Annotated in this window: 51 protein-coding genes; 39 read left to right on the plus strand and 12 right to left on the minus strand. The window is 71.3% G+C overall.

Annotation, left to right across the window (positions count from 1 at the left end; genetic code table 11):
- The 14 genes from ACFCZF_RS32985 to divIVA form a co-directional block, all read left to right on the plus strand.
- On the plus strand, positions 1–1,920 hold a 1,920-nt coding region (locus tag ACFCZF_RS32985; RefSeq protein ID WP_376674760.1), incomplete at its 5' end, for a peptidoglycan D,D-transpeptidase FtsI family protein.
- A gap of 216 nt (positions 1,921–2,136) precedes the next feature.
- Entirely contained in the window at positions 2,137–3,657 is a 1,521-nt protein-coding gene (locus ACFCZF_RS32990; protein WP_376674786.1) for a UDP-N-acetylmuramoyl-L-alanyl-D-glutamate--2,6-diaminopimelate ligase, read from the plus strand.
- Positions 3,658–3,706: 49 nt separating this feature from the next.
- The gene (murF, locus tag ACFCZF_RS32995) at positions 3,707–5,137 is read left to right on the plus strand and encodes a UDP-N-acetylmuramoyl-tripeptide--D-alanyl-D-alanine ligase (RefSeq protein ID WP_376674761.1); all 1,431 of its coding nucleotides are present in this window, start codon (positions 3,707–3,709) and stop codon (positions 5,135–5,137) included.
- The gene (mraY, locus tag ACFCZF_RS33000; RefSeq protein WP_055417690.1) at positions 5,137–6,228 is read left to right on the plus strand and encodes a phospho-N-acetylmuramoyl-pentapeptide-transferase; all 1,092 of its coding nucleotides are present in this window, start codon (positions 5,137–5,139) and stop codon (positions 6,226–6,228) included. Before murF ends, mraY begins: the two co-directional genes overlap by 1 nt.
- Before the next feature lie 11 nt (positions 6,229–6,239).
- Positions 6,240–7,646, plus strand: coding sequence for a UDP-N-acetylmuramoyl-L-alanine--D-glutamate ligase (murD, locus tag ACFCZF_RS33005; protein ID WP_376674762.1), 1,407 nt, complete (start codon positions 6,240–6,242; stop codon positions 7,644–7,646).
- Between the two features lie 76 nt (positions 7,647–7,722).
- A complete protein-coding gene (gene ftsW, locus ACFCZF_RS33010) occupies positions 7,723–9,093 on the plus strand; it encodes a putative lipid II flippase FtsW (protein ID WP_375916502.1) in 1,371 nt (456 codons plus the stop codon).
- A 6-nt stretch (positions 9,094–9,099) separates the two neighbouring features.
- A complete protein-coding gene (murG, locus tag ACFCZF_RS33015; RefSeq protein ID WP_210958995.1) occupies positions 9,100–10,194 on the plus strand; it encodes an undecaprenyldiphospho-muramoylpentapeptide beta-N-acetylglucosaminyltransferase in 1,095 nt (364 codons plus the stop codon).
- Between the two features lie 25 nt (positions 10,195–10,219).
- A complete protein-coding gene (gene ftsQ, locus ACFCZF_RS33020) occupies positions 10,220–11,014 on the plus strand; it encodes a cell division protein FtsQ (protein ID WP_376674763.1) in 795 nt (264 codons plus the stop codon).
- A gap of 287 nt (positions 11,015–11,301) precedes the next feature.
- A complete protein-coding gene (ftsZ, locus tag ACFCZF_RS33025; RefSeq protein ID WP_376674764.1) occupies positions 11,302–12,510 on the plus strand; it encodes a cell division protein FtsZ in 1,209 nt (402 codons plus the stop codon).
- Positions 12,507–13,235, plus strand: coding sequence for a peptidoglycan editing factor PgeF (pgeF, locus tag ACFCZF_RS33030; RefSeq protein ID WP_375916493.1), 729 nt, complete (start codon positions 12,507–12,509; stop codon positions 13,233–13,235). The genes ftsZ and pgeF overlap by 4 nt, the downstream gene beginning before the upstream one ends.
- Before the next feature lie 6 nt (positions 13,236–13,241).
- Positions 13,242–13,961 (plus strand): YggS family pyridoxal phosphate-dependent enzyme, encoded by a 720-nt coding sequence (locus ACFCZF_RS33035; protein WP_376674765.1) that lies wholly within the window; start codon positions 13,242–13,244, stop codon positions 13,959–13,961.
- 129 nt (positions 13,962–14,090) lie between these two features.
- Positions 14,091–14,732, plus strand: coding sequence for a cell division protein SepF (gene sepF, locus ACFCZF_RS33040; protein ID WP_375916487.1), 642 nt, complete (start codon positions 14,091–14,093; stop codon positions 14,730–14,732).
- A gap of 81 nt (positions 14,733–14,813) precedes the next feature.
- Positions 14,814–15,098, plus strand: a complete 285-nt coding sequence (locus ACFCZF_RS33045) for a YggT family protein (protein ID WP_007448661.1) — start codon at positions 14,814–14,816, stop codon at positions 15,096–15,098.
- Between the two features lie 55 nt (positions 15,099–15,153).
- Entirely contained in the window at positions 15,154–16,350 is a 1,197-nt protein-coding gene (gene divIVA, locus ACFCZF_RS33050) for an apical growth/hyphal branching protein DivIVA (RefSeq protein ID WP_375916481.1), read from the plus strand.
- Positions 16,351–16,642: 292 nt separating this feature from the next.
- On the opposite strand, the gene ileS is transcribed toward divIVA, so the two are convergent.
- Positions 16,643–19,789 carry an isoleucine--tRNA ligase gene (gene ileS, locus ACFCZF_RS33055; RefSeq protein ID WP_376674766.1) on the minus strand — a complete coding sequence of 1,049 codons (3,147 nt, stop codon included), beginning with the start codon at positions 19,787–19,789 and terminating at the stop codon, positions 16,643–16,645.
- Between the two features lie 593 nt (positions 19,790–20,382).
- On the opposite strand from ileS, the gene ACFCZF_RS33060 reads away from it, so the two are divergent.
- The 5 genes from ACFCZF_RS33060 to ACFCZF_RS33080 all read left to right on the plus strand — a co-directional run bounded on the left by ACFCZF_RS33060 (position 20,383) and on the right by ACFCZF_RS33080 (position 24,961).
- A complete protein-coding gene (locus ACFCZF_RS33060) occupies positions 20,383–21,153 on the plus strand; it encodes a TraR/DksA family transcriptional regulator (RefSeq protein ID WP_376674767.1) in 771 nt (256 codons plus the stop codon).
- A gap of 68 nt (positions 21,154–21,221) precedes the next feature.
- Positions 21,222–21,815 carry a signal peptidase II gene (lspA, locus tag ACFCZF_RS33065; protein ID WP_376674768.1) on the plus strand — a complete coding sequence of 198 codons (594 nt, stop codon included), beginning with the start codon at positions 21,222–21,224 and terminating at the stop codon, positions 21,813–21,815.
- A gap of 43 nt (positions 21,816–21,858) precedes the next feature.
- A complete protein-coding gene (locus ACFCZF_RS33070; protein ID WP_375905903.1) occupies positions 21,859–22,803 on the plus strand; it encodes an RluA family pseudouridine synthase in 945 nt (314 codons plus the stop codon).
- A complete protein-coding gene (locus tag ACFCZF_RS33075) occupies positions 22,800–23,285 on the plus strand; it encodes a GNAT family N-acetyltransferase (RefSeq protein WP_376674769.1) in 486 nt (161 codons plus the stop codon). The genes ACFCZF_RS33070 and ACFCZF_RS33075 overlap by 4 nt, the downstream gene beginning before the upstream one ends.
- Before the next feature lie 89 nt (positions 23,286–23,374).
- Entirely contained in the window at positions 23,375–24,961 is a 1,587-nt protein-coding gene (locus ACFCZF_RS33080; RefSeq protein WP_375905909.1) for a Na+/H+ antiporter, read from the plus strand.
- 123 nt (positions 24,962–25,084) lie between these two features.
- Here the strand turns inward: ACFCZF_RS33080 and ACFCZF_RS33085 are convergent, their stop codons facing one another.
- Positions 25,085–26,209, minus strand: coding sequence for a mechanosensitive ion channel family protein (locus ACFCZF_RS33085; RefSeq protein WP_376674770.1), 1,125 nt, complete (start codon positions 26,207–26,209; stop codon positions 25,085–25,087).
- 60 nt (positions 26,210–26,269) lie between these two features.
- On the opposite strand from ACFCZF_RS33085, the gene ACFCZF_RS33090 reads away from it, so the two are divergent.
- Positions 26,270–26,926: a dienelactone hydrolase family protein gene (locus tag ACFCZF_RS33090; protein WP_376674787.1), complete on the plus strand. Its 657-nt coding sequence runs from the start codon at positions 26,270–26,272 to the stop codon at positions 26,924–26,926.
- Here ACFCZF_RS33090 and ACFCZF_RS33095 read toward each other — a convergent pair.
- From ACFCZF_RS33095 to ACFCZF_RS33110, 4 genes are all read right to left on the minus strand, one after another.
- A complete protein-coding gene (locus ACFCZF_RS33095; RefSeq protein WP_376674771.1) occupies positions 26,911–28,596 on the minus strand; it encodes an alkaline phosphatase D family protein in 1,686 nt (561 codons plus the stop codon). The genes ACFCZF_RS33090 and ACFCZF_RS33095 overlap by 16 nt on opposite strands.
- Positions 28,597–28,674: 78 nt before the next feature.
- On the minus strand, positions 28,675–29,475 hold the full coding sequence (locus ACFCZF_RS33100; protein WP_376674772.1) for a DsbA family protein: 801 nt from the start codon (positions 29,473–29,475) through the stop codon (positions 28,675–28,677).
- A gap of 77 nt (positions 29,476–29,552) precedes the next feature.
- Positions 29,553–30,260 (minus strand): hypothetical protein, encoded by a 708-nt coding sequence (locus ACFCZF_RS33105; protein WP_376674773.1) that lies wholly within the window; start codon positions 30,258–30,260, stop codon positions 29,553–29,555.
- Positions 30,261–30,329: 69 nt separating this feature from the next.
- Positions 30,330–31,667 carry a DUF2252 domain-containing protein gene (locus ACFCZF_RS33110; RefSeq protein ID WP_376674774.1) on the minus strand — a complete coding sequence of 446 codons (1,338 nt, stop codon included), beginning with the start codon at positions 31,665–31,667 and terminating at the stop codon, positions 30,330–30,332.
- A 268-nt stretch (positions 31,668–31,935) separates the two neighbouring features.
- Here ACFCZF_RS33110 and dnaE point away from each other — a divergent pair, with 268 nt between their 5' ends.
- Complete coding sequence (gene dnaE, locus ACFCZF_RS33115; RefSeq protein ID WP_376674775.1) at positions 31,936–35,475, plus strand: DNA polymerase III subunit alpha; 3,540 nt, start codon at positions 31,936–31,938, stop codon at positions 35,473–35,475.
- An 83-nt stretch (positions 35,476–35,558) separates the two neighbouring features.
- On the opposite strand, the gene ACFCZF_RS33120 is transcribed toward dnaE, so the two are convergent.
- Positions 35,559–35,723, minus strand: a complete 165-nt coding sequence (locus ACFCZF_RS33120; RefSeq protein ID WP_375905930.1) for a hypothetical protein — start codon at positions 35,721–35,723, stop codon at positions 35,559–35,561.
- Between the two features lie 236 nt (positions 35,724–35,959).
- Here ACFCZF_RS33120 and ACFCZF_RS33125 point away from each other — a divergent pair, with 236 nt between their 5' ends.
- From ACFCZF_RS33125 to ACFCZF_RS33140, 4 genes are all read left to right on the plus strand, one after another.
- Positions 35,960–37,180 (plus strand): NYN domain-containing protein, encoded by a 1,221-nt coding sequence (locus ACFCZF_RS33125; protein WP_375905933.1) that lies wholly within the window; start codon positions 35,960–35,962, stop codon positions 37,178–37,180.
- A gap of 143 nt (positions 37,181–37,323) precedes the next feature.
- The gene (locus tag ACFCZF_RS33130; RefSeq protein ID WP_376674788.1) at positions 37,324–38,298 is read left to right on the plus strand and encodes an ABC transporter ATP-binding protein; all 975 of its coding nucleotides are present in this window, start codon (positions 37,324–37,326) and stop codon (positions 38,296–38,298) included.
- A gap of 125 nt (positions 38,299–38,423) precedes the next feature.
- Positions 38,424–39,248 carry an ABC transporter permease gene (locus ACFCZF_RS33135; RefSeq protein ID WP_375905935.1) on the plus strand — a complete coding sequence of 275 codons (825 nt, stop codon included), beginning with the start codon at positions 38,424–38,426 and terminating at the stop codon, positions 39,246–39,248.
- Positions 39,249–39,282: 34 nt separating this feature from the next.
- Entirely contained in the window at positions 39,283–39,990 is a 708-nt protein-coding gene (locus ACFCZF_RS33140; RefSeq protein WP_376674776.1) for an AAA family ATPase, read from the plus strand.
- A 121-nt stretch (positions 39,991–40,111) separates the two neighbouring features.
- On the opposite strand, the gene ybaK is transcribed toward ACFCZF_RS33140, so the two are convergent.
- The 4 genes from ybaK to ACFCZF_RS33160 form a co-directional block, all read right to left on the minus strand.
- The gene (ybaK, locus tag ACFCZF_RS33145) at positions 40,112–40,615 is read right to left on the minus strand and encodes a Cys-tRNA(Pro) deacylase (RefSeq protein WP_376674777.1); all 504 of its coding nucleotides are present in this window, start codon (positions 40,613–40,615) and stop codon (positions 40,112–40,114) included.
- Between the two features lie 13 nt (positions 40,616–40,628).
- Positions 40,629–41,369, minus strand: a complete 741-nt coding sequence (locus ACFCZF_RS33150) for an LON peptidase substrate-binding domain-containing protein (RefSeq protein ID WP_376674778.1) — start codon at positions 41,367–41,369, stop codon at positions 40,629–40,631.
- Between the two features lie 11 nt (positions 41,370–41,380).
- A complete protein-coding gene (locus ACFCZF_RS33155; RefSeq protein ID WP_376674789.1) occupies positions 41,381–42,406 on the minus strand; it encodes a hypothetical protein in 1,026 nt (341 codons plus the stop codon).
- A gap of 570 nt (positions 42,407–42,976) precedes the next feature.
- The gene (locus ACFCZF_RS33160; RefSeq protein WP_375905948.1) at positions 42,977–44,554 is read right to left on the minus strand and encodes an oxidoreductase; all 1,578 of its coding nucleotides are present in this window, start codon (positions 44,552–44,554) and stop codon (positions 42,977–42,979) included.
- Positions 44,555–44,766: 212 nt separating this feature from the next.
- On the opposite strand from ACFCZF_RS33160, the gene hisD reads away from it, so the two are divergent.
- The 11 genes from hisD to ACFCZF_RS33215 all read left to right on the plus strand — a co-directional run bounded on the left by hisD (position 44,767) and on the right by ACFCZF_RS33215 (position 52,472).
- Entirely contained in the window at positions 44,767–46,092 is a 1,326-nt protein-coding gene (gene hisD / locus ACFCZF_RS33165; RefSeq protein WP_376674779.1) for a histidinol dehydrogenase, read from the plus strand.
- Positions 46,089–47,204: a histidinol-phosphate transaminase gene (locus ACFCZF_RS33170; RefSeq protein ID WP_376674780.1), complete on the plus strand. Its 1,116-nt coding sequence runs from the start codon at positions 46,089–46,091 to the stop codon at positions 47,202–47,204. The genes hisD and ACFCZF_RS33170 overlap by 4 nt, the downstream gene beginning before the upstream one ends.
- Entirely contained in the window at positions 47,201–47,794 is a 594-nt protein-coding gene (gene hisB / locus ACFCZF_RS33175) for an imidazoleglycerol-phosphate dehydratase HisB (protein ID WP_210959041.1), read from the plus strand. The genes ACFCZF_RS33170 and hisB overlap by 4 nt, the downstream gene beginning before the upstream one ends.
- 3 nt (positions 47,795–47,797) lie before the next feature.
- Positions 47,798–47,962 carry a hypothetical protein gene (locus tag ACFCZF_RS33180; protein ID WP_375905958.1) on the plus strand — a complete coding sequence of 55 codons (165 nt, stop codon included), beginning with the start codon at positions 47,798–47,800 and terminating at the stop codon, positions 47,960–47,962.
- Complete coding sequence (hisH, locus tag ACFCZF_RS33185) at positions 47,959–48,612, plus strand: imidazole glycerol phosphate synthase subunit HisH (protein ID WP_375905961.1); 654 nt, start codon at positions 47,959–47,961, stop codon at positions 48,610–48,612. The genes ACFCZF_RS33180 and hisH overlap by 4 nt, the downstream gene beginning before the upstream one ends.
- Positions 48,613–48,614: 2 nt before the next feature.
- Positions 48,615–49,337 (plus strand): bifunctional 1-(5-phosphoribosyl)-5-((5-phosphoribosylamino)methylideneamino)imidazole-4-carboxamide isomerase/phosphoribosylanthranilate isomerase PriA, encoded by a 723-nt coding sequence (priA, locus tag ACFCZF_RS33190; RefSeq protein WP_376674781.1) that lies wholly within the window; start codon positions 48,615–48,617, stop codon positions 49,335–49,337.
- Positions 49,338–49,353: 16 nt separating this feature from the next.
- On the plus strand, positions 49,354–49,758 hold the full coding sequence (locus tag ACFCZF_RS33195) for a RidA family protein (RefSeq protein ID WP_376674782.1): 405 nt from the start codon (positions 49,354–49,356) through the stop codon (positions 49,756–49,758).
- Between the two features lie 25 nt (positions 49,759–49,783).
- On the plus strand, positions 49,784–50,539 hold the full coding sequence (gene hisF, locus ACFCZF_RS33200; RefSeq protein ID WP_376674783.1) for an imidazole glycerol phosphate synthase subunit HisF: 756 nt from the start codon (positions 49,784–49,786) through the stop codon (positions 50,537–50,539).
- Positions 50,540–50,606: 67 nt separating this feature from the next.
- Positions 50,607–50,825: a hypothetical protein gene (locus ACFCZF_RS33205; protein WP_018545641.1), complete on the plus strand. Its 219-nt coding sequence runs from the start codon at positions 50,607–50,609 to the stop codon at positions 50,823–50,825.
- Positions 50,822–51,196, plus strand: coding sequence for a hypothetical protein (locus ACFCZF_RS33210; protein ID WP_376674784.1), 375 nt, complete (start codon positions 50,822–50,824; stop codon positions 51,194–51,196). Before ACFCZF_RS33205 ends, ACFCZF_RS33210 begins: the two co-directional genes overlap by 4 nt.
- A 4-nt stretch (positions 51,197–51,200) precedes the next feature.
- Entirely contained in the window at positions 51,201–52,472 is a 1,272-nt protein-coding gene (locus ACFCZF_RS33215; RefSeq protein WP_376674785.1) for an MFS transporter, read from the plus strand.
- Positions 52,473–52,521: 49 nt separating this feature from the next.
- Here ACFCZF_RS33215 and ACFCZF_RS33220 read toward each other — a convergent pair whose 3' ends face one another.
- Positions 52,522–53,157: a TIGR03085 family metal-binding protein gene (locus ACFCZF_RS33220; protein ID WP_375905979.1), complete on the minus strand. Its 636-nt coding sequence runs from the start codon at positions 53,155–53,157 to the stop codon at positions 52,522–52,524.
- Between the two features lie 81 nt (positions 53,158–53,238).
- On the opposite strand from ACFCZF_RS33220, the gene hisI reads away from it, so the two are divergent.
- From hisI to ACFCZF_RS33235, 3 genes are all read left to right on the plus strand, one after another.
- Positions 53,239–53,649: a phosphoribosyl-AMP cyclohydrolase gene (hisI, locus tag ACFCZF_RS33225; RefSeq protein ID WP_375905982.1), complete on the plus strand. Its 411-nt coding sequence runs from the start codon at positions 53,239–53,241 to the stop codon at positions 53,647–53,649.
- A gap of 29 nt (positions 53,650–53,678) precedes the next feature.
- A complete protein-coding gene (locus tag ACFCZF_RS33230) occupies positions 53,679–55,169 on the plus strand; it encodes an anthranilate synthase component I (protein WP_375906255.1) in 1,491 nt (496 codons plus the stop codon).
- A 96-nt stretch (positions 55,170–55,265) separates the two neighbouring features.
- A complete protein-coding gene (locus ACFCZF_RS33235; protein ID WP_375905985.1) occupies positions 55,266–55,907 on the plus strand; it encodes a TIGR02234 family membrane protein in 642 nt (213 codons plus the stop codon).
- Positions 55,908–56,002 lie beyond the last annotated feature (95 nt).

Consider the following 56,002-nt stretch of genomic DNA (forward strand, 5'->3'; position numbering starts at 1 on the left):
CCCGCGAGGCCCGTCCGCCCCGGCGGTCGGCGGCAGCCCGGCCCCGGCGCCCGGCCCGCCCGCCGACCGGGCCCGCCCCGGCCGGCCGCACCCCGCGCCATCCGGCTGGGCAGCCCCCGCCCCCGCCTGCGCCTGATCGGCCTCGCCCTGACCCTGGTGATGTCCGCGTTCGTCGTACGGCTCCTCCAGGTGCAGGCCGTCGACGCCGGCACGTACGCAGCCAAGGCCGAGCAGAACCGCTACGTCGTCCACACGCTGCCCGCCGAGCGCGGCGGGATCACCGACCGCAACGGCGTGGCCCTCGCGAGCACCGTGGACGCCTACGACATCACCGCCGACCCCACGATGTTCACCCGGGAGCAGCTGAAGGTCGGCGACGGCCCCGAGCAGGCGGCGGCGCTCCTGGCGCCGATCCTCGGCGAGGACCAGGAGGATCTCGTCGACGTGCTCCGCCCGAAGAACAAGGAGCTGCGCTACGTCCGCCTCGCCCGCCGCCAGACCCCGCAGGTCTGGAACCAGATCAAGGACCTGAAGACCGCGCTGACCAAGAAGGCGGAGACGGACAAGTCCGTGGTCAACGCCCTCGCGGGCGTCTTCGCCGACCCCAGCAGCAAGCGCGTGTACCCGGGCGGCGACCTCGCCGCCGGCATCCTCGGCTGGGTCGGCGCGGACGGCAAGGGCGGCGGCGGCCTGGAACGGAAGCTGAACGAGACCCTGGCCGGCAAGGACGGCAAGATCCGCTACGCGCAGTCCGGCGGCCGCCAGGTACCCACCGCCGGTTCCACCGAGACGCCCGCCGTCCCCGGCAGCGACGTCGAACTCACCATCGACCGCGACATCCAGTGGGCCGCCCAGCACGCCATCAGCGAGCAGGTGGAGAAGTCCAAGGCGGACGGCGGCTACGTCATCGTCCAGGACACGGCCACCGGCGAGATCCTCGCCATGGCCAACTCGCCCGGCTTCGACCCGGGCGACCTCGCCCACGCCGACCCGGACGCGCTGGGCAACGCGGCCCTCCAGGACGCCTTCGAACCCGGCTCCACCGCCAAGGTGATGTCGATGGCGGCGGTGCTGGAGGAGAAGGCCGCCACTCCGATGACCCACCTGACCATCCCGAACCGGCTCAAGCGCGGTGACCGGCTCTTCAAGGACGACATCGACCACCCCACCTGGTACCTCACGCTCAACGGCGTGCTCGCCAAGTCCAGCAACATCGGCACCATCATGGCCACCGGCGAACTCGGCAAGACGCAGGAGGAGGCCAACAAGGTGCTCCACTCCTACCTGCGCAAGTTCGGCCTCGGCGGCTACAGCGGGCTCGGCTTCCCCGGCGAGACCAAGGGCATCCTCGCGCCGCCGGACCAGTGGTCGACCTCGCAGCAGTACACGATTCCTTTCGGCCAGGGTGTCTCCGTGAACGCGCTCCAGGCGGCCTCCGTGTACTCGACCATCGCCAACGGCGGCGTCCGCGTCGAACCCACGCTCGTGCGCGGCACCAAGGGGGACGACGGGCGCTTCACCCCGGCTCCCGAGCCCAAGAAGACCCGCGTGATCAGCGAGAAGACGGCGAAGACCCTCGCGCAGATGCTGGAGTCCGTCGTCGACGACGAGGAGGGCACCGGCACCAAGGCCCGCATCCCCGGCTACCGCGTCGCGGGCAAGACGGGCACGGCCAACCGGGTGGATCCGGCCACCGGCATGTACAAGGGGTACACCTCGTCGTTCGCCGGATTCGCCCCCGCCGACAAGCCCCGCGTCACCGTCTACTGCGCCATCCAGAACGCCACCGAGGGCAGTTACTTCGGCGGCCAGATCTGCGGCCCCATCTACAAGCAGGTCATGGAGTTCGCCCTGAAGACCCTTCAGGTCCCGCCGACCGGAGCCGACCCCGCCAACCTCCCGGTCACCTTCAAACCCTGACCACTCCGGTTCAAACCCTGACCACTCCGGAGTCAGTACCGAGCCAGCGCCGATTCAGTACCGAGCCACCAGGAACCACCCGTGACAACGATCACCCCCGATCCCGGGAACCAGAGCACCCCCCACACCTCACTTCGCCCGGAAGCGGGTACGCCCGGTACGCTCACCGCCGTGCCACACGCTGATCAGTCCCAAACCACCCAGAAGGGCCACCCCGTGACCTACCCGGGACCGCCCCGGCCGGCCCAGATCTCCGCCACACCCCTCGCGGAACTCGCCGACCAGCTGGGTGTCACCGCGCCGGACAGCACCGCCGGAGTCACGGGCATCACCCATGACTCGCGCGCCGTCCGCCCCGGCGACCTGTACGCCGCCCTCCCCGGAGCCCGTCTCCACGGCGCCGACTTCGCCACCCAGGCGGCCGGTCTCGGAGCCGTCGCCGTGCTGACCGACCCGTCCGGCGCCGAGCGCGTCGCCGCCGCCGGTCTGCCGGCGCTCGTCGTCGACAGCCCGCGCGCGCGGATGGGCGAACTGGCGGCCACGATCTACGGCCACCCCGGCCGCGATCTCCTCCAGATCGGCATCACCGGCACCTCCGGCAAGACCACCACCGCCTACCTCGTCGAGGGTGGCCTGCGCACGGCGAAGTCCACCGGGCTCATCGGCACGGTCGAGATGCGGATCGGCGACGAGCGCATCAAGTCCGAGCGCACCACGCCCGAGGCCACCGACCTCCAGGCGCTGTTCGCGGTGATGCGCGAGCGCGGCACCGACGCGGTCGCCATGGAGGTCTCCAGCCACGCCCTGGTGCTCGGCCGGGTCGACGCCTGCGTCTTCGACATCGCGGTCTTCACCAACCTCAGCCCGGAGCACATGGAGTTCCACTCCGGCATGGAGGACTACTTCCAGGCGAAGGCGCAGTTGTTCACGCCGGAGCGCAGCAGGCTCGGCGTCGTCAACGTCGACGACGAGTACGGGCGCCGCCTGGCGAACGAGGCCACCGTCCCGGTCGTCACCTACTCCGCGGAGGGCCACCCCGACGCCGACTGGCGCGCCGACGAGGTCGAGGTCGGCCCGCTGGACTCGACGTTCACCGTGCTCGGGCCGAAGGGCGAGCGGATCGCCGCCAAGTCGCCGCTGGCCGGCCCGTTCAACGTGGCGAACACCCTCGCCGCGATCGTCTCCCTCGCCGCCGCCGGCCTCGACCCGCAGACCGCCGCCGACGGCGTAGCCGCCGTGCCGGGCGTACCGGGTCGCCTGGAGCGCGTGGACGAGGGCCAGCCCTACTTCGCGGTGGTCGACTACGCCCACAAGACCGACGCGGTCGAGTCCGTCCTCAGGGCGCTCCGCAAGGTCACCGAGGGCAAGCTGCACGCCGTGCTCGGCTGCGGTGGCGACCGGGACACCACCAAGCGGGAGCCGATGGGCGCCGCCGTGGCCCGGTTCGCCGACACCGCCGTACTGACCTCCGACAACCCCCGCTCCGAGGACCCCCTCGCGATCCTCGCCACCATGCTCCAGGGCGCGGCGTCCGTGCCCGCGCACGAGCGCGGCGAGGTCCAGGTCTTCGAGGACCGGGCCGCCGCGATCGCCGCCGCCGTCGCCCGGGCCGAGCCCGGCGACACCGTGCTGGTGGCGGGCAAGGGGCACGAGCAGGGCCAGGACATCGCCGGGGTGGTCCGTCCCTTCGACGACCGCCAGGTGCTTCGCGAAGCCATCCAGAAGACCCAGGGATGAGATCCCGAATGATCCAGCCGATCCTGATCCTGATCCAGGGGACGAACTTGTGATCACCCTCTCTCTCGCCGAGATCGCAGAAGTCGTCGGCGGGCGGATGCACGACATACCGGACGCGTCCGTGCAGGTCACCGGACCGGTCGTCCGTGACTCGCGGGAAGCGGGGCCGGGCAGCCTCTTCGTCGCCTTCGTGGGCGAGCGGGTGGACGGCCACGACTTCGCGCCGGCGGTCGTCGAGGCGGGTGCGGTGGCCGTACTCGGCTCCCGCCCCGTCGGTGTGCCCGCGATCGTCGTGGACGACGTCCAGGCCGCCCTCGGCGCCCTCGCCCGCCACGTCGTACGGCGCCTCGGCACCACCCTCGTGGCCCTCACCGGGTCCGCCGGCAAGACCAGCACCAAGGACCTCATCGCCCAGGTGCTGCGCCGCAAGGCGCCCACGGTCTTCACGCCCGGTTCCATGAACAACGAGGTCGGGCTGCCGCTCACCGCGCTCACCGCCACCGAGGAGACCAAGTTCCTCGTCCTGGAGATGGGCGCCCGCGGCATCGGCCACATCCGCTACCTCTGCGAGCTGACCCCGCCGCGGATCGGCCTCGTCCTCAACGTCGGCTCCGCGCACATCGGCGAGTTCGGCGGCCGGGAGCAGATCGCCCAGGCCAAGGGCGAACTCGTCGAGGCGCTGCCGCCGGCCGAGGAGGGCGGCACCGCGATCCTCAACGCGGACGACCCGCTCGTACGGGCCATGGCGTCCCGAACGAAGGCGAAGGTGATCCTTTTCGGAGAGTCCGACGAAGCGGACGTGTCCGCCGAGAACGTGCGACTCACGGACACCGGACAGCCTTCCTTCAGGCTTCACACACCCTCCGGTGCAAGCGATGTGACCATGCGCCTGTACGGTGAGCACCACGTGTCGAACGCGCTCGCCGCGGCCGCCGTCGCCCACGAGTTGGGCATGTCCGCAGACGAGATCGCCACCGCGCTCTCCGAGGCGGGCTCCCTCTCCCGCTGGCGGATGGAGGTCACCGAGCGCCCGGACGGCGTGACGGTCGTCAACGACGCCTACAACGCGAACCCCGAGTCCATGAAGGCCGCGCTGCGTGCGCTCGTCGCCATCGGCGAGGCCTCACGGGCGAAGGGGGGCCGTACGTGGGCGGTGCTCGGCAAGATGGCCGAGCTCGGGGACGAGGCGCTCGCCGAGCACGACGCGGTCGGGCGGCTCGCCGTCCGGCTCAACGTCAGCAAGCTCGTCGCGGTCGGGGGCAGGGAAGCCCGATGGCTGCAACTGGGCGCATATAACGAGGGTTCGTGGGGTGAGGAGTCGGTGCACGTGTCCGACGCACAGGCGGCGGTCGACCTGTTGCGCAGCGAGTTGCGCCCGGGGGACGTCGTGCTCGTGAAGGCGTCCCGTTCGGTGGGTCTTGAGAGCGTCGCGACGGCGCTTCTCGAGACCGGCGCCGAGGGTGAGGTTGCCGCCCGATGATGAAGCAGATCCTGTTCGCGGGAGTCATTGGCCTCTTCCTGACGCTGGTCGGCACCCCGCTGCTGATCAAGCTCCTGGCCCGCAAGGGCTACGGCCAGTACATCCGCGACGACGGCCCGCGCGAGCACGCCAGCAAGCGCGGTACGCCGACGATGGGCGGTATCGCCTTCATCTTCGCCACGGTCGCCGCCTACTTCCTGGCCAAGGTGATCACCAGCTACCTGGACCCGAAGACGGACGCGGGGCCGACCTTCTCGGGCCTGCTGGTGCTCGGCCTGATGGTGGGCATGGGCCTGGTCGGCTTCCTCGACGACTACATCAAGATCGTCAAGCGGCGTTCGCTGGGCCTCAGAGCCAAGGCGAAGATGGCCGGCCAGCTGATCGTCGGCATCGGCTTCGCGGTGCTCTCACTCCAGTTCGCGGACAACCGGGGCAACACCCCGGCGTCCACGAAACTGTCGTTCATCACCGACTTCGGCTGGTCGATCGGCCCGGTGCTGTTCGTCATCTGGGCGCTGTTCATGATCCTCGCGATGTCGAACGGCGTGAACCTGACCGACGGTCTGGACGGTCTGGCCACCGGCGCCTCCGTCCTGGTCTTCGGCGCCTACACCTTCATCGGCGTCTGGCAGTTCCAGGAGTCCTGCGCCAACGCGCTGACCCTGACCAACCCGGGCGCCTGCTACGAGGTGCGAGACCCCCTCGACCTCGCGGTGGTCGCGTCCGCGCTGATGGGCGCCTGCCTCGGCTTCCTGTGGTGGAACACCTCGCCGGCCAAGATCTTCATGGGCGACACCGGTTCGCTCGCGCTCGGCGGCGTGCTCGCGGGTCTGGCGATCTGCTCGCGCACCGAACTGCTGATGGCCATCCTCGGCGGCCTGTTCGTCCTGATCACCATGTCGGTGGTCATCCAGGTCGGCTCCTTCCGCCTCACCGGAAAGCGGGTCTTCCGGATGGCGCCACTCCAGCACCACTTCGAACTCAAAGGCTGGTCCGAGGTCCTTGTCGTGGTCCGTTTCTGGATCATCCAGGGCATCTGTGTGATCGTCGGACTGGGCCTCTTCTACGCGGGATGGGCAGCGGACAAGTGACCACCTCCTCGGTGCCTTTCGAATTCCAGGGCAAGCACGTCACCGTCGCCGGACTCGGCGTCTCCGGCGTCCCGGCGGCCAAGGTCCTGCACGGCCTCGGCGCGCGCGTCACCGTCGTCAACGACGGCGACGACGAGCGCGCGCGGGCGCAGGCGGCCGAGCTGGAGGCGCTCGGTATCACCGTGCGCCTCGGCGACGGGGCGACCCTGCCCGAGGGCACCGAGCTGATCGTCACCGCGCCGGGCTGGAAGCCGGACAAGCCGCTGTTCACCGCGGCCCGCGAGGCCGGCGTCCCGATCTGGGGCGACGTCGAACTGGCCTGGCGCCTGCGCCGCCCCGACTCCGCACCCTGGCTCGCGGTCACCGGCACCAACGGCAAGACCACCACCGTCCAGATGCTGGCGTCGATCCTGAAGGCCGCCGACCTGCGCACCGCCGCCGTCGGCAACATCGGCGTCTCCCTGCTGGACGCGGTCACCGGCGAGACGGAGTACGACGTACTGGCCGTGGAGCTGTCCAGCTACCAGCTCCACTGGGCGCCCTCCCTGCGCGCCCACTCGGCCGCCGTGCTCAACCTCGCCCCCGACCACCTCGACTGGCACGGCTCCATGGAGGCCTACGCCGCCGACAAGGGCCGTATCTACGAGGGCAATCGCGTCGCCTGCGTCTACAACGTCGCCGACAAGGCCACCGAGGACCTGGTCCGCGAGGCCGACGTCGAGGAGGGCTGCCGGGCGATCGGCTTCACCCTCGGCACTCCGGCACCGGGCCAACTCGGCGTCGTGGAGGGCATCCTGGTCGACCGCGCCTTCGTCGAGGACCGGCAGAAGAACGCCCAGGAGCTCGCCGAGGTCTCCGACGTCAACCCGTCGGCCCCGCACAACATCGCCAACGCCCTTGCCGCCGCCGCCCTCGCCCGTGCCTTCGGCGTCCCCGCCGCGGCCGTACGGGACGGGCTGCGGGCCTTCACGCCCGACGCCCACCGCATCGCGCACGTCGCCGACGTCGACGGGGTGGCGTACGTGGACGACTCCAAGGCCACCAACACCCACGCCACCGAGGCCTCCTTGGCGGCGTACGAGTCCATCGTCTGGATCGCCGGCGGGCTGGCCAAGGGCGCGACCTTCGACGAGCTGGTCGCCGGAGCGGCGAAGCGCCTGCGCGGTGCCGTCCTCATCGGCGCCGACCGCGCCCTGATCCGCGAAGCCCTGGCGCGACACGCCCCCGAAGTACCCGTGGTCGACCTCGACCGGACCGACACTGGTGCGATGCTCCAGGCCGTCCAGGAGGCCCAGCGACTCGCCCGGCCCGGCGACACGGTACTGCTGGCCCCGGCCTGTGCCTCCATGGACATGTTCACCAACTACAACAAGCGCGGTGACGCGTTCGCGGAGGCCGTTCGCGAACTCGGCGCCTGACCCGGCCGCCTCCTGCGCCGGGCGACCTCGGGAGGACGCGTGGGACGGTCCATGCCGACGTACAGCGGAGGCAGCGATGCCCGGTAGTCCCCAGAGCCGTACCGGACGCCCGCCCGTGCGGCGGGCCGCCGAACGCCCCCCCGCGCCGAGGCCGCCGCACGAGAACCCCGTGCTCCGCCTGTACCTGCGTCTGCGCCGCGCCTGGGACCGGCCGCTGACCGCGTACTACCTGATCTTCGGCGGCAGTGCGCTGATCACCGTGCTCGGTCTGGTGATGGTCTACTCGGCCTCCCAGATCACCGCGCTCCAGCTGTCGCTGCCCGGCTCGTACTTCTTCCGCAAGCAGGCCCTGGCCGCCCTGATCGGCACCGGGCTGCTGGTGGCCGCCATGAAGATGCCGGTGAAGCTGCACCGGGCGCTGGCCTACCCGATCCTCGCCGGTGCCGTCTTCCTGATGATCCTGGTGCAGGTGCCGGGGATAGGGATGGCGGTCAACGGCAACCAGAACTGGATCGCGCTGGGCGGCTCGTTCCAGATCCAGCCCAGCGAGTTCGGCAAGCTGGCCCTGGTGCTGTGGGGCGCGGACCTGCTGGCCCGCAAGCAGGACAAGAAGCTGCTGACGCAGTGGAAGCACATGCTGGTGCCGCTGGTCCCGGCCGCCTTCATGCTGCTCGGGCTCATCATGCTCGGCGGCGACATGGGTACGGCGATCATCCTGACGGCGATCCTGTTCGGCCTGCTGTGGCTGGCGGGCGCGCCCACGCGGCTGTTCGCCGGCGTGCTGTCGATCGCCGTGCTGCTGGGCTTCATCCTCATCAAGACCAGCCCCAACCGCATGGCCCGGCTGAACTGCATCGGCGCCACCGACCCCGGACCGGGCGACTCCTGCTGGCAGGCGGTGCACGGCATCTACGCCCTGGCCTCGGGCGGACTGTTCGGTTCCGGGCTCGGCGCCAGCGTGGAGAAATGGGGCCAACTACCCGAAGCACACACCGACTTCATCTTCGCCGTCACCGGTGAGGAACTGGGCCTGGCGGGGACGCTGTCGGTACTCGCCCTCTTCGCGGCTCTAGGCTATGCGGGTATCCGCGTGGCCGGACGCACGGAGGACCCCTTCGTGAGGTATGCCGCGGGAGGCGTGACCACCTGGATCACGGCCCAGGCCGTGATCAACATGGGTGCGGTCCTCGGGCTGCTGCCGATCGCCGGTGTCCCCCTCCCGCTGTTCTCCTACGGGGGTTCCGCCCTGTTGCCGACCATGTTCGCCATCGGACTGCTCATCGCCTTCGCACGCGACGAGCCCGGTGCGCGGGCGGCGCTCGCGCTGCGGCAACCTCGCTTTGGTAGAAAGCGGGGAACCGGGGGCACCGGGTCCAAGCGGAGCCCACGGAGTTGGAACACGATGCGACGGCGCGCCTCGGCGGCGCGCTCGTCCGGAGAGCGGTGAATTTCGGTGCATGTCGTACTCGCCGGCGGAGGAACCGCGGGCCACATCGAGCCCGCGCTCGCCCTCGCGGACGCCCTGCGCAGGCAGGATCCGACCGTGGGGATCACGGCCCTGGGCACGGAACGCGGCCTCGAGACCCGCCTCGTACCCGAGCGCGGGTACGAACTGGCGCTGATCCCGGCCGTACCGCTGCCGCGCAAGCCCACCCCCGAGCTGATCACCGTGCCGGGTCGGCTGCGCGGCACCATCAAGGCGGCCGAGCAGATCCTGGAGCGCACCAAGGCGGACGCCGTGGCCGGCTTCGGCGGCTACGTCGCCCTGCCCGCCTACCTCGCGGCCAAGCGGCTCGGTGTGCCGATCGTCGTCCACGAGGCCAACGCCCGCCCCGGCCTGGCCAACAAGATCGGCTCGCGGTACGCCGCGCAGGTCGCCGTCTCCACCCCCGACAGCAAGCTGCGCAACTCCCGCTACATCGGCATCCCGCTGCGCCGCTCCATCGCCACCCTGGACCGGGCCGCCGCCCGCCCCGAGGCCCGCGCGATGTTCGGGCTCGACCCCAACCTGCCCACGCTGCTGGTCACCGGTGGCTCGCAGGGCGCCCGCCGCCTCAACGAGGTGGTCCAGCAGGTCGCGCCCTGGCTCCAGCAGGCCGGCATCCAGATCCTGCACGCGGTCGGACCCAAGAACGAACTGCCGCAGGTGCACCAGATGCCGGGGATGCCCCCGTACATCCCGGTAAGTTACCTGGACCGGATGGACCTCGCGTACGCCGCGGCCGACATGATGCTCTGCCGCGCGGGCGCGATGACCGTCGCCGAACTCTCCGCCGTCGGGCTCCCGGCCGCCTACGTCCCGCTGCCCATCGGCAACGGTGAACAGCGGCTCAACGCGCAGCCGGTGGTCAAGGCCGGCGGCGGACTGCTGGTCGACGACGCGGAACTGACGCCCGAGTGGCTGCAGCACAACGTCCTGCCCGTGCTCGCCGACCCGCACCGGCTGTACGAGATGTCCCGCGCCGCCGCCGAGTTCGGCCGCCGGGACGCCGACGACCTCCTCGTCGGCATGGTGTACGAGGCGATCGCCGCCCGTGCGCACCGCTAGTCAGGGATGACGGAAGGCAGGGAGCGTGGCCGGACCGAGCACCGCCGAGCGCGGTGAACGCCAGCAGGAGTCGTCCGGCCCGCCCCGCGCGCGCTGGTTCGGCCCGCCCCGTCTTCGTACGATCATCATCCTGATCGTCGCTCTCGTGCTTCTCGCGGGCGGGACCGTCTGGCTCCTCTACGGTTCGAACTGGACGCGGGTGGAACGCGTGTCGGTCTCCGGTACCCGTGTGCTGACGCCCGCTCAGGTGCGCGAGGCCGCCGACGTGCCCGTCGGGGACCCGCTGGTCTCCGTGGACACCGAGGCGGTCGAGGCACGGCTGCGCCGCGAATTGCCCCGTATCGACGAGGTCGGCGTGGAGCGTTCCTGGCCGCACGGAATCGGACTGAAAGTGACCGAGCGCACTCCGGTTCTGATTGTGCAAAAGGGCCGAAAGTTCGTGGAAGTGGACGATGAAGGCGTCCGTTTCGCTACGGTTTCCCGGGCCCCGAAAGACGTTCCCGAGCTGGAATTGGAGCCCGCCCGATCCGGCTCCGCCGCGGCCAGTCTGCGCCGCTTCGACGAGGACCGCCTGGTGCGGGAGGCGGTGCGGGTGGCCGGTCGTCTTCCGGACGCGGTCGCCAGGGACACGCGGAGCGTCAAGGTCCGTTCCTACGACGACATCTCGCTGGAGCTGAGCGGCGACCGCACCGTGGCGTGGGGGAGCGGTGAGCAGGGTGTGCGGAAAGCGCGTGCGCTCGCCGCGCTGATGAAAGCGGCGCCTGATGCACGGCACTTCGACGTGAGTGTCCCCACCGCCCCGGCGTCATCGCGGAGTTGACGGGTATACGTGCAGGCCAGCACCCTGGTTGGGCAGCGCTACGGCTGATCACATAGGGTGAAAAGAAAAACGGGAGGTTCGGCGTGTTCGTTGAACGTGCGCCACTTGTCGACTTAGTGTCCTGTTCAGAAGACTTCAAGGAACAGACACACTGGTAACCCTAAACTTCAGCGTTAGGGTTCGGGTCGGCGCTACGGACCGTCCCATTCGGCATCAGTCGCCGGGTCGCGGGGCAGCAGTGCTTCGGCGATTCGACGACACGTAACTCGAGGCGAGAGGCCTTCGACGTGGCAGCACCGCAGAACTACCTCGCAGTCATCAAAGTCATCGGTGTCGGCGGCGGTGGTGTCAATGCCATCAACCGGATGATCGAGGTCGGTCTCAAGGGCGTCGAGTTCATCGCCATCAACACCGACGCGCAAGCTCTGTTGATGAGCGACGCCGACGTCAAGCTCGACGTCGGCCGCGAACTCACCCGCGGACTCGGCGCCGGAGCCAACCCGGCCGTCGGCCGCAAGGCCGCCGAGGACCACCGCGAGGAGATCGAGGAGGTCCTCAAGGGGGCCGACATGGTCTTCGTGACAGCCGGAGAAGGCGGCGGCACCGGCACCGGCGGCGCGCCCGTCGTGGCCAACATCGCCCGCTCGCTCGGCGCCCTCACCATCGGCGTGGTCACCCGCCCGTTCACCTTCGAGGGACGGCGCCGGGCCAACCAGGCCGAGGACGGCATCGCCGAGCTCCGCGAAGAGGTCGACACCCTCATCGTCATCCCCAACGACCGACTGCTGTCCATCTCGGACCGCCAGGTCAGCGTGCTCGACGCGTTCAAGTCCGCGGACCAGGTGCTGCTGTCCGGTGTGCAGGGCATCACCGACCTCATCACCACGCCCGGCCTGATCAACCTCGACTTCGCCGACGTGAAGTCGGTCATGTCCGAGGCCGGTTCGGCCCTCATGGGCATCGGTTCGGCCCGCGGCGACGACCGCGCGGTGGCCGCCGCCGAGATGGCGATCTCCTCGCCGCTGCTCGAGGCGTCCATCGACGGCGCCCGGGGCGTGCTGCTCTCCATCTCCGGAGGCTCCGACCTCGGCCTGTTCGAGATCAACGAGGCCGCCCAGCTGGTCAGCGAGGCCGCCCACCCCGAGGCCAACATCATCTTCGGCGCGGTCATCGACGACGCCCTGGGCGACGAGGTCCGGGTCACCGTGATCGCGGCCGGCTTCGACGGGGGCCAGCCGCCGTCCAAGCAGCGGGACAACGTCCTCGGCTCCGCCTCCTCGGGCAAGCGCGAGGAGCCCACCCCGGCACGGCAGACCGAGAGCCGTCCGTCCTTCGGCTCGCTCGGCAGCGTCAAGCCGAAGGAGGAGCCGGAGCCGGCGCCCGCGCAGGAGCCGGTCAGCGACCTGCCGCCGGTCTCCCCGCCGCCGGTCCCGCCGTCCCGCACCTACTCGGACAGCGCGGCCGAGGAACTGGACGTGCCGGACTTCCTGAAGTGATAGGACAGCGCGACACCGTGAACGGCGCGCACTTCGGCTTCACCGACCGGTGGGGCGGAGTGAGCGCCGTTCCGTACGAGGAGCTCAACCTCGGCGGCGCGGTCGGCGACGACCCCGGCGCCGTGACGGCCAACCGGGAGCTGGCGGCCAAGTCGCTGGGCGTCGACCCGGCCCGGGTGGTCTGGATGAACCAGGTGCACGGGTCCGACGTCGCCGTGGTCGACGGGCCCTGGGGGGACCGGCCGGTCCCGCGGGTCGACGCGGTCGTCACCGCCGAACGCGGCCTCGCCCTCGCCGTCCTTACCGCCGACTGCGTGCCCGTCCTGCTCGCCGACCCCGTCGCGGGCGTCGCCGCCGCGGCCCACGCGGGCCGGCCCGGCCTGGTCGCCGGGGTCGTCCCCGCCGCCGTACGGGCCATGACCGAACTCGGCGCGGACCCCGCCAGGATCGTCGCCCGCACCGGACCCGCCGTGTGCGGCCGGTGCTACGAGATGCCCGAGGAGATGCGCGCCGAGGTGGCCGCCGTCGAACCGGCGGCGTACGCCGTGACGAGCTGGGGCACACCGGCGGTCGACGTGGGCGCCGGCGTGCACGCGCAGCTCGAACGCCTCGGGGTGCGCGACCGGGCGCAGTCGCCGGTGTGCACCCGGGAGTCGAAGGACCACTTCTCGTACCGACGCGACCGCACCACCGGGCGGCTCGCGGGCTACGTCTGGCTGGACTGATGGGGCATGACGGACCGTAAGCAGGAACTCGCCGCGAACCTGGCGAAAGTGGAAGAGCGCATCGCCGCGGCGTGCGAGGCCGCGGGCCGCGGCCGCGAGGAGGTGACCCTCATCGTGGTCACCAAGACCTATCCGGCCGACGATGTGCGAATTCTCTCCGAACTCGGTGTGCGCGATGTCGCCGAGAACCGCGACCAGGACGCGGCACCGAAGGCCGCCGCCTGCTCGGATCTGCCGCTTTCGTGGCATTTCGTCGGTCAGTTGCAGACCAACAAGGTGCGGTCCGTGGTCGGTTACGCGGATGTCGTGCAGTCGGTCGACCGGGCCAGGCTCGTCACGGCTCTGTCGAAGGAGGCCGTGCGGGCCGGGCGCGAGGTGGGCTGCCTGCTCCAGGTCGCGCTCGACGCGGGGGAGAACGCGCGCGGTGACCGCGGTGGCGTCTCGCCCGCGGGAATCGAAGAGTTGGCCGACCTGGTCGCCCGGTCCGAGGGGCTGCGGCTCGACGGACTGATGACCGTGGCCCCGCTCACCGGCGAGTACGCGGGACGCCAACAGGCGGCGTTCGAGCACCTCATGGATTTGTCGACCTACGTGCGCCGAACCCATCCGGCTGCGAACATGGTCTCCGCAGGGATGAGTGCGGACCTCGAACAGGCCGTGGCCGCCGGAGCGACACATGTGCGCGTCGGTACTGCGGTACTCGGAGTCCGACCCAGGCTCGGGTAACGTCGCCAAGAAGTCGGACCACAGCAGAAAATATGGTCATTACCGCCGAAAGGCGGACGCAACGACCTCGTGGATCGCAGGCACTTGGCAGTCGTCAGCCGATCCACCACAGAGCGGAGGACTCAGAGCATGGCCGGCGCGATGCGCAAGATGGCGGTCTACCTCGGCCTCGTGGAGGACGATGGGTACGACGGCCGGGGGTTCGACCCCGATGACGACTTCGAACCGGAACTGGACCCGGAGCCCGAGCGGGACCACCGGCGGCACGAACCGGCGCACCAGCCGCACGGTTCACATCAGCCCCTAAGGGACGAAGAGGTACGAGTCGTACAACCGCCCGCGCCGCGCGAGCCGGTGCCCCGGGCCGCTTCGCTCGCGGCGGAATCGGGTCGCCCGGCGCGTATCGCGCCCGTGGCATCCATCACACAAGAACGCGCAAGCCTGGAAAAGAGCGCACCGGTCATCATGCCCAAGGTCGTGTCCGAACGAGAGCCCTACCGGATCACCACGCTTCACCCCCGGACCTACAACGAGGCCCGTACCATCGGGGAACACTTCCGTGAGGGCACGCCGGTGATCATGAATCTCACTGAGATGGATGACACAGATGCGAAGCGACTTGTCGACTTTGCGGCCGGTTTGGTGTTTGGTCTTCACGGCAGTATCGAGCGGGTGACGCAGAAGGTGTTCCTGCTGTCTCCTGCTAACGTCGATGTCACGGCGGAGGACAAGGCCCGTATCGCAGAGGGCGGGTTCTTCAACCAGAGCTGAGACGCACCACCGGTACAGAGCAAGAACACGGATCCGAAACCGGGTCCGAGAGATGGTTCAGGGGAGAGGGAAGCACAGGTCATGAGCGTGGTCCTGGATGTCGTCTACATCGCGCTGATGTGCTTCCTCATCGTGCTCATCTTCCGGTTGGTCATGGACTACGTCTTCCAGTTCGCCCGCTCGTGGCAACCCGGCAAGGCGATGGTGGTCGTTCTGGAGGCCACTTACACTGTCACCGATCCACCGTTGAAGCTTCTGCGGCGGTTCATTCCGCCGCTGCGTCTCGGGGGCGTGGCGCTCGACCTGTCCTTCTTCGTACTGATGATCATCGTCTACATCCTGATCTCGATCGTGAGCCGGCTGTGATCGATGAGAGAAATACGGGCTTGCCGAATGCCGACGACAACGTTGAGGTGAAGAGATGCCGTTGACCCCCGAGGACGTGCGGAACAAGCAGTTCACGACCGTCCGCCTCCGAGAAGGCTATGACGAGGACGAGGTCGATGCCTTCCTCGACGAGGTCGAAGCCGAACTGACCCGACTGCTCCGCGAGAACGAGGACCTGCGCGCCAAGCTGGCCGCGGCGACGCGCGCGGCCGCGCAGAATCAACAGAACATGCGCAAGCCTCCGGAACCGCCGCAGGATCAGCAGCCGCCGCAGCATCAGCAGCCGCCCCAGCATCAGCAGCACCCGCCACAGCAGCAGGGCATGCCGCAGCAGGGCATGCGAGGTCCCGGCGCTCCGGTGCCCGCCGGCATATCGGGCCCGCCGCAGCAGCAGATGGGTGGCCCCATGGGTGGCCCGCCCCAGCTGCCTAGCGGTGCCCCGCAGCTGCCCGCCGGTCCCGGCGGTCAGGGCGGCCCGCAGGGTCCCGGCCCGATGGGTCAGGGTCCTGGGCCGATGGGCCAGGGTGGCCACGGCCCGATGCAGGGCCAGATGGGCCCCGGTCCGATGGGTGGCCCCATGGGCGGCCCGCAGGGTCCCGGTGGCCCCGGCATGCCCGGTCAGGGCGGCCCCGGCGGCGACAGCGCCGCCCGTGTCCTCTCGCTGGCCCAGCAGACCGCCGACCAGGCGATCGCCGAGGCTCGCTCCGAGGCCAACAAGATCGTCGGCGAGGCGCGTTCGCGTGCCGAGGGTCTGGAGCGGGACGCCCGCGCCAAGGCCGACGCCCTGGAGCGGGACGCGCAGGAGAAGCACCGCGTCGCGATGGGCTCCCTGGAGTCCGCCCGCGCCACGCTGGAGCGCAAGGTCGAGGACCTGCGCGGCTTCGAGCGCGAGTACCGGACGCGGCTGAAGTCGTACCTGGAGTCGCAGCTGCGTCAGCTGGAGACCCAGTCGGACGACTCGCTCGCCCCGCCGCGTACGCCCGCCACGGCCTCCCTGCCGCCGTCCCCGGCGCCTTCGATGGCTCCGGCCGGCGCGAGTGCGCCGTCGTACGGAGGCAACCAGTCGATGGGCAGCGGGCCGAGCCAGTCCGGTCCGTCCTACGGCGGTCAGCAGCAGATGTCGCCGGCCATGACTCAGCCGATGGCTCCGGTGCGGCCGCAGGGTCCGTCGCCGATGGGACAGGCGCCCTCGCCGATGCGCGGGTTCCTGATCGACGAGGACGACAACTGAGTCGGAGGACTGACGTCCGGTAGTACGGCGTAGCAGTCGGCAGCGTTCAGGGCGGGCCCCGGGTTTCTGACCCGGGGCCCGCCCTTTCGTCGTGCGGGGTTCACATGCTGGGCGTTGGGGTGGGCGCGGGGCGGGTCGCGTGGCCCGGCGCTGCCGGGGTGCCTCCCCCACTCTCGGCTGCGCTCGAGCGGGAGCCGTTCAGGCACTGGGGGAGGCACGACTGCCCGCAGCTGCGGCGGTACGACGAAGGGCCCGGCCTCCAGGGAGACCGGGCCCAGGTGCTGCTACGTGGCTACTGCTTGCGCAGCCGGAACGTCAGGGACAGGCCCTCGTCCGTGAACGGCTCCCCGTACGCGTCGTCCGCCTCGCCCTGGGCGAAGTCCGTGGCGAGGACCTCGTCGGCGATCAGACCCGAGTGCTCGGTCAGGGCGGCGATCGTCTCCGGGTCCGTGGCCGTCCAGCGCAGCGCGATCCGGTCGGCGACGTCAAGGCCGCTGTTCTTGCGGGCCTCCTGGATCAGGCGGATCGCGTCCCGGGCGAGACCCGCGCGGCGCAGCTCCTCCGTGATCTCCAGGTCCAGCGCCACCGTCGCGCCCGAGTCGGAGGCGACCGACCAGCCCTCGCGCGGCGTCTCCGTGATGATCACCTCGTCGGGAGCGAGGGTGATCGTCTCTCCGTCGACCTCCACCGACGCCGTGCCCTCGCGCAGGGCGAGGGAGAGCGCCGCGGCGTCCGCGTTCGCGACGGCCTTGGCGACGTCCTGGACGCGCTTGCCGAACCGCTTGCCGAGCGCACGGAAGTTGGCCTTCGCGGTCGTGTCGACCAGGCTGCCGCCGACCTCGCTCAGCGACGCGAGCGACTCGACGTTCAGCTCGTCCGTGATCTGCGAGTGCAGTTCGGGGGAGACCGCGTCGAAGCCCGCCACCGCGACCAGCGCGCGCTTCAGCGGCTGGCGGGTCTTGACGCCCGACTCCGCGCGCGTGGCACGGCCCAGTTCGACCAGGCGGCGGACCAGCACCATCTGCTTCGACAGCTCGGGGTCGATCGCCGCGAGGTCCGCCTCCGGCCACGAGGACAGGTGCACCGACTCGGGGGCGCCCGGGGCGACCGGCACGATCAGGTCCTGCCAGACCCGCTCGGTGATGAACGGGGTCAGCGGGGCCATGAGCTTGGTGACCGTCTCGACGACCTCGTGCAGGGTGCGCAGCGCCGCCTTGTCGCCCTGCCAGAAGCGGCGGCGGGAGCGGCGTACGTACCAGTTGGACAGGTCGTCGACGAACGCGGAGAGCAGCTTGCCGGCGCGCTGGGTGTCGTAGGCGTCCAGCGCCTGTGTGACCTGGTCGGTGAGCGCGTGCAGCTCGGAGAGCAGCCAGCGGTCCAGGACCGGGCGGTCGGCGGGCGCCGGGTCGGCCTCGCTCGGGGCCCAGCCCGTGGTGCGGGCGTACAGGGCCTGGAAGGCGACGGTGTTCCAGTACGTGAGGAGCGTCTTGCGGACGACCTCCTGGATGGTGCCGTGACCGACCCGCCGGGCCGCCCACGGGGAGCCGCCGGCCGCCATGAACCACCGGACGGCGTCGGCGCCGTGCCGGTCCATCAGCGGGACCGGGTCCAGGGTGTTGCCCAGGTGCTTGGACATCTTGCGGCCGTCCTCGGCGAGGATGTGGCCGAGGCAGACGACGTTCTCGTACGACGACTTGTCGAAGACCAGGGTGCCGACCGCCATCAGCGTGTAGAACCAGCCGCGGGTCTGGTCGATGGCCTCGGAGATGAACTGCGCCGGGTACCGGCTCTCGAACAGTTCCTTGTTCTTGTGCGGGTAGCCCCACTGCGCGAACGGCATCGAGCCCGAGTCGTACCAGGCGTCGATGACCTCCGGCACACGCGTGGCCGTCCTGCCGCAGCCGTCCTGCGGGCAGGCGAAGGTGACCTCGTCGATGTACGGGCGGTGCGGGTCCAGGGCGGACTGGTCGGTGCCGGTCAGCTCGGTCAGTTCGGCGCGGGAGCCGGCGACCGTGAGGTGGTCGTCCTCGCAGCGCCAGATCGGCAGCGGGGTGCCCCAGTAGCGGTTGCGGGAGAGCGCCCAGTCGATGTTGTTGTTCAGCCAGTCGCCGTACCGGCCGTGCTTGACCGAGTCGGGGAACCAGTTGGTCTTCTCGTTCTCCTGGAGGAGACGGTCCTTGACGGCCGTGGTGCGGATGTACCAGGACGGCTGCGCGTAGTACAGCAGCGCGGTGTGGCAGCGCCAGCAGTGCGGGTAGCTGTGCTCGTACGGAGTGTGTCGGAAGAGCAGGCCCCGGGCGTCCAGGTCCTCCGTCAGCTTCTCGTCGGCCTTCTTGAAGAAGACGCCGCCGACCATCGGGACGTCCTCCTCGAAGGTGCCGTCGGGACGGACCGGGTTGACCACCGGCAGGCCGTAGGCGCGGCAGGTCTTGAGGTCGTCCTCGCCGAAGGCGGGGGACTGGTGGACGAGGCCGGTGCCGTCCTCGGTGGTGACGTAGTCGGCGTTCACCACGTAGTGCGCCGGCTCCGCGAACTCCACCAGCTCGAACGGGCGCTGGTACGTCCAGCGCTCCATGTCGGCGCCGGTGAAGGACTGCCCGGTGGTCTCCCAGCCCTCGCCGAGGGCCTTGGCGACCAGGGGCTCGGCGACGACGACCTTCTCGTCGCCGTTCGTGGCGACGACGTAGGTGACGTCCGGGTGCGCGGCCACGGCGGTGTTCGAGACCAGCGTCCAGGGCGTGGTCGTCCAGATCAGCAGCGCGGCCTCGCCGGCCAGCGGGCCGGAGGTCAGCGGGAAGCGCACGAAGACGGACGGGTCGACGACCGTCTCGTAGCCCTGCGCCAGCTCGTGGTCGGACAGGCCGGTGCCGCAGCGGGGGCACCAGGGGGCGACGCGGTGGTCCTGGACCAGCAGGCCCTTGTCGAAGATCTCCTTCAGCGACCACCAGACGGACTCGATGTACTCGGGGTCCATCGTGCGGTACGGGTCCTGGAGGTCGGCCCAGTAGCCCATCCGGGTCGTGAGCTCTTCGAAGGCGTCCGTGTGGCGGGTCACCGACTCGCGGCACTTGGCGTTGAACTCGGCGATGCCGTACGCCTCGATGTCCTGCTTGCCGGAGAAGCCCAGCTCCTTCTCCACCGCCAGCTCGACCGGCAGGCCGTGGCAGTCCCAGCCGGCCTTGCGGCCCACGTGGTACCCGCGCATGGTGCGGAAGCGGGGGAAGACGTCCTTGAAGACGCGGGCCTCGATGTGGTGGGCGCCCGGCATGCCGTTGGCGGTGGGCGGGCCCTCGTAGAACACCCACTCGGGGCGGCCCTCGGACTGCTCCAGGCTCTTGGCGAAGATCTTCTGCTCACGCCAGAAGTCGAGCACCGCGTGTTCGAGCGCGGGCAGGTCGACCTGGGCGGGCACCTGGCGGTACTGCGGCTGCGTATTCAACGAGCTTCCTCCGGCGGACGTGCTGCCTTCCGTCGGAGGGACGAGAGCCGTGCTCCCGCGGTACCACCCTCCTTGGCTCCCCGGCGCGTCGTGTGCGCCGGTCAGCCCCCTCATTGGGGTCGCGAGCCGGCTCTACTCGCCGTGATCGTCCGGTCACGGCTTTCTTCCGGCGGCTCCGGGGTGATCTTCACGTCGCGCTCGCCCCCGGGCTCACACCGTCCCCGGGTCGCTCTGGGCTGCGTACGTCGCTACTCGTCCCCATCCACGCTTTTCGCTGCGCCCAGTGTACGGCGCCGCGCGGACAGCGGCCGACCGGTTTTCGGCGCCGGGTGGGGCGGGGCGTCGTACGGCCTCCTTACGGTCCGGCGTGACCCGAATGCCGCGGTCGGGCGTCGGGCCCCGGCGCGTCCGGCAGGGCTCAGGGCCGGCGGATTACCGGGCGGGGAGCTGGGCACAACGCATGCATGCTCGCCGCGCGGCTCGCGGTGGGCGGGCGAATCGGGCGGCGTGCCCCGTTGCCGCGGGGCCCAAGTCGATTTATCGTCCCAGCACGATTCGCGCGCAAGATCACAATATGTGAAGGGGCCGCGGCCATGGTGGCGAAGAAGACCGCCGTAGAGCAGTCGGAGGCGACTGAGAAGAAGTCCGCTGCCAAGAAGACGACGGCCGCGAAGAAGACCGCCGCGAAGAAGAGTGCGGCGAAGAAGAGCACCGAAGAGAAGAGCACCGAAGAGAAGAGCACCACCGCGAAGAAGACCGCGGCGAAGAAGACCGCGGCGAAGAAGACCGCGGCGAAGAAGACCGCGGCCAAGAAGAGCACGGCGAAGAAGAGCACGGCCAAGAAAGTGGGCGCGGCCGAGGCCGCGGAGCAGACGGGAGCCACGACGGTGGTTGCGAAGAAGACTCCTGGCACGGCCACGGCGGCCAAGACCGCCGTTCCCAAGGCCCGCGGCGCCGCTGCGGACCCCGGCGACCTCGCGGTACGCCCCGGCGAGGAACCCTGGACCCCGCAAGAGGTCGAGGAGGCGCGCGGGGAGCTGCAGTCCGAGGCCGACCGGCTGCGCACCGAGATCGACTCCTCCGAGCGGTCGCTGCAGGGCATGATGCGGGACTCCGGGGACGGTGCGGGCGACGACGAGGCGGACACCGGCAGCAAGAACATCACGCGCGAGCACGAACTGGCGCTGGCCGCCACCGCGCGGGAGGTGCTCACCCAGACCGAGCGCGCCCTGGAACGCCTGGACGCGGGCACCTACGGCCTGTGCGAGAACTGCGGCAACCCCATCGGCAAGGCGCGCATGCAGGCCTTCCCGAGGGCCACCCTGTGCGTCGAGTGCAAGCAGAAGCAGGAGCGGCGGTACTGATCAGCCGCCGGGACGGAAGGCGTGCCGTACCCTCGTCCTCAGTCAGGTACCTAGGTCGAGGGACTCACGTGGCAGAGGCGGAGCGCATCATCGGTACGCCGGACACCCCGGATGCGGCGGGGGACGGGCAGGAGCGGCCCGACGCCGAGCAGGAGCGGCCCCCGGAGCACCCTCGGGGCAAGCGGCGTATCGCCGTGCTGTTCGCGGTGGCCACGTTCGCGTACCTCCTCGACCTGGTCAGCAAGATGATCGTGGTCGCCAAGCTGGAGCACCAGGAGCCCATCGAGATCGTCGGGGACTGGCTGCGGTTCGTGGCGATCCGCAACGCGGGCGCGGCCTTCGGCTTCGGCGAGGCCTTCACCGTGATCTTCACGGTGATCGCGGCGGCCGTCATCGTGGTGATCGCCCGCCTCGCGCGCAAGCTCTACAGCCTGCCGTGGGCGATCGCGCTCGGCATGCTGCTGGGCGGCGCCCTCGGCAACCTCACCGACCGGATCTTCCGTGCGCCCGGCGTCTTCGAGGGCGCGGTCGTGGACTTCATCGCACCCAAGCACTTCGCCGTCTTCAACCTCGCCGACTCGGCGATCGTCTGCGGCGGCATCCTGATCGTGATCCTCTCCTTCCGGGGCCTGGACCCGGACGGGACCGTCCACAAGGACTGAGCGCGCGGTCGGGAGTGTCCGACCCGTCCGGCATACTCGACGGGTGAGCACGATTCCCGAGATCCGTACCCTGCCCGTGCCCGACGGCCTGGAGGGCGAGCGCGTCGACGCCGCCATCTCCCGCATGTTCGGCTTCTCCCGTACCAAGGCCGCGGAGCTCGCCGCGGCGGGCAAGGTGCAGGTCGACGGATCGGTGGTCGGCAAGTCCGAGCGCGTCCACGGCGGCGCCTGGCTCGAGGTCGAGATGCCGCAGGCGCCCGCGCCCGTGCAGATCGTCGCCGAGCCCGTCGAGGGCATGGAGATCGTGCACGACGACGACGACGTGGTCGTCATCGTCAAGCCGGTCGGCGTCGCCGCCCACCCCTCGCCCGGCTGGAGCGGACCGACGGTCATCGGCGGCCTGGCCGCCGCCGGGTACCGCATCTCCACGTCCGGCGCCGCCGAGCGGCAGGGCATCGTGCACCGCCTCGACGTGGGCACGTCCGGCCTGATGGCGGTGGCGAAGTCGGAGCGGGCGTACACCTCGCTCAAGCGTCAGTTCAAGGAGCGCACGGTCGACAAGCGCTACCACACGCTCGTGCAGGGCCACCCCGACCCGACCAGCGGCACCATCGACGCCCCCATCGGCCGCCACCCCCAGCACGACTACAAGTGGGCCGTCACCGCCGAGGGCAAGCCCTCCGTCACGCACTACGACCTCATCGAGGCCTTCCGCGCCGCCTCCCTGCTCGACGTGAAGCTGGAGACCGGCCGCACCCACCAGATCCGCGTCCACATGGCCGCCCACCGCCACCCCTGCGTCGGCGACCTGACCTACGGCGCCGACCCCACGCTCGGCAAGCGGCTGCGCCTCACCCGCCAGTGGCTGCACGCCGTACGGCTCGGCTTCGAGCACCCCGGCGACGGGCAGTGGGTCGAGTACGCCAGCGAGTACCCCGACGACCTCCAGCAGGCCCTGGACCTGGTTCGCGAGGAGACCTACGGATGAGCGTCCCGGACCGGGCGCTGTCGTACGTGGTGCGGGTGGCCGAGGACCCCGGCGACCGGGAGGCGTGCTTCGCGGTGCGCAAGGACGTCTTCGTCGTCGAGCAGAGGGTCCCGGAGGACATCGAGTACGACGCCTACGACGCCGACGCCGTGCACGTCCTGGCGGTCCGGGCGGACGGCGTACCGCTGGGTACCGGCCGGCTGCTGCACGGGGAGGCCGCCGCGGCGAAGAACGGCGACGGCGACCCGGCCGTCGGCTCCCTGGGCCGGCTCGCGGTGACCGCGCCCGCCCGCGGACTGGGCGTCGGAGCCGCCCTCGTGCGGGCCGTCGAGGAGACGGCACGCGCGCGTGGACTCACCGCGGTGGACCTGCACGCGCAGACCCACGCCCTGGGTTTCTACGAGCGACTGGGGTACGAGGCGTACGGACCCGAGTTCCCCGACGCCGGGATCCCCCACCGCGCGATGCGGCGCGCCCTGTAGGCCAAGGCGCCGAACGGCTGGTGGGGCCGGTGACGTGGCAGGCTTGAGGTCCGCCGTGTGAACGCCGAGACCCCACCGGAGCGGTGACCGTGGATCAGCTGGCCCTGTTGTTCATCCTGCTGCTCGGGGCCCTGCTGAGCGTTCCGATCGGCGCCCGGCTCGGGCTGCCGGCGCCGGTGCTGATGACGGTCCTCGGCATCGTCCTGGCGCTGCTCGAATTCGTGCCCAACGTCGACATCCCGCCCGAGCTGATCCTGCCCGCGCTGCTGCCGCCGCTGCTCTACGCGGCCGTGCGGCGCACGTCCTGGCGGCAGTTCGCGGCCAACAAGCGCCCGATCTTCCTGCTGGCGGTCGCGCTGGTCTTCGTCACCATGACCTGCGTGGCCGCGGTGGCGAGCGCCGTCGTGCCGGGGCTGCCGATCGCCGCCGCCTTCGCCCTGGGCGCGCTGGTGGCGCCGCCCGACCCGGTCGCGGCGACCGCCGTCGCCGGTCAACTCGGGCTGCCACGCCGCCTGGTCTCCATTCTGGAGGGCGAGGGGCTGTTCAACGACGTGACGGCCATCGTCCTGTACCACGTGGCCATCGCCGCGGCCGTCGGCGGCACCTTCTCGCCGTGGCGGGCCGGACTCGACCTGGTGCTGTCCGCCGTCGTCGCCGTCGCGGTCGGTCTCGCGCTGGGCTGGGCCACCAACAAACTGCTGAGCCTGCTGGGGGACGCCACCCTGCAGATCGGCCTGACGCTGCTGGTGCCCTACGGGTCGTACGTCCTGGCCGAGGAACTGCACGGCTCCGGGGTGCTCGCGGTGCTCACCACCGCGATGTTCCTCGCCGAGTACGCCTTCGACGCCGACGACGTGATGACCCGGCTCGCCGGGCACACCGTGTGGGACGTGGTCGACACGCTCGTCACCGGCGTCGCCTTCGGGCTCGTCGGCCTGGAACTGCACAACGCGATCCGCACGGCCTCCGGACGCTGGACCGAACTGCTCGGCTGGGCCGCGGCCATCGCCGGCGTGGTGATCCTGGTGCGGCTGGTGTGGCTGCTGCCGGCCACCTGGCTGACGAAGCGGCTGCACGCCAGACGCGACCACGACGAGGACATCCCCATGTCCTTGCGGGAGACCGTCGTCATGTGGTGGTCGGGCATGCGGGGCGTCGCCTCGGTCGCGCTGGCGCTCGCGATCCCGCTGAAGACGGACGACGGATCCGCCTTCCCGCACCGCGAGGAGATCATCTTCGTCGCCTTCGGCGTGATCATGGTCACGCTGCTGCTGCAGGGCCTGACGCTGCCGTGGCTGGTGAGCCGGCTCGGGGTGCGGGCGGACACCGAGCGGGAGAAGGAGTACGAGAAGGAGCTGGCCGTACGGGCGGCCAAGGCGGCCAAGCAGCGGCTCAGGGAGATCGAGTCGGTCGAGGAACTGCCGGAGGAGCTGTCCGAGCAGTTGCTGCGACGGGCCCTCGACATCGGGATGCGGATCAGTCCCGACGTCGGCGACGAGGAGCGGCGCGAGGCGCAGGAGCAGCGGGCCCGGCGGCTGAAGCGGATCCGCCGCATCCAGGGCGAGATGATGAGCGCCGCGCGCCACGAGGTGCTGGCCGCGCGCAGCGAACCGGGAGCCACCCCGGAGATCGTGGACCGGGTGCTGCGCCAGCTGGACGTGCGCAGCCTGCGCTGAGCGGGCCGCGCACGTCCTCGCGGTCACGATCTCGCCCTCGCCGTCACGAGCTCTTTGACGCGGTCACGATCTCGCCGTCGCCGTCACGAGCTCTTTGACGCGGTCACAAGCTCGTCCTCGCGGTCACAGGCTCTTCGCCGGCTGGTCAGGGAAGCGGCGGGGGGCTCCGTCGGGGGACCGGCGGGGGCGGTGCAAGCCGTCGGGGGACCCGCGCAGGGCCGCGTCCGCCGTGTTGACCCGGGGCAGGGCGTACGGGTGCTCGTCGGCGAGCCAGCGGATCATTCCCTCGCGGACCGTCACCCGGACCGTCCAGATGTCGTCCGCGTCCTTCGCCGTCACCAGGGCCCGGACCTGCAAGGTGTTCGGGGTGGTGTCCGTGACGGTCAGGTTGTAGTCGCGGCCGTCCCAGGCCGGGCACTCGCGCAGGACGTCGCGCAGCCGCTCCCGCATCGCCTCCAGGGGAGCCGAGTGGTCGAGGTACCAGAAGACGGTGCCGGTCATCTGCGGGGTGCCGCGCGACCAGTTCTCGAACGGCTTGGACGTGAAGTACGACACCGGCATGGTGATCCGGCGCTCGTCCCAGGTGCGCACGGTCAGGAAGGTGAGCGTGATCTCCTCGACGGTGCCCCACTCCCCGTCCACCACGACCGTGTCGCCCATGCGCACCATGTCGCCGAAGGCGATCTGGAACCCGGCGAACATGTTGCTGAGCGTGGACTGGGCGGCGACACCGGCGACGATGCCGAGGATGCCGGCCGAGGCCAGCAGCGAGGCGCCCGCCGCCTGCATCGCGGGGAACGTCAGCAGCATCGACGCCACGGCGACCACGCCGACGACCGCCGAGACCACCCGCATGATCAGCGACACCTGGGTACGCACCCGGCGTACCCGGGCCGGGTTCCGCTGGGCGTGCGCGTGGGCGTAGCGGGAGTACGAGGTCTCGACGACCGCCGCGGCGATCCGGATCACCATCCAGGCCGCCGAGCCGATCAGCACCAGCGTCAGCGTCCGGCCGACCCCCTCCCGGTGGTCGGGGAACACCTGTGCCTCGACGTACGACCCTCTCAGCAGCGCCGAGCAGAGGAGGAGCTGGTAGGGAATGCGGGCACGGCGCAGCAGCCCCCACAGGGGCGTCTCGGGGTGCCGTCCGTCGGCCTTGCGCAGCAGCAGGTCGGTGGCCCATCCGATGACCAAGGTCAGCAGGACGGAACCGCCGACCACGATCAGGGGGCGGAGTATGGTCTCCATCCCTCGAACGTAACCGTCCCCGCCACGCTGTGAACCTGTGACTTCCGTCCCGTCCCGGGTATCGCCGCGCACCGCGTTGTCACACCCGGCTGGCACCATGGCCTCATGAACATCGTGCTCTTTCACTCGACCCTTGGCCCGAGGCCCGCGGTGCGGCAGGCCGCCGACCGGCTGCGCGAAGCCGGGCACCAGGTGTGGACCCCGGACCTCTTCGAGGGCCGGACGTTCGACACGGTCGAGGAGGGCATGGCCCATCAGGACGGCATCGGCAGGGAGGAGCTGCTGAAGCGGGCGGTGCTGGCCGCCGCCCCCTATTCCGAACGCGGACTGGTGTACGCCGGGTTCTCGCTCGGCGCCTCCATCGCCCAGACCCTCGCCCTCGGCGACCACCGGGCGCGCGGACTGCTGCTCCTGCACGGCACCTCGGACATCGCGGCCAACGCCTCGGTGGACGACCTGCCGGTCCAGCTGCACGTCGCCGAGCCGGACGCCTTCGAGACGGACGACTGGCTCAGCGCCTGGTATCTCCAGATGGGCCGGATCGGCGCCGACGTCGAGGTGTACAGATACGCGGGGGCCGGCCACCTCTACACCGACCCCGACCTGCCGGACCACGACGAGGAGGCGGCCGAGGCCACCTGGCGGGTGGCGCTCGGCTTCCTCGACTCGCTCCAGGAGGCGGACGCTCCCGGCGACGGGGATCAGACCGGCGCGTAGACGCGCTCGACCCGCTGTGTGCCGCTGCGCGTGCGGTACGAACGGGCCCACTTCGACGTGGCGTCCGGATCGGTGCGGTCGGAGACGACGTAGTAGTCCATCTGCGTCCGGTCCGCGGTGATGTCCAGCACGCCGTAGCCGTGCCGGTCGGTGTCGACCCAGCGGACGTGCCGGTTCGCGGCCCGGATGACCGGCGCCGCGATCGCCGAGACCGTGCCCTCGGGGACCTTCACGATGTCGTCGAGGTTGTCGGAGGTCACCGAGGTGACGACGAACTCCGTGGCGGCGGAGGCGGACAGCGGGTACGTGGCGGCGTTGTGCGGCACGTCGTTGGCCCACGCCATGTGGATGTCGCCGGTCAGGAAGACCGTGTTGCGGATGGCGTGCGCGCGCAGGTGCGCCAGCAGTTCGCGGCGGTCGTCGGTGTACCCGTCCCACTGGTCGGTGTTGAGGGCGAGGCCCTCCTTGGGCAGCCCCAGCAGCTCGGCGAGCGGCTTCAGCAGCTCGGCGGGGATCGAGCCGACGGCGAACGGCGAGATCATCACCGAGTTGCCGACCAGCCGCCAGGTGGTGTCGGAGGCCGTGAGCCCGGACTTGAGCCAGTCGAGCTGGGCGCGGCCGGTGAGGGTGCGCTCCGGGTCGTCGACCTCGCCGTCGCCGAGCGCCACCTGCTGCGAGCGGAAGGAACGCAGGTCCAGCAGCGACAGGTCGGCCAGCTTGCCGAAGCGCAGCCTGCGGTAGGTGGTGCCGGCGATCGCGGGACGGACCGGCATCCACTCGAAGTAGGCCCGCTTGCCGGCGGCCTGCCGCGCCGCCCAGGTGCCCTCGGCGCCCTCGGTGTGGTTCTCGGCGCCGCCCGACCAGGTGTCGTTGGCGATCTCGTGGTCGTCCCAGATCGCCACGACCGGTGCCGCGGCGTGCAGCGCCTGGAGGTCGGGGTCGGTCTTGTACCGGCCGTGCCGGACGCGGTAGTCGGCGAGCGTGAGGATCTCGTGGGCGGGTGCGTGCGGCCGTACGACGGTGTCCCGGGTGCCGTACTCGCCGGTGCCGTACTCGTAGATGTAGTCGCCCAGATGCAGCCAGGTGTCCAGATCGCCGCGGGCCGCGAGATGCCGGTACGACGAGAAGTGGCCGGCCTCCCAGTTGGCGCAGGAGACCACGCCGAAGCGCAGGCCCGGGACGGCGGCGTCGGCCGCGGGGGCGGTGCGGGTGCGGGCGGCGGGGGAGTCGGTGGGACCGGCGGAGAAGCGGAACCAGTAGTCCGTGGCGGGGGCGAGGCCCCGGATGTCCGCCTTGACGGTGTGGTCGGAGGCGGCCGTCGCCGTGGTGGACCCCTTGGCGACGATGTTCGTGAACCCTTTGTCCAGGGCGACGACCCAGCCCACCTCGGTGTCCGGGCCGAGGCCCGAGCCCGGTATCGCCTCGGGCGTCGGGGTCACCCGGGTCCACAGCAGGACACCGTCGGGCAGCGGATCGCCGGAGGCGACACCGTGCAGGAAGGCGGGGGCGGCGTCGGCGGCACCGGCGGGCAGCGCCGCCGCGAGCGGGGCGGCCAGAACGGCGCCGGCCGCCGCGGCCTTGACGACCGTGCGGCGGCTCGGGGTGCGGGTGTTCGCGCCGTCGGCGGACGACGGGAAGGTGCTCTCGGATGATCTGTGTCGACTGGTCACGGGCGATCAGATTACTGATCGGTAAGCGCGCGAGCGGGCGAACTCGCCAAAGTTCGCCCGCTCGTTCGCCGTTCTTCGTTACTTGGTGACGCCCGCGTCCTTGAGCGCCTTCTGCCACTCGGCGTCGGTGCTCGGAGTCTCGATCACCTTGTCGTTGATCTTGACGGTCGGGGTCGACTGGACGCCCTCGGCCTTCTGGAAGGAATCGCCCATCTTCATCGCCCAGGCGTCGTAGGTGCCCTTCTCGACGGCGTCCTGGAACTTCTTGTTGTTCTTCAGGGCGTCGACCGAGTTGGCGACCTTGATCAGGTAGTCGTCCTTGGCGAACTCGTCGGTCGACTCCTCCGGGTGGTACTCGGCGGAGTACAGCGCGGTCTTGTAGTCGATGAACGCCTCGGGGCTGACGTTCAGCGCGGCACCGAGCGCGCTGAGCGCGTTCTTCGAGCCCTCGCCGCCGAGGTTCCCGTCGAGGAAGGTGCCGATCGTGAAGGAGAGCTTGTAGTCGCCGTCCTCCATGCCCTTGTTGACGGCCTCGCCGATGCCCTGCTCGAAGGAGGCGCAGCCCGGGCAGCGCGGGTCCTCGTAGAGGTGGACGACGTTGTCGCTCTTGGACTCGCCGAGAGTGACCGTGGTGCCGTTCTTGCCGGAGGTGTTGGCCGGGGCCGTCACCTTGGCGTCGGCGGCCTTCTCCCACTTCGAGGGCTCGTTCATCTGCATGACGGCGTAGCCGATGCCGCCGGCTATCGCCAGCACGCCGACGATGGAGACGGCCACGATGCCCTGCCGCTTGGCCTTGTCGCGCTTGGCCTGACGCTCGCGCTCCTGGCGCAGGCGCTCACGGGCCGCCGACTTCGCCGCCTGGCTGTTCCGCTTGCTCATGGTGATGATCTCTCCGGGGACGCGCACACGGGGGTGTGCGGAATACGTATGGGGGACTGCTGGTGCTCGGTGACGGGTCACACGAGGGCGGCCGAGCACGGCGGTCCGCGACGCCCCAGGGAGTGCGTGAGGATCCGCTCGCGGGCGCCGGTGCTGCGGCGGGCCGGGGCTGCCGGGCGGCGAACCGCCGGGGCCCGGCGCACGCTCACGGCCGCGACGGCGAGCAGCAGCGGCCGGAAGGTGGTCGCGGCCACGGCGCTCAGCAACTGGGCCAGCGCGCGTTCGCCGCGCCGCAGCCAGGCCGCGGCCAGCAGGCCGACGCCCACGTGCGCGCCGAGCAGCAGCCAGGCGGTCGCGGGGTCGGCGTCGGCGAGCACGGTCGCCAGCCGGTCGGTCTCGGCGCCGGTCACCCGGGTCAGCGGGGCGGCGACGCCGGCGTGGACGCCCGTCCCGTCGCCGCACAGCACGTCGAAGCCGACGGAGCGCAACGGGCCCGCGACCGGGCCGCCCGTCCGCCCGTAGCAGACGTGCTGGCCGGTGGTGAAGACCGTGTCGGCGGCCAGCTCCAGCGGGATCAGCAGGGCGGCGATCCGCCCGAAGCCGCGCTCGCGCCGCCCGGCCAGGGCGTACGCGATCAGGAACACGACGGCGGCGACTGCGGCCACGGTGGGCAGCGGCAGCGGAACCCCGGACAGCAACACGTGCGACGCGGTGCTGAGCGTCACGACGAGTGCCGTGAACAGCGCCGCGCGTACGGCTCTGAGCGGGGTTCCGGATATGTCCATAGCGATAGAAGAGTGTGTCATGGGGCCCGGTAAGGGACCGCTAAAGGGTTCCTGTGAGGAAGCGGACGGTTATAGACCTGGGATCCGGCCGTTGCGGAACAGGTCGACGAAGGTCTGGTGGTCGGCACGCGCGCGTGCGCCGTACTGGTGCGCGAAGTCGATCAGCAGGGGCGCGAAGTTCTCCTCGTCCGCCGCGATCGCCGCGTCGATGGCCCGCTCGGTGGAGAAGGGCACCAGGGACTCCCCGGACTGGTCGTCCGCCGCCCCGTGCATGGTGGCCGTGGCCCGGCCCAGGTCGGCGACGACCTCGGCGATCTCCTCCGGGTCGTCGATGTCGCCCCAGTCCAGGTCGACCGCGTACGGCGAGACCTCCGCGACCAGCTGGCCCGAGCCGTCCAGCTCGGTCCAGCCCAGCCACGGGTCGGCGTGCGCCTGGAGGGCGCGCTGGGAGATCACCGTGCGGTGGCCCTCGTGCTGGAAGTAGTCCCGGATCGCCTCGTCGGTGATGTACCGGGAGACCGCCGGGGTCTGGGCCTGCTTGATGTAGATCACGACGTCGTTCTCCAGGGCGTCGCTGTTGCCCTCCAGGAGGATGTTGTACGAGGGCAGGCCGGCCGATCCGATGCCGATGCCCCGGCGGCCGACGACGTCCTTCACGCGGTAGGAGTCGGGGCGGGCCAGGGACGACTCCGGGAGCGTCTCCAGGTAGCCGTCGAAGGCCGCGAGCACCTTGTAGCGCGTGGCCGCGTCCAGCTCGATGGAGCCGCCGCCCGGGGCGAAGCGGCGTTCGAAGTCACGGATCTCCGTCATCGACTCCAGCAGCCCGAAACGGGTCAGGGAGCGGGCCACGCGCAGCGCGCCCAGCAGCGGCCCGTCCGCGGTGTCCAGCGTGAACGGCGGCACCTCGTCGCTCTTGGCGCCGGTGGCCAGGGCGTGGATCCGCTCGCGGTACGCGCCCGCGTACACCCGCACCAGCTCGGTGATCTGCTCGTCGCTGAACGCCTTCGCGTACCCGATCAGCGCGACGGAGGCGGCGAAGCGCTTGAGGTCCCAGGTGAAGGGGCCGACGTAGGCCTCGTCGAAGTCGTTGACATTGAAGATCAGCCGACCGGTCGAGTCCATGTACGTGCCGAAGTTCTCCGCGTGCAGGTCGCCGTGGATCCAGACCCGGGAGGTCCGGTCGTCCAGGTACGGGCCGCCGCTCTTCGAACCGAACTCCTGGTCCACGGTCAAATCGTGGTAAAAGAGGTTTGCGGTGCCGCGGTAGAACGCGAAGGCCGAGGCCGCCATCTTCCGGAACTTCACGCGGAACGCCGCCGGATCCGCGGCCAGCAGCTGGCCGAAGGCGGTGTCGAAGACGGCGAGGATCTCCTCGCCGCGCTCCTCGTTGAGCTGCGGGACCGACATGCCTGGTGCCTCCTGGTGCGGATGGTGCGTGACGAGCGGAGCGATCCTCCACTCGGACCAACGTTCGAAGGGGTGCGGGAGTGCCCGTGCCCGGGGGCTCGCCCCGGCCCGTGCCCGGGGGCTCGCCCCGACACGCGGGCCCGCCCCCGAAGGTACGCGGGGAAACCCTCGGAGTGTCAGTGGCGAGGCATAGACTTCGACGCTGACCCCCGGACCGACCGCAGCCCGCCGTCGGCCCGTCGCCCACTGTTCTCCCAGGAGGCCGAACGTGTCCAAGCCGCCGTTCACGCACCTGCACGTCCACACCCAGTACTCGCTGCTGGACGGTGCCGCGCGGCTGAAGGACATGTTCGACGCCTGCAATGAGATGGGCATGTCGCACATCGCCATGTCCGACCACGGCAACCTGCACGGGGCGTACGACTTCTTCCACTCCGCGAAGAAGGCCGGAGTCACGCCGATCATCGGCATCGAGGCGTACGTCGCCCCCGAGTCCCGCCGCAACAAGCGCAAGATCCAGTGGGGCCAGCCGCACCAGAAGCGGGACGACGTCTCCGGTTCGGGCGGTTACACCCACAAGACGATGTGGGCGACCAACAAGACCGGCCTGCACAACCTCTTCCGCCTCTCCTCCGACGCGTACGCCGAGGGCTGGCTGCAGAAGTGGCCCCGGATGGACAAGGAGACGATCTCCCAGTGGTCCGAGGGGATCGTCGCCTCCACCGGCTGCCCCTCCGGCGAGGTGCAGACCCGGCTGCGCCTCGGCCACTTCGACGAGGCCCTCCAGGCGGCCGCCGACTACCAGGACATCTTCGGCAAGGACCGCTACTTCCTGGAGCTGATGGACCACGGCATCGAGATCGAGCACCGGGTCCGCGACGGCCTGCTGGAGATCGGGAAGAAGCTCGGCATCCCGCCCCTGGTGACGAACGACTCGCACTACACCTACGCGCACGAGGCGACCGCCCACGACGCCCTGCTGTGCATCCAGACCGGCAAGAACCTCTCCGACCCGGACCGCTTCCGCTTCGACGGCACCGGCTACTACCTGAAGTCGACGGACGAGATGTACGCCATCGACTCCTCCGACGCCTGGCAGGAGGGCTGCGCCAACACGCGCCTGATCGCCGAGATGATCGACGTCGACGGCATGTTCGAGAAGCGCGACCTCATGCCGAAGTTCGACATCCCCGCGGGCTTCACCGAGGTCACCTGGTTCCAGGAGGAGGTCCGCCGCGGCATGGAGCGCCGCTTCTCGGGCCAGGTCCCCGAGGACCGCCAGAAGCAGGCCGAGTACGAGATGGACGTCATCATCCAGATGGGGTTCCCGGGCTACTTCCTCGTGGTCGCCGACTTCATCATGTGGGCCAAGAACCAGGGCATCGCGGTCGGCCCCGGCCGAGGCTCCGCAGCCGGTTCGATCGTGGCGTACGCCATGGGCATCACCGACCTCGACCCGATCCCGCACGGCCTGATCTTCGAGCGGTTCCTCAACCCCGAGCGCGTCTCCATGCCCGACGTCGACATCGACTTCGACGAGCGCAGGCGCGTCGAGGTGATCAGGTACGTGACGGAGAAGTACGGCGCCGACAAGGTCGCCATGATCGGCACGTACGGCAAGATCAAGGCGAAGAACGCCATCAAGGACTCCGCGCGCGTGCTGGGCTACCCGTACGCCATGGGCGACCGGCTCACCAAGGCCATGCCCGCCGACGTCCTCGGCAAGGGCATCGACCTCAACGGCATCACGGACTCCACGCACCCCCGCTACAGCGAGGCCGGCGAGATCCGCTCGATGTACGAGAACGAGCCGGACGTGAAGAAGGTCATCGACACCGCCAAGGGCGTCGAGGGCCTGGTCCGGCAGATGGGCGTGCACGCGGCCGGCGTGATCATGTCCAGCGAGCCCATCGTCGACCACGCCCCGATCTGGGTGCGGCACACCGACGGCGTGACCATCACGCAGTGGGACTACCCGCAGTGCGAGTCGCTCGGCCTGCTGAAGATGGACTTCCTCGGCCTGCGCAACCTCACGATCATGGACGACGCCGTCAAGATGGTGAAGTCCAACAAGGGCGTCGACCTCGACCTGCTGTCCCTGCCGCTGGACGACCCCACGACCTTCGACCTGCTCCAGCGCGGCGACACGCTCGGCGTCTTCCAGTTCGACGGCGGACCGATGCGCTCGCTGCTGCGGCTGATGAAGCCGGACAACTTCGAAGACATCTCCGCCGTCTCCGCGCTCTACCGTCCCGGCCCCATGGGCATGGACTCGCACACCAACTACGCGCTGCGCAAGAACGGCCTCCAGGAGATCACGCCGATCCACAAGGAGCTGGAGGAGCCCCTCCAGGAGGTCCTGGCGGTCACCCACGGCCTGATCGTCTACCAGGAGCAGGTGCAGAAGGCCGCCCAGATCATCGCGGGCTACTCGCTCGGCGAGGCCGACATCCTGCGCCGCGTGATGGGCAAGAAGAAGCCCGACGAGCTGGCGAAGAACTTCGTCCTCTTCCAGGAGGGCGCCAGGAAGAACGGTTACAGCGACGAGGCCATCCAGGCCCTGTGGGACGTGCTGGTCCCCTTCGCCGGCTACGCCTTCAACAAGGCGCACTCGGCCGCGTACGGACTGGTCTCGTACTGGACCGGATACCTGAAGGCGAACTACCCGGCCGAGTACATGGCCGCCCTGCTCACCTCGGTCAAGGACGACAAGGACAAGTCGGCCGTCTACCTGAACGAGTGCCGGCGCATGGGCATCAAGGTCCTGCCGCCCAACGTCAACGAGTCCATGTCGAACTTCGCCGCGCAGGGCGACGACGTGATCCTCTTCGGCCTCTCCGCCGTGCGCAACGTCGGCACCAACGTCGTCGAGTCGATCATCAGGTGCCGCAAGGCCAAGGGGAAGTACGGCTCCTTCCCCGACTACCTGGACAAGGTGGAGGCGGTCGTCTGCAACAAGCGGACGACGGAGTCGCTGATCAAGGCCGGCGCCTTCGACGAGATGGGCCACACCCGCAAGGGCCTCACCGCGCAGTACGAGCCGATGATCGACAACGTGGTCGCGGTCAAGCGCAAGGAGGCCGAGGGTCAGTTCGACCTCTTCGGCGGCATGGGCGAGGAGGCGACCGACGAGCCCGGCTTCGGACTCGACGTCGTCTTCGGCGAGGACGAGTGGGACAAGACCTACCTCCTCGCCCAGGAGCGGGAGATGCTCGGCCTCTACGTCTCCGACCACCCGCTCTTCGGCCTGGAGCACGTGCTGTCCGACAAGGCCGACGCGGGCATCTCCCAGCTCACCGGCGGTGACTTCGGCGACGGCGCGGTCGTCACCATCGGCGGCATCATCTCGGGCCTCCAGCGCAAGATGACCAAGCAGGGCAACGCCTGGGCCATCGCCACCGTCGAGGACCTGGCGGGCTCCATCGAGTGCATGTTCTTCCCGGCGACCTACCAGCTGGTGTCCACCCAACTCGTCGAGGACGCCGTCGTGTTCGTCAAGGGACGGCTCGACAAGCGCGAGGACGTGCCGCGGCTGGTCGCGATGGAGCTGCTGGTCCCCGACCTGTCCAACGCGGGCACCAACGCGCCCGTGGTCCTCACCATCCCGGCGACCAGGGTCACTCCGCCGATGGTCAGCCGCCTCGGCGAGATCCTCACGCACCACCGCGGCGACAGCGAGGTGCGGATCAAGCTCCAGGGGCCGACGAAGACGACGGTGCTGCGCCTGGACCGGCACCGGGTGAAGCCCGACCCGGCCCTGTTCGGCGACCTGAAGGTGCTCCTCGGCCCGTCCTGTCTGGCGGGCTGAGCGGGCGGAACGAGACAGGGGCGCACCCGGTGCCGGGTGCGCCCCTCGTGTCCGCAGGGCCGTAACGGCCCGGTTCGCGGATGTCAGTTGTGGCCGAAGCGCTTCTGCCGCTTGCGGGAGGCGACGTCGCCGGGCGTCAGCTGCGGGCCGTGCTGCTCCTCGCGGTCCATCACGGTCGACTCGGCCGTCTGCTGCGCGCGCTCGGCCTGGGGCTGCTTACGATCACGGTTGTTCTTGTTCTTGGCCATGGTGATCTACCTCCTGAGGGGGATCTAGGGGCCAGGGCCGGAACCAGATTCACATAGGCCAACAAAGAACGCATATCGGGCAATTACCGTCCGTGACGCGGCTCGTCGGGGTGCGGTGGCGGACCACTTGTGCCGAAACGCCACGCCGAAGATCGAGTTCCGGCCGTTAACCTCCGCGTGGTCGGGCAGACTCGAAGGAAGCCCGAAGCAAACCTCCCGGAAAGAGGGTGGATCGCGTGGACCGCTGCATCGTCCTGGTGGACGCCGGGTATCTGCTGGGGGCCGCCGCCAGTCTCCTCGCCGGAGAGCCCTCACGCTCGCGCATCACCGTCGATCACGCCGCCCTCATCCAGGGGCTTCGCGATCGCGCCGAGTCCGACACGCAGCAGCCCCTGCTGCGCATCTACTGGTTCGACGGCGCCCCCGACCGCGTCCCGCAGCCCGAACACCGCCGCCTGCGCGTCATGCCCCGGGTCACCGTCCGGCTGGGTGCCCTCACGCGCAGTGACGGCCGCTGGGCGCAGAAGGGCGTGGACGCCGCCATGCACGCCGAGCTGACCGAGCTGGCCCGCAACCGCGCCTGCTCCGACGTCGTCCTGGTGACCGGCGACGGCGACCTGCTGCCGGGCATGATGGCCGCCAAGGAGCACGGCGTCGCCGTCCACCTGTGGGCCGTGCAGGCCGCCGACGGCGACTACAACCAGTCCGAGGACCTGGTCGCGGAGGCCGACGAGCGCCGCGTGCTGGACCGTACGTGGATCACCAAGGCCGTACGCGCCAAGGAACTCGGCGGGATCTGCGCGCCGCCGCCCGTGCCCCGCCCCGAGATCGCCGCGATCCTCTCCGCACCGCTGCCCGAGTCCGCCCTCTCCGCGGCCACCGAACGGCCCGCCCAGGAGCCGGAGCACCCCACCGCGACCGGCGCCGCCGCCCGCAACGGCACCGAGGAGCGCGTACCGCCCGCCAAGGGCGTCCCCACCCCCAAGGACCTCGCCGCCCTGCGCGCGCCCGGAGCCGCCCATCCCGCCCCGCACCCCCCGACCGCGACCCTGCGCTGGTCCTCCGACAAGGGCTGGGTCGACCGGTCCGGCGCCGAGCCGCCCGAGGCCGTCTCGCTGCCGACGCTGGCCCAGCTGACCACGGCCGAGCAACGCTGGGCCGACCGCGAGGAGGACATCACCACGGTCGGCGGCGACCCCTACGAGGTCGGGCAGGTCTTCGCCCGCCGCTGGCTGGAGCGCCTCGGCGACCACGGCCACCTGCAGAAGCTCTCCGGGATGTACCCGCGCATCCCGCACCGCGTCGACGGTGAGCTGCTGCGCTACGCGGCCCGCTTCGGGTTGCTGGCCCACAAGGACGACCAGATCGACGAGCACGACCGGTACGCCATCCGGGCCGGGTTCTGGCGGGAGATCGATGTGCGGACGGCGACCGAGCGCACCCCCGCGGCGGAGTGAGACCCTCCGGCCGCCCCCTGGCTTTCCCCGGCTGAATCGACACTTATGGGCGGACCCGAGGGCGGAGCGCGGGGGCGGACCCCGTAGTCTCGTCCCTTGTGAGTACGCGCGCGGCACAGGCACTTCGACCCGGTGGCGATGCCGTGTGCGTGATGCGCGGACTGACCAAGACCTATCCGGCGGTACGCGGCAGGCGCGGCGTTCCCGCCACTCCCGAGGTGCGGGCCACCGACGACGTGACCCTGGAGATCCGCCGCGGTGAGATCTTCGGACTGCTCGGGCCGAACGGCGCCGGCAAGTCCACCCTCGTACGCCAGCTCACCGGGCTGATGCGGCCCGACCACGGCAGCGTGGAGATCCTCGGCCACGACATCGTGCGCCACCCGGAGCGGGCCGCGCGGATCCTCGCCTACCTCGGCCAGGAGTCCAGCGCCCTGGACGAGCTGACCGTGTCGCTCGCCGCCGAGACCACCGGACGGCTGCGCGGCCTGGAGGTGCGGCAGGCACGGGCCGAGCGGGACGCCGTCCTCGACGAGCTGGGCCTGACCCCGCTCGCCGCCCGCCCGATCAAGAAGCTCTCCGGCGGGCAGCGCCGTCTGGCCTGCTTCGCCGCCGCGCTGGTGGGGGAGCGCCCGCTGCTCGTCCTGGACGAGCCGACCACCGGCATGGACCCGGTGGCCCGGCGCGCGGTGTGGGCGGCCGTCGACCGGCGGCGCGCCGAGCACGGCACGACCGTGCTGCTGGTCACCCACAACGTCATCGAGGCCGAGACCGTGATGGACCGGGTCGCCGTCCTCGACCGGGGACGGGTGATCGCCTGCGACACCCCCTCCGGGCTCAAGGAGAAGGTCGCCGGAGAGGTCCGGGTCGACCTGGTGTGGCGCGAGACGGCACCGCTGCACGTCCCGGAGGTCGCCGCACTGCGCGACCGGGCCACCGAGTCGGGGCGCCGCTGGACGCTGCGGCTCGCCCCCGAGGAGGCCCGCGCGGTGGTCGCCACCGTCACCGGCGGCGCCGCCTTCGCCGCGCTGGACGACTTCACCCTCGCCACGCCCAGCCTGGAGGACGTCTACCTGGCGCTGGGCGGCGCCGCGCGACAGGGACTGGTGAGGGCTTGAGCACCCGAACGGTGAGCACACCGGCCGCCGCATCCGTACCCGTACCCGATCCGTACCCATCAGGGCGACCACTTCGAACGACCCTGACCTATTCGAACGACCCGGACGAAGGGGAGTAGCGCGACGTGAGTGTCGTACCCGCCGATGTCCTGCCGGGCGGTGCCCTGGCCGTCGAGGAGCAGGGCGCCGTCGGCGCGGCCGAGCTCGGCCCCAAGGCGCGGCTGTGGCCCTCCCTGGTGGCCGTGTACCGGGCGCAGCTGTCCCGGGCGCGGGTCGCGCGCATCCCGCTGCTGTTCGTAGCCACCTTCCAGTCGGTCGGCATCATGATCCTGATGCGCGGGGTGGTGGACGGCGGCGGTGAGGCGCAGGCCGTGGTCGCCGGGTCGGCGGTGCTCGTCGTGGCCTTCGTCGCGCTGAACCTCCTCGCCCAGTACTTCGGCCAGCTGCGCGCGAGCGGCGGCCTCGACCACTACGCGACGCTGCCGGTGCCGCCGGCCGCGGTGGTGCTGGGCGCGGCGGGCGCGTACGCGTCCTTCACCGTGCCGGGGACCGTGGTGACGGCGGTGTTCGGGTGCCTGCTGTTCGGGCTGCCGATGACGCATCTGTGGGTGCTGATCGCCGTGATCCCGCTGGCCGGCGCCGCGCTCGCCGGGCTGGGCGCGGCGCTGGGCCTGCTCGCGCCGCGGCCCGAGTTCGCCACGCTGCTGGGCCAGCTGGGCATGTCGGCGGCGCTGCTGCTGGGCGTGCTGCCCGCCGAGCGGATGCCGGAGGCGGTGCGCCTGGCACGGGACCTGCTGCCCTCCACGTACGGAGTAGAGGCCTTCGCGCGTACGTTCGGCGACCGGCCCGACTGGGCCTTCGTCCTCGGTGACCTCGCGGTGTGCGCCGTGGTCGGCGTGATCTCGCTGGCCGTCGCCACCTGGGCGTACCGCCGGGCCGCCGTCCGGTGACGCGCCGCACAGGCGGGTTTGGCACGATGGCGGGGTGACCGCACCTCTGACTCCGCCACCGCCCCCGAACGAACGCTCGTCGTACCAGGGCGGGCCGGTGCCTCCGCCCGTCGGCGCGCACGCGGTGGGCGCCGCGTCCGGCGCCACGTACGACCACCACGGCGAACAGGACGGTCCCGGGATGTTGACCGAAGTGCGTCAGGCCGCCGTGACCGTGCTGGCGGTGACGATCTCCGGGGTGCTGCTGGGCGTGCTGTGGTGGAAGCTGGCGCCGAGCGTGCCGCTGGTCGGGGATCTGGTGGGCGACGAGTGGGTCGTCTACCTCAAGCAGTCCGAGAGCGAGCACGCGGTCGGCGTCGACGGCACGTTCACCCTGCTCGCGCTGGCGTTCGGGGCACTCAGCGCGGTGGTCGTCTTCCTGCTGCGGCGGCGCGGCGGTGTGCCGCTGGTGGTGGCGCTGGGCGTCGGCGGGCTGCTCGGGTCGCTGCTGGCGTGGCGGGTCGGCGTGTGGCTGGGGCCCGCGCAGGACGTGATCGCCCACGCGAAAGACGTCGGCAAGGGAGTGACGTTCTCCGCGCCGCTGAAACTGGGGGCCAAGGGAGCCTTGCTGGCGTGGTCGGTGGCGGCGCTGGTGGTTCACCTGGGACTGACGGGGCTGTTCGGGCCCCGGGACCCGGAGCCCGACCCCTGGCCCGCGCCCCAGCGGTACCCGGCGGGGCCGTACGGGGACAAGTCGGCGTAGTCCCGCTAGGCGGGGCGGCGGCCGTGGTTGGCTTTGCGCTTCCTGACGCGCCACTTGCGTTTGCGGGTTCTCTTCGACATGTTCTGTCTGATTAGCCGAGAACCGGGCGCCCGTCGAGGGGCTACGCGCGGCCGATCGGGGCGAGGACCGCGTCCGTGAGCTTGGCCAGGTCCTCGGGAGCGAGTTCGACCTCCAGGCCGCGGCGGCCCGCCGAGACGCAGATCGTGGCGTGGCCCGAGGCGGACGCGTCCAGGACCGTCGGGAGCCTCTTGCGCTGGCCCAGGGGCGAGATTCCGCCCCGCACATAGCCCGTGGTGCGCTCGGCCAGCGCCGGGTCGGCCATCGCCGCGCGTTTGCCGCCGACCGCGGCCGCCAGCGCCTTCAGGTCCAGCTGACCCGCCACCGGCACCACGGCGACCGTCAGCCCGCCGTCGACGTCCGCCACCAGCGTCTTGAAGACCCGCTCCGGCGAGACGCCCATCGCCTCGGCCGCCTCCTCGCCGTAGGACGGGTGGGCGGGGTCGTGGTCGTACGCGTGGACCGCGTACGTCACGCCGGCCGCCGCGAGCGCCACCGTCGCCGGGGTGCCACCGGACTGCTGCTGCTTCTTCGACTTCTTCGCCATGCGGGCCGGTACCTCAGTTGAGACTCGTCGGGCCGCGCGTCAGCTCCGACGCGGGCAGGGAAGGCAGCGTACGGATGATGGCCGTCTCGGAGCGAAGGAGTTTCAGCTCGTCCCGGAGACGGGACGCCGTGTCCGGGGCCTGGAGCAGACGCTGCTTGGTCGGTGTGTCCAGCATCATCGCGGCGGCGACCAGGTAGGAGACCACGCCCGGCTCGTCCGGCAGTTCGGCGCCGGTCGCCAGCGACCGCTCGCGTGCCCCCGCCAGCCGCTTCTGGTACTGCCGGAAGGACCGCAGCACCCCCTCGGCCAGCGCCCCCGCCTCGTCACCGGGCTCCTCGGACAGCGGCTCCAGCTCGGCCGTCAGGAAGGGGCCCGAGGCCTCCACCGAGAGCAGCCGCACCCGGTTCGTGCCGGTCGCCAGCACCTCGAAAGTGCCGTCGGCGCGTTCGCGGATCGTCGCCGCGTCCGCGATGCAGCCCACCTTGTGGAACGCCTTGACCGGGTCGGTCCCGAACCCGGCCGCCGGCCCGCGCTCCAGCGTCGCCGTCGGGTCGGGCAGGCCCGGCTCGCTCTGGGCGACCTCGTAGCCGTCGCGGATCGCCACGACGGCGAACCGGCGCGGTTCGTCCTCGGGGGTCTTCAGCAGCTCGCGCATCATGGCGCGATAGCGCTCCTCGAAGATGTTGAGCGGGAGCACCAGCCCCGGGAACAGAACCGAGTTCAGGGGGAAGAGGGGAAGCCGGACGGTGGTCACGACGCAGAAGCCTAATGGTCGCCGGGGCGGACGCGACCGCCGTGCCCACTTCGTGGATGACCTGAACCTGTCGTCCCGGACCCGGAGGCCACCGCCGCACGGACGTGCGCGCGCACCTGGAGGAAGCGGCCGAGCGGGTCGTCCGTGTCCCGGGCCCAGGGGAAGGACGTGACGTACGGGCCGGTCAGACGCAGTTGCTCGGCCGCGTCCTGATGCCGCTCCAGGCGTACCAGTACGTACGTCAGGAGGTTCCGCAGCTCCGCCGGCCACGGGTCGGCCGCCGGGTGGGCGGCCGAGAGGGCGATCGCGCGGTCGGCGGCCGCGTCCAGGCGGGCCCGGGGCACGCCGGCCGCGCCGCCGTCGTCGTTCGTGGTCAGACAGATGAAGGCCGCTCGTACCGGCAGCGCCCGTACGAGCGCGTCCTCGGGCGCGTCCTGCGCCGCCGTCTCGGCGAAGTCCAGGCACTCGCGGTGGGCGGCGGGCGAGGCGGCGGCCAGGTACTCCAGGGCGGCGACGTGGCAGCCGTAGTGGTGCGGGGAGCGGCGCACCGCCTGCGCCCACAGCCGCTCGAACTCGGTGTGTCCGGCGCGTGCGCCCCTTGCCGCGTCCAGTGCGGTCCGCCACGGCACCGGGTCGCGTCCGCCGGCCTCGGCGGCGGCGGTGACCGCGGGGGCGATCTGGCGCAGCAGTTCGGCGCGGGCCGGTGAGTCCCAGTGCCGGTCCACCGTCAGGCGGGCCGCGATCAGCAGGGCGTCGGGGTCGTCCGGGGCGGTGGCGCGCCAGTTCTCGAGCCATTCGGCGCGTGAGCGGGCGAAGGCGGCCAGCCGGGTCGCGTAGCGGTCGCGGTGCTCCCAGTCGGCGCTCTCCCGGGTGCCGGCGAGGAGACCGGCCGAGGGCGCGTACTCGCCCTGGGCCGCCGCGACCAGGGCGGGGGCGAGGCGGTCGTCGGGGGCGTCGAGGAGCACGTCGTCGTCTTGGGCGGGCCGTGACGCCCGGGAGCGGGCCCGGGCCGCCGTCCGGAGGAACGCGCGCAGCATGGCCAGTACGACGACCGACGGTTCGCGATGGTTGTGCGGCTCGGCTCCGCCTTGGGCCGTTCGTGTTCCCGACCGCGCCATCCGTGCTGGGTTCGTTGGGTGTGGGTGCGGGTGCGGGTGCGGGTGCGGGTGTGGGTGTGGGTGTGGCAGGAGGCTGTACTGCCTGCCCGGGCGGGAGGCTGTACTGCCCCGGGGGCAGTCGGGGTGCCCCGGGGCCATGGGAAGCCGGAGCGCTCCGGGAGGCGGACGCGGCGGGCAAGGTCGTCTTCGAAATGCGCCGTCTGTTCCATGTCCCGGCGGGAGGCGGTGCTGCCACCGGGGGGAAGGCGCTATGCCCAGGCCCCTGGGCAAGCCGAATGCCCCGGCGGGTGCCGCGCTGCTCCAGGCGTGGTGCTGTGCTGTCCCGGGCCGGGCCCCGTGCTGCTCCGGGCGTGGTGCTGCGCTGTCCCGGGCCGGGGCGCCGGAGCGCGGCTCCCGGCCGGGGCGGCGTGGCGCCTTGGCCCGGGACAGCGCGGCTCCCGGCCGGGTGGCGCCCGCGACGGGAAGCCGTGCTGCCGGCCCCTCACGCGGTCAGTTCCGGCGGAGCAGCCGCGTCGCTCCTGCCGCGACCGTCGTCGCCAGGATCCAGCCCAGCAGGATCAGGGCCGTCGCCAGCCACTGCCAGCCGTCGTGGAGCTGCCAGGAGCCGGCCTGGCCGAGGTCGATGACCGGCAGGAGCAGGTCGAGGGCGAAGAGGGCGGGGTTCCAGTCGGGATGCTCGCCGCTCTTCAGGGGTGGCGGGTCGGCGCGGGCGAAGGCGAACGAGCCGGCCGCCCACAGCACCGCCATCCACACCGCCGCCCGGCCCGGCCGGTAGCCGTAGGCGACCGTCCAGTCCTGCGCGTACCCCACCAGCTTCGCGGCGATCGGCAGGCTCTCGCGGCGTCGGCGATGCTTGGCGAGCAGCACCTCGCGGGCGTCCTCGTCCTCACCGCCGGCCCGCAGCACGGCGGCGAGGCGCTCGTACGGCTCCGGGTTGTACTCTGCGGTCGCGGCGCCCACCCACCGCAGCCGCTTCGCCAGCGGGAACGGACCCCGGGGCACCAGGTTCTCGTAGGCGAAGCCGCCCATGTGCAGACGGCCCGGGCCCGGCCAGCTGTCCGCCCGGTCCATCAGGTTGACCACCCGCGCCCCCGACAGCACGACCCGGCCGCGCGCCGGTCGCTCGCCCAGGAACCGCAGCTCGGGCGTCTGCACGCGGCGCAGCGACAACTCCTGGTCGTCGGTGAACGTGAACCGGGCGTGCTCCAAGTCGACGGCGTCGCCGAACCGCCCGTCGTCCAGCCGCACCCCGCCCTCGCACTCGAACCGCTGGATCCGTGTCCCCTGCGCCGGGGTGGTGCCCCGCAGCAGCGGGCTGCCCAGGCCCGCCGGGGTCATGTAGAGCGTGCGCTCCACCGTCAGCTGCGGGGCGTTCAGCGCGTGCCGCGTGTACGGGTTGAGGAGCCGGGCGCCGCGCAGGCTCAGCGAGACGCCGACCTGGGCGCTGCGCAGACTCACCTCGCCGTACGACTCCAGCATCTCGGCCTGGAGGTCCTGCCCGACGGTCAGGCCGTCCGCGGCTATGGAACGCCCGCTGCGGTCCCGGTGCACGATCGCCTGGTTGAGCAGCAGGTCGGTGCCTATCTGCGCGTCCGTGAGTCGGATCCCGCCCGGGAAGCGGGAACGCGGCAGATGCAGGTCGCCCTCGGTCTGCAGCCGGGCCGCCTCCAGCCGGGGCACGTAGCAGTCCACCAGCCGTACGGTCGTGAAACGGGTCTCCGGCAGCAGGACCTCCCGCTCGAAACGGCAGCCCCGCAACTCGACGTAGGGCACCACCGTGCCGCCCGCGAGATCCATCGTGTCGCTGATCCGCACGCCCACGAGCTGCAGCGAGGACACCCGGCCGGCGAGCGCGGGCGGACCGTCGAGAAGCAGCCAGCACACGATGCGGGCCCGCACCGTCCGCTCCGGTCCCCACGGCTGCGCGCCGTGCGGGTCGTCGACGAGTGCGTCCCCGCTGCTCAGGTCGTACACGCTGCCGTTGCGGAAGGCCTGCCACATGCCGGCCTCGGTGGCGGTCAGGTCGTCCGGCAGCTCTCCGTCACGGTGGCCGGCCCCCTCGGTCACGGCGCTTCACCCCCTCCCCAACTACTCGCCGGTCGCTCACTCTTCGTACAACCGTTCATGCCCACTGGGTGACCCACCGAACACTCAAAGTGAGCACGATCTGCCCGGGGCCCCGCCTCGGCCCCGCCGTGGCCGCGAGGGCCCGTCGCGTTCTGTATCAGCCATTGATACGCGCGGACGGTGTCCGACGCGGGTCTGAGAGAATTGGTTCCGTGATCTCCCGAATCGATCTGCGCGGCGACGACCTCCCCGAGGGTCCCGCCCTGCGCGCCCTGCTGCCCCGAGCCGACTTCGACGTCTCGGCCGCCCTGGAGAAGGTGCGTCCGATCTGCGAGGACGTGCATCATCGTGGCGACGCGGCGCTGATCGACTTCGCCGAGCGGTTCGACGGTGTCCGGCTCGACCAGGTCCGGGTACCGGCCGCCGCGCTCACGCGCGCGCTGGAGGAGCTCGACCCGGCCGTGCGCGCGGCCCTGGAGGAGTCCATCCGCCGCGCCCGTCTCGTCCACCGCGAGCAGCGCCGTACGACCCACACCACTCAGGTGGTGCCCGGCGGCTCGGTCACCGAGAAGTGGGTGCCGGTCGAGCGGGTCGGCCTCTACGCGCCCGGCGGGCGCTCGGTCTACCCGTCGTCCGTGATCATGAACGTGGTGCCCGCGCAGGAGGCCGGCGTCGAGTCGATCGCGCTCGCCTCCCCGGCGCAGGCGGAGTTCCACGGCCTGCCGCACCCGACGATCCTCGCCGCCTGCGCCCTGCTCGGCGTCGACGAGGTGTACGCGGCCGGCGGCGCCACCGCCGTCGCGATGTTCGCGTACGGGACCGAGTCCTGCCCGCCCGCCGACATGGTCACCGGCCCCGGCAACATCTGGGTCGCCGCCGCCAAGCGCTACTTCACCGGAAAGATCGGCATCGACGCCGAGGCCGGTCCGACCGAGATCGCGGTCCTCGCCGACTCCACGGCCGACCCGGTGCACGTCGCCTCCGACCTGATCAGCCAGGCCGAGCACGACCCGCTGGCGGCCGCCGTCCTGGTCACCGACTCCGTGGAGCTCGCGGACGCGGTGGAGAAGGAACTCCAGCCACAGGTCGAGGCCACCAAGCACATCGAGGACCGCATCCGCCCGGCCCTCGCCGGCCGCCAGTCCGCGATCGTCCTGGTCGACGGTTTGGACGAGGGCCTGCGCGTGGTCGACGCCTACGGCGCCGAGCACCTGGAGATCCAGACCGCCGACGCGGCGGCGCTGGCCGACCGGGTGAAGAACGCCGGCGCGATCTTCGTCGGCCCCTGGGCGCCCGTCTCGCTCGGCGACTACGCGGCCGGGTCCAACCACGTCCTGCCCACCGGTGGCTGCGCCTGCCACTCCTCGGGCCTGTCGGTGCAGTCCTTCCTGCGCGGCATCCACATCGTCGACTACACGCGCGACGCGCTCGCCGAGGTCGCGCACCACGTGGTGACGCTGGCGGAGGCGGAGGACCTGCCCGCGCACGGCGCGGCGATCAAGGCGAGGTTCGAGTGGAAGGTCCCGGAGAGCAAGTGACGTTCGGAATCGACGATCTCCCCGTACGGGACGAGCTGCGCGGCAAGTCCCCCTACGGCGCGCCCCAGCTGGACGTGCCCGTACGGCTGAACACCAACGAGAACCCCTACCCGCTGCCCGAGGCGCTGGTCGAGCGGATCACCGAGCGGGTCCGCGAGGCCGCCCGCGACCTCAACCGCTACCCCGACCGGGACGCGGTCGAGCTGCGTACCAAGCTCGCCGAGTACCTGACGGAGACCTCCGGGTACGCCGTGGACGTGCGCAACGTCTGGGCGGCCAACGGCTCCAACGAGGTCATCCAGCAGCTGTTGCAGGCCTTCGGCGGACCGGGCCGTACCGCGATCGGCTTCGAGCCCTCGTACTCGATGCACGGCCTCATCGCGCGCGGCACCGGCACGGGCTGGATCTCCGGCCCGCGCCACGACGACTTCACCATCGACGTCCCCGCGGCCGAGCGGGCCTTGGCCGAGCACCGTCCGGACGTCGTCTTCATCACGACCCCCAACAACCCCACCGGCAACGCGGTCCCGGCCGAGACCGTCCTCGCGCTGTACGAGGCGGCACAGGCCGCCAAGCCCTCCATGGTCGTGGTCGACGAGGCCTACATCGAGTTCAGCCACGGCGCCTCCCTGCTGTCGCTGCTGGAGGGCCGGCCGTACCTCGTCGTCTCCCGCACGATGTCGAAGGCGTTCGGCGCGGCGGGCCTGCGCCTGGGCTACCTCGCCGCGCACCCGGCCGTCGTCGACGCCGTCCAGCTCGTACGGCTGCCGTACCACCTCTCGGCGGTCACCCAGGCGACCGCGCTGGCCGCCCTGGAGCACACCGGCACGCTGCTGAAGTACGTCGAGCAGCTGAAGACCGAGCGGGACCGACTCGTCGCCGAACTGCGCGCGATCGGCTACGAGGTGACCGAGTCCGACGCGAACTTCGTCCAGTTCGGGCGGTTCGCGGACTCGCATGAGGTCTGGCAGAAGATCCTCGACCGGGGCGTCCTGGTCCGGGACAACGGCGTGCCGGGATGGCTGCGGGTGACCGCCGGCACCCCGGCGGAGAACGACGCGTTCCTCGATGCGGTACGCGAACTGAAGAAGGAACAGGAGCAGAGCGGATGAGCCGCGTCGGGCGCGTGGAGCGCACCACCAAGGAGACCTCGGTCCTCGTCGAGATCGACCTCGACGGAACCGGCAAGACCGACATCGCCACCGGCGTCGGCTTCTACGACCATATGCTCGACCAGCTCGGCCGGCACGGTCTGTTCGACCTGACCGTGAAGACCGACGGCGACCTGCACATCGACTCCCACCACACCATCGAGGACACCGCCCTCGCGCTGGGCGCCGCCTTCAAGCAGGCCCTCGGCGACAAGGTGGGCATCTACCGCTTCGGCAACTGCACGGTCCCGCTGGACGAGTCCCTCGCCCAGGTCACCGTCGACCTGTCCGGCCGCCCCTACCTCGTGCACACCGAGCCCGAGAAGATGGCGCCGATGATCGGCGAGTACGACACGACGATGACCCGGCACATCCTGGAGTCCTTCGTCGCCCAGGCGCAGATCGCGCTGCACGTGCACGTGCCCTACGGGCGCAACGCGCACCACATCGTGGAATGCCAGTTCAAGGCGCTGGCCCGGGCCCTGCGCTACGCCTCGGAGCGCGACCCGCGCGCCGTCGGCATCCTGCCTTCCACGAAGGGTGCGCTGTAACCCATGAACGGTACGTCCACCGCACTGATCGTCGTCGGTCTCTTCTTCCTGGGCGGCATCTACTCCTTCGCCAAGCAGCAGATGCCCAAGGGGTTGATCGTGCTGCTCTCCATCGGCGCCGCGATGTGCCTCTTCGCGGGCGTCCTGAGGCTGGAGGTGTGGAGTTGACCTCTGTGAACTCCGCCGCCAAGCGGGTCGTCGTCTTCGACTACGGCTTCGGCAACGTCCGTTCCGCCGAGCGTGCCCTCGCGCGCGCGGGCGCCGACGTCGAGATCACCGGTGACTACGACAAGGCCATGAACGCCGACGGGCTGCTGGTGCCGGGTGTCGGCGCCTTCGCCGCCTGCATGGACGGCCTGAAGGCCGCGCGCGGCGACTGGGTCGTCGACCGCCGGCTGTCCGGCGGGCGCCCGGTGATGGGCATCTGCGTCGGCATGCAGATCCTGTTCGCGCGCGGCATCGAGCACGACGTGGAGGCCGAGGGCCTGGACGAGTGGCCCGGCACCGTCGGACCGCTCCAGGCCGACATCGTGCCGCACATGGGCTGGAACACGGTCGAGGCACCGGCCGACTCCCAGCTCTTCGCCGGCCTGGACGCGGACGCCCGGTTCTACTTCGTGCACTCCTACGCCGTCCACGACTGGACGCAGGAGTCGCACAACCCGCTGATCGCCGCTCCCAAGGTCACCTGGTCCACGCACGGCAAGCCCTTCGTGGCGGCCGTGGAGAACGGCGCCCTGTGGGCCACGCAGTTCCACCCCGAGAAGTCCGGCGACGCCGGAGCCCAGCTCCTCACCAACTGGATCGAGACCCTGTAGAGATGAGCAAGCTCGAACTCCTCCCCGCCGTCGACGTCCGCGACGGCCAGGCCGTCCGCCTCGTGCACGGCGAGTCCGGCACCGAGACCTCCTACGGCTCGCCGTTGGAGGCCGCCCTCGCCTGGCAGCGCTCCGGCGCCGAGTGGCTGCACCTCGTCGACCTGGACGCCGCGTTCGGCACCGGGGACAACCGCGAGCTGATCGCCGACGTCGCCAAGGCGATGGACATCAAGGTGGAGCTCTCCGGCGGCATCCGCGACGACGCCACCCTCGCCGCCGCGCTCGCCACCGGCTGCACGCGCGTGAACCTCGGCACCGCCGCCCTGGAGACCCCCGAGTGGGTCGCCAAGGTCATCGCCGAGCACGGCGACAAGATCGCGGTCGGCCTGGACGTACGGGGCACCACGCTCCGGGGCCGCGGCTGGACCCGCGACGGCGGCGACCTCTACGAGACGCTGGACCGCCTGAACAAGGAGGGCTGCGCCCGGTACGTCGTCACCGACATCGCCAAGGACGGCACCCTCCAGGGCCCCAACCTGGAGCTTCTGAAGAACGTCTGCGCGGCGACCGACCGCCCGGTCGTGGCGTCGGGCGGCGTGTCGTCCCTGGACGACCTCCGCGCGATCGCCGGACTCGTCCCGGCCGGTGTCGAGGGGGCCATCGTCGGGAAGGCCCTGTACGCGAAGGCGTTCACCCTGGAAGAAGCCTTGGAGGCTACGTCGTGAAAATGGATACAGCGCCATGACATCCGAAGCCGTACGGCGCGTGCAGAGCGGAAGTCCCTGGGAAGATTCTTTCGGTTTCGCACGTGCCGTGGCGGCGGGTGATCATGTCATCGTGGCGGGCACGACCGCCTTCAAGGGCGACCTGCTGTACGGCGACGGCGACCCGTACGAACAGACCAAGGTGGCCTTCGCCACCGCGGTCGAGGCGATCGGCGAGTTCGGGCTGGACATCGAGTCCGTGATCCGGACCCGTGTGTATCTGGCACATTCGCGGGACGTCGACGAGGTGGGCCGCGCCCACAAGGAGCTGTTCGACACCGTACGCCCGGTCACGACCCTGCTGGTCGTGGAGGGGTTCATGGACTCGCGGGTCCTGGTGTCGGTGGAAGTGGAAGCATTCAGAGGCCCCGCCGGGCCCTGAGAGGTCATCAGAGGAGCACGGATTCATGACCCTGGCGGTCCGAGTCATCCCCTGCCTGGACGTGGACAACGGTCGGGTCGTCAAGGGCGTCAACTTCCAGAACCTGCGCGACGCGGGCGACCCCGTCGAGATGGCCAAGGTGTACGACACCGAGGGCGCCGACGAGCTGACGTTCCTGGACATCACCGCCTCGTCGGGCGACCGCGAGACGACGTACGACGTGGTGCGCCGCACCGCCGAGCAGGTGTTCATCCCGCTGACCGTCGGCGGCGGCGTGCGCACCGCCGACGACGTCGACAAGCTGCTGCGGGCCGGCGCGGACAAGGTGGGCGTGAACACGGCCGCCATCGCCCGCCCGGACCTGATCCGCGAGATCGCCGAGCGCTTCGGCCGCCAGGTCCTGGTCCTGTCGGTCGACGCCCGTCGCACCGAGGCGGGCACCTTCGAGGTGACCACCCACGGCGGCCGGCGCGGCACCGGCATCGACGCGGTGGAGTGGGCGCACCGCGCGGCCGAGCTGGGCGCGGGGGAGATCCTGCTGAACTCGATGGACGCGGACGGCACGAAGGACGGCTACGACCTGGAGATGATCGCGGCGGTCCGGGGGCACGTGACCGTCCCGGTCATCGCCTCCGGCGGCGCGGGCCGCCTCACCGACTTCCCCCCGGCCGTCGAGGCGGGCGCGGACGCGGTCCTGGCGGCGTCGGTCTTCCACTTCGGCGACCTGCGGATCGGAGAGGTGAAGGAGACGCTGCGGGGGGCGGGGCATCCCGTTCGCTAGTTCGAGATGTCGCCCTGGGTAGTGAGCGCGGTAGTGATCATGGTTCCACGTTGGCTAACGTGCTCATATGCCTGGGATCACGATTGAGTTCACCGAGGAAGAGCTGGCCGAGCTGCGCGCGGAGGCCAAGGAGCAGGGCGTCGCGATCAAGCGATTGGCGCACGACATACTGACCGAAGACGTGGTGCGTCGGCGGCAGAAGCAGCGGTTCGTGGAGGGCGCTTCGAAGAAGGCTCGCGAAATCATGGCCGACTTCGAGGAGCGCTTCCCGAAGGGCCTTCGATGACCCTGTACGTGGACACCGGCTGGGTCCTCAATATCCAGGTCAACGTGTCTCCACAGAACACGCCGATCCGGGACTGGGGCGCGCTGCACTGCATGGTCGAGCGGCACAGGTACGAGCGCGTCGCCGGTGAGGCCTACTACGAGGAAGTACCCTCGCGGGCTGCGACGTTCCTGCACACCGCCCTGCGGCTCAGGCCGTTCAGCGACTACAACGCCTCCATCGGTGTGGCCTGTGCCTGGGAGTACATGGAACAGTCCGGGATGCCGTTCGAGCTGCCGTACGGAGAGGTGGCCAAGCTCGTCGCCGACATCCGAAGCGACGAGGCCGACCTCCCCGAAACCGCCCGCCTGCTCCGCGACTGGGCTGAATGAACCGGTGACCGACCTCACGGACATACCCACTCGCGGGGCGTCCCTCGCCACCGAACGCCCCGCCCACCGCGACCCCAACGTCCTGCGCTGGGTCGCCGCCTACACCGCCTCCATGGTCGGCGACATGGTCTTCTACCTCGCGCTGTCCTGGGCCGCCGTGCAGAACGGCACCCCCGCGCAGGCCGGCCTCGTCGCCGCCGTCAGCGCGGTGCCCCGGGCGCTGCTCATGCTCGGCGGCGGGGTGGTCGCCGACCGGTTCGGGCCGCGCAAGGTCGTCATCGGCAGCGACGCCGTACGGTGCGCCACGGTGCTGGCGGTCGCCGCGCTGCTCTTCGTGACCGACCCGGGGCTGTGGCTCCTCGCCCTGCTCGCGGTCGTCTTCGGCACGGTCGACGCCCTCTTCCTGCCCGCCGTCGGGGCGCTGCCCGCCCGCATCACCGGCAAGGACCAGCTCGCCCGCGTCCAGGGCATGCGCGGCCTCGCCGTCCGGTTCGCCGCCGTCGTGGGCGCACCGCTCGGCGGGCTCGGCGTGGCGGTCGGCGGCGCGGCGGCGGCCTTCGCGCTCGCGGGGCTGCTGATCGCCGTGTCGGTGCCGCTGCTGATCTCCGTACGGATGCGCGAACTGCCGCCCGACGACGCGACCGGCGCGCCCGCCGCGGAGGACACCACCGCGTGGCGGGACCTGGTGGCCGGGCTCCGCTACATCCGCCGGCACCGCGTCCTCGGCCCGCTGATGGTGGCCATCGCCCTCGGCGACCTCGGCTTCGTCGGCCCCCTCAACGTCGGCCTGACCCTGCTCGCGGACGAACGCGGCTGGGGCGCGTCCGGGATGGGCTGGGTGCTCGCGGGGTTCGGCACGGGGGCCGGAGTCGCCGCCCTGCTGCTGACCGTGCGGGGGCGCCTGCCGCGCGCCGGGTGTGTCGCCGCCGGTGCGATCATCCCCGGCGCGGCCGCGATCGGCGCCCTGGCACAGGCTCCCGGACTGCCCGTGGCCGTCGGCACCGCGGTGGTCGTCGGGCTGCTCACAGGGCTCAGCGGCGCCATGTGCGGGGCCCTGCTGCAGACCCAGGCCGAGCCCGCCTACCTGGGGCGCGTCACCGCGGTCGGCGGAATCGTCAGCCTGGGCATCGCGCCGCTGAGCATGCCGCTGTCCGCCGCCGCCATCGGCGTCTGGGGCACCGGCCCGGTCTTCGCCGTCAGCGGCGCGGTCTGCGCACTCGGCGGGGTCGTCGCCCTGTGCGCGCCGGGCGTACGGCGGGCCGAACTGCCGGGGTAACGATCCCGGGCTGCGGCCCGCGCCGGGCCCTCGGGCAACCGGCCCCGCCTCAGATCCCCAGCTGCTTCGTCTCGTGCAGCCTCGCGATCGCGTCCTTCTCGCCCTCCAGCTCCACCTTCGCGGCGCTCTGCCGGCCGTACGCGAACAGCAGCAGCTCGGACGGCTCGCCGGTCGCGGTGACCACCGGCGTACCCCGGTGGGCGACCGTCGTCTGGCCGTTCGGGCGGCGCAGCACCAGGCCCGTCGGGATGCCGCGGCCCATCAGGCGGGCGGCGCGCTCCAGGCGGGACCACAGGGCGTCCTGGAAGACCGGGTCCAGCTCGCGCGGCGACCAGTCCGGCTGGGCGCGGCGCACGTCCTCGGTGTGGACGTAGAACTCCACCGTGTTCGCCGCCTCGTCGACCTGCTTGAGCTGGAAGGGGGAGAAGCGGGGCGGGCCGGTGCGGATCAGCTGGAGCAGTTCCTCGTACGGCTTCGCGCCGTACTCCTCCATCACCCGGTCGAGCCGGGACGCCAGCTGCTTGATCAGGGTGCCCCCGGCGGCGTCCGGCCGGCGCTCGCGCACCACCACGTGCGCGGCGAGGTCACGGGTCCGCCAGCCGTCGCACAAGGTCGGGGCGTCCGGACCCGCCGTCTCCAACAGGTCCGCGAGCAGAAGTCGTTCACGCTTGGCGAAAGTCGACATGAAGTCAGCCTACGGCGGCCGGCCGGGTCCGCCCAATGGACAGGGCCGGGGCGTGTCCGTCCCGCGCGGCACAATGGGCGCATGACCAGCAGCTCCCCCCGGCGTCCCAGCCCGCTCGCCCCGGAGATCGCCGCGCGTCTCAAACGCGGCGCCGACGGCCTCCTGCCCGCCATCGCCCAGCAGTACGACACCGGTGAGGTGCTGATGCTCGGCTGGATGGACGACGAGGCACTGCACCGCACCCTGACGACGGGACGCTGCACCTACTGGTCGCGCAGCCGTCAGGAGTACTGGGTCAAGGGCGACACCTCCGGGCACTTCCAGTGGGTGAAGTCCGTCGCCCTGGACTGCGACGCCGACACCGTCCTGGTCAAGGTCGACCAGGTCGGCGCCGCCTGCCACACCGGCGACCGCACCTGCTTCGACGCGGACGTGCTGCTCGACGCCCGCACGGACGGCACGGACTCCGGCGCGCCCGGCGCGGATCAGTAGGGTCTGCCCACATGGACGACATGGACGTCATGGACCTCGACACCTTCCGCAAGCTGGCCGCCGACCGCCGCGTGATCCCGGTCAGCCGCAAGCTCCTCGCCGACGGCGACACCCCGGTCGCGCTCTACCGCAAGCTCGCCGCCGAACGCCCCGGCACCTTCCTGCTGGAGTCCGCGGAGAACGGCCGCTCCTGGTCCAGATACTCCTTCGTCGGCGTCCGCAGCGCCGCCACCCTCACCGAGAGGGACGGGCAGGCCCACTGGCAGGGCACCCCGCCCGTCGGCGTCCCCACCGACGGCGACCCGCTCGCCGCCCTGCGCGCCACCGTCGAGGCCCTGCACACCCCGCGCGACCTCGCCCACGACCTGGGCCTGCCGCCCTTCACCGGCGGCATGGTCGGCTACCTCGGCTACGACATCGTGCGCCGCCTGGAGAAGGTCGGCCCCGGGGAGCGCGACGACCTGAAGCTGCCCGAGCTGACCATGCTGCTCACCAGCGATCTCGCCGTCATGGACCACTGGGAGGGCTCGGTCCTGCTGATCGCCAACGCGATCAACCACAACGACCTGGAGACCGGCGTCGACGAGGCCTACGCCGATGCGGTGGCCCGCCTGGACGCCATGGAGGCCGACCTCACGCGCGCGGTGGCCCAGCCCCCGGCCGCGCTGCCGCCGTCCGAGCTGCCCGAGTACACGGCGCTGTGGGGCGGACCCGACTTCCAGGAGGCCGTCGAGGACATCAAGGAGCGCATCCGCGCGGGCGAGGCCTTTCAGGTCGTGCCCTCCCAGCGCTTCGAGACACCGTGCACGGCGAGCGCCCTGGATGTGTACCGGGTGCTGCGGGCCACCAACCCGTCCCCGTACATGTACCTGCTCCGCCTCGACGGCTTCGACGTCGTCGGATCGTCCCCGGAGGCCCTGGTCAAGGTCGAGGACGGGCGGGCCATGGTCCACCCCATCGCCGGCACCCGGCCCCGCGGCGCCACCCCGCAGGAGGACCAGGCCCTCGCCGACGAACTGCTCGCCGATCCCAAGGAGCGCGCCGAGCACCTCATGCTCGTCGACCTCGGCCGCAACGACCTCGGGCGGGTCTGCGAACCCGGCTCCGTCGAGGTCGTCGACTTCATGTCCGTCGAGCGGTACTCACACGTCATGCACATCGTCTCGACGGTCACCGGACGGGTCGCCCCGGGCCGCACCGCCTTCGACGTCCTCACCGCCTGCTTCCCGGCCGGCACGCTCTCCGGCGCCCCCAAGCCGCGCGCCCTGCAGATCATCGACGAGCTCGAACCGTCCCGGCGCGGCCTGTACGGCGGCTGCGTCGGCTACCTCGACTTCGCGGGGGACTCCGACACCGCCATCGCCATCCGTACGGCACTGCTGCGCGACGGCACCGCCTACGTGCAGGCCGGCGCCGGCGTCGTCGCCGACTCTGACCCGGTCGCCGAGGACACCGAGTGCCGCAACAAGGCGGCGGCGGTGCTGCGGGCGGTGCACACGGCCAACCGGCTGGGGCGGTAGGGCGATCCGGCAGCCGCACAGGCCGGGGCGGTGGGGCGGATCTCACGCCCGCCAATCCGAACCCCGGGTGATGGTTCGCCCGGGGTTCGGGTGATAGTGGAGTACGTGACAGCCGTTCCTCACCCCCGTACCCCAGCCGCAGGACCCGCCCGGGCCGGCCGCCGGAGCCTCGCCGCCGCCCTGCTGTGCGGCGCGCTCGGCGCGGCCGTCGCCCTGCTCGCCACCCGGCAGGAGTGGGCGGAGGGCACCGCGACGGTGGCCGGCGGCGCGTTTCCCCTGACCGCCACGGGCAGCGACGTCACGGGCGTACCCGCGGCGCTCGCCATAGTGGGCCTCGCCGCGCTCGTGGCCGTCTTCGCCGTCCGCCGCGCGGGCCGGTTCGCCGTCGCCGCCCTGCTCGCGCTGAGCGGCGCGGGCACCGTCGCCGCGGCCCTGGTCGGTGCCTCCGACAGCTCCGCCCTGGACGACAAGGCCGCGAAGGCCGCCGGCGACACCTCGGCCACCGTGGACGCCCTCTCCCACACCGCCTGGCCGTACGTCGCGGCCGTGGGCGGCGCCCTGCTCCTGCTGGCCGGGCTGCTCGCCCTGCGCTACGGCCGCCTGTGGCCCGCGATGTCCGGCCGCTACGAGCGCGACGGCACCCCGCGCCCGCGCCGCAAGCCGCAGACCGTCGACCCGGACCGCCCCGAGGACCTCTGGAAGGCCCTCGACCGCGGCGAGGACCCGACCGGCGCCTGACCCGCGGTTCACCCGCGCGCACGCGGGCACCCGCCGACGTGCCGCGCGCGCTCCGGGGGCCCGGCGGCCGTCACGCGCGCGTGGCGGGGCCCGGC

Source organism: Streptomyces sp. NPDC056296 (assembly GCF_042268605.1).
Taxonomy (GTDB): Bacteria; Actinomycetota; Actinomycetes; order Streptomycetales; family Streptomycetaceae; genus Streptomyces.

What these genes read in the sequence shown, in the direction of transcription:
- mraY (WP_055417690.1), top strand. Translation starts at nt 5,137, where the DNA reads ATGAAGCAGATCCTGTTCGCGGGAGTCATTGGCCTCTTCCTGACGCTG.
- ftsW (WP_375916502.1), top strand. Translation starts at nt 7,723, where the DNA reads ATGCCCGGTAGTCCCCAGAGCCGTACCGGACGCCCGCCCGTGCGGCGG.
- ACFCZF_RS33035 (WP_376674765.1), top strand. Translation starts at nt 13,242, where the DNA reads ATGACGGACCGTAAGCAGGAACTCGCCGCGAACCTGGCGAAAGTGGAA.
- sepF (WP_375916487.1), top strand. Translation starts at nt 14,091, where the DNA reads ATGGCCGGCGCGATGCGCAAGATGGCGGTCTACCTCGGCCTCGTGGAG.
- ACFCZF_RS33045 (WP_007448661.1), top strand. Translation starts at nt 14,814, where the DNA reads ATGAGCGTGGTCCTGGATGTCGTCTACATCGCGCTGATGTGCTTCCTC.
- divIVA (WP_375916481.1), top strand. Translation starts at nt 15,154, where the DNA reads ATGCCGTTGACCCCCGAGGACGTGCGGAACAAGCAGTTCACGACCGTC.
- ACFCZF_RS33060 (WP_376674767.1), top strand. Translation starts at nt 20,383, where the DNA reads ATGGTGGCGAAGAAGACCGCCGTAGAGCAGTCGGAGGCGACTGAGAAG.
- ACFCZF_RS33075 (WP_376674769.1), top strand. Translation starts at nt 22,800, where the DNA reads ATGAGCGTCCCGGACCGGGCGCTGTCGTACGTGGTGCGGGTGGCCGAG.
- ACFCZF_RS33085 (WP_376674770.1), bottom strand. Translation starts at nt 26,209, where the DNA reads ATGGAGACCATACTCCGCCCCCTGATCGTGGTCGGCGGTTCCGTCCTG.
- ACFCZF_RS33100 (WP_376674772.1), bottom strand. Translation starts at nt 29,475, where the DNA reads ATGAGCAAGCGGAACAGCCAGGCGGCGAAGTCGGCGGCCCGTGAGCGC.
- ACFCZF_RS33105 (WP_376674773.1), bottom strand. Translation starts at nt 30,260, where the DNA reads ATGGACATATCCGGAACCCCGCTCAGAGCCGTACGCGCGGCGCTGTTC.
- ACFCZF_RS33110 (WP_376674774.1), bottom strand. Translation starts at nt 31,667, where the DNA reads ATGTCGGTCCCGCAGCTCAACGAGGAGCGCGGCGAGGAGATCCTCGCC.
- ACFCZF_RS33120 (WP_375905930.1), bottom strand. Translation starts at nt 35,723, where the DNA reads ATGGCCAAGAACAAGAACAACCGTGATCGTAAGCAGCCCCAGGCCGAG.
- ybaK (WP_376674777.1), bottom strand. Translation starts at nt 40,615, where the DNA reads ATGGCGAAGAAGTCGAAGAAGCAGCAGCAGTCCGGTGGCACCCCGGCG.
- ACFCZF_RS33155 (WP_376674789.1), bottom strand. Translation starts at nt 42,406, where the DNA reads ATGCTGCGCGCGTTCCTCCGGACGGCGGCCCGGGCCCGCTCCCGGGCG.
- hisB (WP_210959041.1), top strand. Translation starts at nt 47,201, where the DNA reads ATGAGCCGCGTCGGGCGCGTGGAGCGCACCACCAAGGAGACCTCGGTC.
- ACFCZF_RS33180 (WP_375905958.1), top strand. Translation starts at nt 47,798, where the DNA reads ATGAACGGTACGTCCACCGCACTGATCGTCGTCGGTCTCTTCTTCCTG.
- priA (WP_376674781.1), top strand. Translation starts at nt 48,615, where the DNA reads ATGAGCAAGCTCGAACTCCTCCCCGCCGTCGACGTCCGCGACGGCCAG.
- ACFCZF_RS33195 (WP_376674782.1), top strand. Translation starts at nt 49,354, where the DNA reads ATGACATCCGAAGCCGTACGGCGCGTGCAGAGCGGAAGTCCCTGGGAA.
- hisF (WP_376674783.1), top strand. Translation starts at nt 49,784, where the DNA reads ATGACCCTGGCGGTCCGAGTCATCCCCTGCCTGGACGTGGACAACGGT.
- ACFCZF_RS33205 (WP_018545641.1), top strand. Translation starts at nt 50,607, where the DNA reads ATGCCTGGGATCACGATTGAGTTCACCGAGGAAGAGCTGGCCGAGCTG.
- ACFCZF_RS33210 (WP_376674784.1), top strand. Translation starts at nt 50,822, where the DNA reads ATGACCCTGTACGTGGACACCGGCTGGGTCCTCAATATCCAGGTCAAC.
- ACFCZF_RS33220 (WP_375905979.1), bottom strand. Translation starts at nt 53,157, where the DNA reads ATGTCGACTTTCGCCAAGCGTGAACGACTTCTGCTCGCGGACCTGTTG.
- hisI (WP_375905982.1), top strand. Translation starts at nt 53,239, where the DNA reads ATGACCAGCAGCTCCCCCCGGCGTCCCAGCCCGCTCGCCCCGGAGATC.
- ACFCZF_RS33230 (WP_375906255.1), top strand. Translation starts at nt 53,679, where the DNA reads ATGGACCTCGACACCTTCCGCAAGCTGGCCGCCGACCGCCGCGTGATC.